The 56846-nt window shown below is 57.5% G+C and carries 52 protein-coding genes, 2 tRNA genes and 1 riboswitch (2 of these 55 running past the window's edge); of the genes, 30 read left to right on the top strand and 24 right to left on the bottom strand.

Annotated elements, in window-relative coordinates; all coding sequences use genetic code 11:
• The 3 genes from B5F22_RS02375 to B5F22_RS02365 all read left to right on the top strand — a co-directional run.
• On the top strand, positions 1 to 164 hold the final stretch of the coding sequence (locus B5F22_RS02375) for a nitrous oxide-stimulated promoter family protein (protein ID WP_087390384.1). It extends 181 nt beyond the left edge of the window; the window shows 164 of its 345 coding nt (coding positions 182-345); its start codon lies off the left edge, out of view; the stop codon is at positions 162 to 164.
• Between the two features lie 4 nt (positions 165 to 168).
• The gene (locus B5F22_RS02370) at positions 169 to 585 is read left to right on the top strand and encodes a YbaN family protein (protein WP_087228774.1); all 417 of its coding nucleotides are present in this window, start codon (positions 169 to 171) and stop codon (positions 583 to 585) included.
• A gap of 96 nt (positions 586 to 681) precedes the next feature.
• Positions 682 to 1155, top strand: a complete 474-nt coding sequence (locus tag B5F22_RS02365) for a TspO/MBR family protein (RefSeq protein ID WP_087390380.1) — start codon at positions 682 to 684, stop codon at positions 1153 to 1155.
• A 38-nt stretch (positions 1156 to 1193) separates the two neighbouring features.
• Here the strand turns inward: B5F22_RS02365 and B5F22_RS11935 are convergent, their stop codons facing one another.
• From B5F22_RS11935 to B5F22_RS02345, 4 genes are all read right to left on the bottom strand, one after another.
• Positions 1194 to 1454: a hypothetical protein gene (locus tag B5F22_RS11935; RefSeq protein ID WP_143482158.1), complete on the bottom strand. Its 261-nt coding sequence runs from the start codon at positions 1452 to 1454 to the stop codon at positions 1194 to 1196.
• A 111-nt stretch (positions 1455 to 1565) separates the two neighbouring features.
• Positions 1566 to 1742, bottom strand: a complete 177-nt coding sequence (locus B5F22_RS12220; protein WP_158096583.1) for a hypothetical protein — start codon at positions 1740 to 1742, stop codon at positions 1566 to 1568.
• Between the two features lie 381 nt (positions 1743 to 2123).
• Positions 2124 to 2864 (bottom strand): FRG domain-containing protein, encoded by a 741-nt coding sequence (locus B5F22_RS02350; protein ID WP_087390374.1) that lies wholly within the window; start codon positions 2862 to 2864, stop codon positions 2124 to 2126.
• A complete protein-coding gene (locus B5F22_RS02345; RefSeq protein WP_087390371.1) occupies positions 2861 to 4468 on the bottom strand; it encodes a hypothetical protein in 1608 nt (535 codons plus the stop codon). Before B5F22_RS02345 ends, B5F22_RS02350 begins: the two co-directional genes overlap by 4 nt.
• A gap of 257 nt (positions 4469 to 4725) precedes the next feature.
• Between B5F22_RS02345 and B5F22_RS12525 the strand changes: the two genes are divergently transcribed.
• Together B5F22_RS12525 and B5F22_RS12520 are read left to right on the top strand one after the other, a co-directional pair.
• The gene (locus B5F22_RS12525; protein WP_158096582.1) at positions 4726 to 4899 is read left to right on the top strand and encodes a hypothetical protein; all 174 of its coding nucleotides are present in this window, start codon (positions 4726 to 4728) and stop codon (positions 4897 to 4899) included.
• Positions 4896 to 5258 carry a hypothetical protein gene (locus B5F22_RS12520; protein ID WP_242955038.1) on the top strand — a complete coding sequence of 121 codons (363 nt, stop codon included), beginning with the start codon at positions 4896 to 4898 and terminating at the stop codon, positions 5256 to 5258. The genes B5F22_RS12525 and B5F22_RS12520 overlap by 4 nt, the downstream gene beginning before the upstream one ends.
• Positions 5259 to 5384: 126 nt before the next feature.
• Here B5F22_RS12520 and B5F22_RS02335 read toward each other — a convergent pair.
• Positions 5385 to 5460 (bottom strand) — tRNA-Ala (locus B5F22_RS02335).
• Between the two features lie 442 nt (positions 5461 to 5902).
• Between B5F22_RS02335 and B5F22_RS02330 the strand changes: the two genes are divergently transcribed.
• Positions 5903 to 5978: transfer RNA gene (locus tag B5F22_RS02330), tRNA-Ala, on the top strand.
• A 185-nt stretch (positions 5979 to 6163) separates the two neighbouring features.
• Positions 6164 to 7567: an MATE family efflux transporter gene (locus tag B5F22_RS02325; protein ID WP_242955037.1), complete on the top strand. Its 1404-nt coding sequence runs from the start codon at positions 6164 to 6166 to the stop codon at positions 7565 to 7567.
• A 19-nt stretch (positions 7568 to 7586) separates the two neighbouring features.
• Here B5F22_RS02325 and glgB read toward each other — a convergent pair whose 3' ends face one another.
• Positions 7587 to 9383 (bottom strand): 1,4-alpha-glucan branching protein GlgB, encoded by a 1797-nt coding sequence (gene glgB / locus B5F22_RS02320; protein WP_087390368.1) that lies wholly within the window; start codon positions 9381 to 9383, stop codon positions 7587 to 7589.
• 146 nt (positions 9384 to 9529) lie between these two features.
• Between glgB and B5F22_RS02315 the strand changes: the two genes are divergently transcribed.
• Positions 9530 to 10090, top strand: coding sequence for a TetR/AcrR family transcriptional regulator (locus B5F22_RS02315; RefSeq protein WP_087371859.1), 561 nt, complete (start codon positions 9530 to 9532; stop codon positions 10088 to 10090).
• Between the two features lie 43 nt (positions 10091 to 10133).
• On the opposite strand, the gene B5F22_RS02310 is transcribed toward B5F22_RS02315, so the two are convergent.
• Both B5F22_RS02310 and gltB read right to left on the bottom strand, forming a co-directional pair.
• Positions 10134 to 11621, bottom strand: a complete 1488-nt coding sequence (locus B5F22_RS02310) for a glutamate synthase subunit beta (protein WP_087390365.1) — start codon at positions 11619 to 11621, stop codon at positions 10134 to 10136.
• Between the two features lie 5 nt (positions 11622 to 11626).
• Entirely contained in the window at positions 11627 to 16168 is a 4542-nt protein-coding gene (gene gltB / locus B5F22_RS02305; protein ID WP_087390362.1) for a glutamate synthase large subunit, read from the bottom strand.
• Positions 16169 to 16539: 371 nt separating this feature from the next.
• On the opposite strand from gltB, the gene B5F22_RS02300 reads away from it, so the two are divergent.
• From B5F22_RS02300 to B5F22_RS02290, 3 genes are all read left to right on the top strand, one after another.
• Positions 16540 to 18633 (top strand): glutamine synthetase III, encoded by a 2094-nt coding sequence (locus B5F22_RS02300; protein ID WP_087390630.1) that lies wholly within the window; start codon positions 16540 to 16542, stop codon positions 18631 to 18633.
• 81 nt (positions 18634 to 18714) lie between these two features.
• A complete protein-coding gene (gene asnB, locus B5F22_RS02295) occupies positions 18715 to 20292 on the top strand; it encodes an asparagine synthase B (protein ID WP_087390359.1) in 1578 nt (525 codons plus the stop codon).
• Between the two features lie 326 nt (positions 20293 to 20618).
• Positions 20619 to 23237: a cation-translocating P-type ATPase gene (locus B5F22_RS02290; RefSeq protein ID WP_087390356.1), complete on the top strand. Its 2619-nt coding sequence runs from the start codon at positions 20619 to 20621 to the stop codon at positions 23235 to 23237.
• Positions 23238 to 23303: 66 nt separating this feature from the next.
• Here B5F22_RS02290 and B5F22_RS02285 read toward each other — a convergent pair whose 3' ends face one another.
• The 4 genes from B5F22_RS02285 to udp form a co-directional block, all read right to left on the bottom strand.
• Positions 23304 to 23678: a PH domain-containing protein gene (locus B5F22_RS02285; RefSeq protein WP_087228799.1), complete on the bottom strand. Its 375-nt coding sequence runs from the start codon at positions 23676 to 23678 to the stop codon at positions 23304 to 23306.
• Between the two features lie 102 nt (positions 23679 to 23780).
• Complete coding sequence (locus tag B5F22_RS02280; RefSeq protein ID WP_204210486.1) at positions 23781 to 24215, bottom strand: helix-turn-helix transcriptional regulator; 435 nt, start codon at positions 24213 to 24215, stop codon at positions 23781 to 23783.
• A gap of 182 nt (positions 24216 to 24397) precedes the next feature.
• Complete coding sequence (locus B5F22_RS02275; RefSeq protein ID WP_242955036.1) at positions 24398 to 25162, bottom strand: M15 family metallopeptidase; 765 nt, start codon at positions 25160 to 25162, stop codon at positions 24398 to 24400.
• Between the two features lie 171 nt (positions 25163 to 25333).
• A complete protein-coding gene (udp, locus tag B5F22_RS02270) occupies positions 25334 to 26089 on the bottom strand; it encodes a uridine phosphorylase (protein WP_087390347.1) in 756 nt (251 codons plus the stop codon).
• Between the two features lie 171 nt (positions 26090 to 26260).
• Between udp and B5F22_RS02265 the strand changes: the two genes are divergently transcribed.
• From B5F22_RS02265 to B5F22_RS02235, 7 genes are all read left to right on the top strand, one after another.
• Entirely contained in the window at positions 26261 to 26932 is a 672-nt protein-coding gene (locus tag B5F22_RS02265) for a spore surface glycoprotein BclB (protein ID WP_143482157.1), read from the top strand.
• Positions 26933 to 27083: 151 nt separating this feature from the next.
• Entirely contained in the window at positions 27084 to 28367 is a 1284-nt protein-coding gene (locus B5F22_RS02260; RefSeq protein WP_087228811.1) for a response regulator, read from the top strand.
• Positions 28364 to 30082: a sensor histidine kinase gene (locus B5F22_RS02255; protein ID WP_343223914.1), complete on the top strand. Its 1719-nt coding sequence runs from the start codon at positions 28364 to 28366 to the stop codon at positions 30080 to 30082. Before B5F22_RS02260 ends, B5F22_RS02255 begins: the two co-directional genes overlap by 4 nt.
• Positions 30069 to 31055, top strand: coding sequence for a substrate-binding domain-containing protein (locus tag B5F22_RS02250; RefSeq protein ID WP_087390340.1), 987 nt, complete (start codon positions 30069 to 30071; stop codon positions 31053 to 31055). The genes B5F22_RS02255 and B5F22_RS02250 overlap by 14 nt, the downstream gene beginning before the upstream one ends.
• A gap of 174 nt (positions 31056 to 31229) precedes the next feature.
• On the top strand, positions 31230 to 32483 hold the full coding sequence (locus B5F22_RS02245) for a substrate-binding domain-containing protein (RefSeq protein ID WP_087390336.1): 1254 nt from the start codon (positions 31230 to 31232) through the stop codon (positions 32481 to 32483).
• Between the two features lie 184 nt (positions 32484 to 32667).
• Positions 32668 to 34173 carry a sugar ABC transporter ATP-binding protein gene (locus tag B5F22_RS02240; protein WP_087390334.1) on the top strand — a complete coding sequence of 502 codons (1506 nt, stop codon included), beginning with the start codon at positions 32668 to 32670 and terminating at the stop codon, positions 34171 to 34173.
• Between the two features lie 15 nt (positions 34174 to 34188).
• The gene (locus B5F22_RS02235) at positions 34189 to 35844 is read left to right on the top strand and encodes a galactoside ABC transporter permease (protein WP_087390331.1); all 1656 of its coding nucleotides are present in this window, start codon (positions 34189 to 34191) and stop codon (positions 35842 to 35844) included.
• Between the two features lie 69 nt (positions 35845 to 35913).
• Here the strand turns inward: B5F22_RS02235 and B5F22_RS02230 are convergent, their stop codons facing one another.
• The 3 genes from B5F22_RS02230 to B5F22_RS02225 are packed head-to-tail and all read right to left on the bottom strand — an operon-like array spanning position 35914 to position 37162.
• Positions 35914 to 36408 (bottom strand): cytidylate kinase-like family protein, encoded by a 495-nt coding sequence (locus B5F22_RS02230; protein ID WP_275532472.1) that lies wholly within the window; start codon positions 36406 to 36408, stop codon positions 35914 to 35916.
• An 18-nt stretch (positions 36409 to 36426) separates the two neighbouring features.
• Positions 36427 to 36558: a hypothetical protein gene (locus B5F22_RS12720; RefSeq protein WP_275532469.1), complete on the bottom strand. Its 132-nt coding sequence runs from the start codon at positions 36556 to 36558 to the stop codon at positions 36427 to 36429.
• Positions 36545 to 37162 (bottom strand): TetR/AcrR family transcriptional regulator, encoded by a 618-nt coding sequence (locus tag B5F22_RS02225; RefSeq protein WP_158096581.1) that lies wholly within the window; start codon positions 37160 to 37162, stop codon positions 36545 to 36547. The genes B5F22_RS12720 and B5F22_RS02225 overlap by 14 nt, the downstream gene beginning before the upstream one ends.
• A 165-nt stretch (positions 37163 to 37327) precedes the next feature.
• Positions 37328 to 37435: riboswitch (TPP riboswitch) on the top strand.
• A gap of 53 nt (positions 37436 to 37488) precedes the next feature.
• On the opposite strand from B5F22_RS02225, the gene thiM reads away from it, so the two are divergent.
• The 4 genes from thiM to thiD are packed head-to-tail and all read left to right on the top strand — an operon-like array spanning position 37489 to position 40386.
• Complete coding sequence (thiM, locus tag B5F22_RS02220; RefSeq protein WP_087390324.1) at positions 37489 to 38319, top strand: hydroxyethylthiazole kinase; 831 nt, start codon at positions 37489 to 37491, stop codon at positions 38317 to 38319.
• Positions 38300 to 38959 carry a thiamine phosphate synthase gene (gene thiE / locus B5F22_RS02215; protein ID WP_087390321.1) on the top strand — a complete coding sequence of 220 codons (660 nt, stop codon included), beginning with the start codon at positions 38300 to 38302 and terminating at the stop codon, positions 38957 to 38959. The genes thiM and thiE overlap by 20 nt, the downstream gene beginning before the upstream one ends.
• Positions 38952 to 39590, top strand: a complete 639-nt coding sequence (locus tag B5F22_RS02210) for an HAD family phosphatase (protein WP_087390318.1) — start codon at positions 38952 to 38954, stop codon at positions 39588 to 39590. The genes thiE and B5F22_RS02210 overlap by 8 nt, the downstream gene beginning before the upstream one ends.
• Before the next feature lies 1 nt (position 39591).
• A complete protein-coding gene (gene thiD / locus B5F22_RS02205) occupies positions 39592 to 40386 on the top strand; it encodes a bifunctional hydroxymethylpyrimidine kinase/phosphomethylpyrimidine kinase (RefSeq protein ID WP_087390314.1) in 795 nt (264 codons plus the stop codon).
• Positions 40387 to 40424: 38 nt separating this feature from the next.
• Here the strand turns inward: thiD and B5F22_RS02200 are convergent, their stop codons facing one another.
• Positions 40425 to 41774, bottom strand: coding sequence for a DUF2812 domain-containing protein (locus tag B5F22_RS02200; protein WP_087390311.1), 1350 nt, complete (start codon positions 41772 to 41774; stop codon positions 40425 to 40427).
• Positions 41771 to 42094 (bottom strand): helix-turn-helix transcriptional regulator, encoded by a 324-nt coding sequence (locus B5F22_RS02195; protein ID WP_087390306.1) that lies wholly within the window; start codon positions 42092 to 42094, stop codon positions 41771 to 41773. The genes B5F22_RS02200 and B5F22_RS02195 overlap by 4 nt, the downstream gene beginning before the upstream one ends.
• 167 nt (positions 42095 to 42261) lie before the next feature.
• On the opposite strand from B5F22_RS02195, the gene B5F22_RS02190 reads away from it, so the two are divergent.
• The 3 genes from B5F22_RS02190 (at position 42262) to B5F22_RS02180 (ending at position 45057) form a co-directional block, all read left to right on the top strand.
• Positions 42262 to 43974, top strand: coding sequence for an ABC transporter ATP-binding protein (locus B5F22_RS02190; RefSeq protein ID WP_158096580.1), 1713 nt, complete (start codon positions 42262 to 42264; stop codon positions 43972 to 43974).
• Positions 43975 to 43992: 18 nt separating this feature from the next.
• Positions 43993 to 44529, top strand: coding sequence for a class I SAM-dependent methyltransferase (locus B5F22_RS02185; RefSeq protein WP_087390300.1), 537 nt, complete (start codon positions 43993 to 43995; stop codon positions 44527 to 44529).
• Positions 44530 to 44811: 282 nt separating this feature from the next.
• On the top strand, positions 44812 to 45057 hold the full coding sequence (locus tag B5F22_RS02180; protein WP_087390296.1) for a hypothetical protein: 246 nt from the start codon (positions 44812 to 44814) through the stop codon (positions 45055 to 45057).
• Positions 45058 to 45226: 169 nt separating this feature from the next.
• Here B5F22_RS02180 and guaA read toward each other — a convergent pair whose 3' ends face one another.
• The 3 genes from guaA to B5F22_RS02165 are packed head-to-tail and all read right to left on the bottom strand — an operon-like array spanning position 45227 to position 51080.
• Entirely contained in the window at positions 45227 to 46768 is a 1542-nt protein-coding gene (gene guaA / locus B5F22_RS02175) for a glutamine-hydrolyzing GMP synthase (protein WP_087390293.1), read from the bottom strand.
• A 17-nt stretch (positions 46769 to 46785) separates the two neighbouring features.
• Positions 46786 to 49995 (bottom strand): carbamoyl-phosphate synthase large subunit, encoded by a 3210-nt coding sequence (gene carB / locus B5F22_RS02170; protein ID WP_087228859.1) that lies wholly within the window; start codon positions 49993 to 49995, stop codon positions 46786 to 46788.
• On the bottom strand, positions 49995 to 51080 hold the full coding sequence (locus tag B5F22_RS02165) for a carbamoyl phosphate synthase small subunit (RefSeq protein ID WP_087228862.1): 1086 nt from the start codon (positions 51078 to 51080) through the stop codon (positions 49995 to 49997). Before B5F22_RS02165 ends, carB begins: the two co-directional genes overlap by 1 nt.
• A gap of 179 nt (positions 51081 to 51259) precedes the next feature.
• Between B5F22_RS02165 and B5F22_RS02160 the strand changes: the two genes are divergently transcribed.
• Positions 51260 to 51940: a DUF421 domain-containing protein gene (locus tag B5F22_RS02160; protein WP_087390290.1), complete on the top strand. Its 681-nt coding sequence runs from the start codon at positions 51260 to 51262 to the stop codon at positions 51938 to 51940.
• On the top strand, positions 51937 to 52320 hold the full coding sequence (locus B5F22_RS02155; protein WP_087390288.1) for a DUF4363 family protein: 384 nt from the start codon (positions 51937 to 51939) through the stop codon (positions 52318 to 52320). The genes B5F22_RS02160 and B5F22_RS02155 overlap by 4 nt, the downstream gene beginning before the upstream one ends.
• A gap of 99 nt (positions 52321 to 52419) precedes the next feature.
• Here the strand turns inward: B5F22_RS02155 and B5F22_RS12210 are convergent, their stop codons facing one another.
• Entirely contained in the window at positions 52420 to 52566 is a 147-nt protein-coding gene (locus tag B5F22_RS12210) for a hypothetical protein (RefSeq protein ID WP_158096579.1), read from the bottom strand.
• Between the two features lie 148 nt (positions 52567 to 52714).
• Here B5F22_RS12210 and nrdR point away from each other — a divergent pair, with 148 nt between their 5' ends.
• Complete coding sequence (gene nrdR, locus B5F22_RS02150) at positions 52715 to 53170, top strand: transcriptional regulator NrdR (RefSeq protein ID WP_087228871.1); 456 nt, start codon at positions 52715 to 52717, stop codon at positions 53168 to 53170.
• 51 nt (positions 53171 to 53221) lie between these two features.
• Here nrdR and upp read toward each other — a convergent pair whose 3' ends face one another.
• The 3 genes from upp to tsaE are packed head-to-tail and all read right to left on the bottom strand — an operon-like array spanning position 53222 to position 55012.
• Positions 53222 to 53851 carry a uracil phosphoribosyltransferase gene (upp, locus tag B5F22_RS02145; RefSeq protein WP_087228874.1) on the bottom strand — a complete coding sequence of 210 codons (630 nt, stop codon included), beginning with the start codon at positions 53849 to 53851 and terminating at the stop codon, positions 53222 to 53224.
• A gap of 28 nt (positions 53852 to 53879) precedes the next feature.
• Complete coding sequence (gene tsaB / locus B5F22_RS02140) at positions 53880 to 54590, bottom strand: tRNA (adenosine(37)-N6)-threonylcarbamoyltransferase complex dimerization subunit type 1 TsaB (protein WP_087228877.1); 711 nt, start codon at positions 54588 to 54590, stop codon at positions 53880 to 53882.
• Positions 54587 to 55012 carry a tRNA (adenosine(37)-N6)-threonylcarbamoyltransferase complex ATPase subunit type 1 TsaE gene (gene tsaE, locus B5F22_RS02135; protein ID WP_087228880.1) on the bottom strand — a complete coding sequence of 142 codons (426 nt, stop codon included), beginning with the start codon at positions 55010 to 55012 and terminating at the stop codon, positions 54587 to 54589. The genes tsaB and tsaE overlap by 4 nt, the downstream gene beginning before the upstream one ends.
• Positions 55013 to 55136: 124 nt before the next feature.
• On the opposite strand from tsaE, the gene B5F22_RS02130 reads away from it, so the two are divergent.
• Both B5F22_RS02130 and B5F22_RS02125 read left to right on the top strand, forming a co-directional pair.
• Positions 55137 to 56297: an FtsW/RodA/SpoVE family cell cycle protein gene (locus B5F22_RS02130; protein ID WP_242955034.1), complete on the top strand. Its 1161-nt coding sequence runs from the start codon at positions 55137 to 55139 to the stop codon at positions 56295 to 56297.
• Between the two features lie 65 nt (positions 56298 to 56362).
• Positions 56363 to 56846 carry the 5' portion of an Ig-like domain-containing protein gene (locus B5F22_RS02125; protein WP_087390285.1) on the top strand. The gene runs 476 nt beyond the window's last position, so 484 of the gene's 960 nt are visible here — the first part of the coding sequence; its start codon is at positions 56363 to 56365; the stop codon falls past the right edge of the window.

The raw sequence follows: 56846 nt of genomic DNA, 5'->3' as shown, positions 1-56846 counted from the left end.
TCTGCTCCAACTGCAAGGTGCACTGTTACCGGAAGGACATGGCCCAGCAAATTCGGCAGGTCATGCGCTACGCCGGGCCCCGGATGCTCCTCCACCACCCCATTCTGGCCCTGCGCCACGTGTGGGAGAGTACCAGAGAGAAACAAAGACAAAACAGGAGATGATACCATGAAAAAAGTGCTCTATATCCTATTTGGCTGTATTGCCTTGGCACTGGGCGCCGTTGGCGCTGTGCTGCCCCTGCTCCCCGCTTTTCCCTTTTTGATGCTGGCAGCCTTCTGCTTTGCCCGCAGTTCTCAGCGACTGCACAACTGGTTCACCTCCACCAAGCTGTATAAAAACAATCTGGAGAGCTTTGCCAAAGGCCGTGGCATGACCTGGCGCACCAAACTTCGCATCATGGTCACGGTCACCTTAGTGATGTCCATCGGCTTTTTCATGATGGGCAGCGTCCCGGTGGGCCGCATCGTCCTGGGCTGTGTGTGGCTGTTCCACATTCTCTTCTTTATCTTCGGCATCAAGACCCTCTCCCCTGCCCAGGCGGAGCACTACCGCAAACTGGACGAAACCGCCTCTCAGGCCTAACGCAACACCCCGTGGACCACGGAACGGTTCACGGGGTGTTTGTTCGCATAATTTTCCCCGACGCAGCATACAATAGCCGCAACGGAGGTGCTGGGAATGAGTCACAAACTGCGTCAATTGCTGTTGTGCATTGGCATCCCCCTGGCGGTGGGCGGCCTGTCCGGCTGGGTGACCCGAGGTGCTATGGAGGACTTTCAGGCCCTAAACCAGCCGCCTCTCTCCCCGCCAGGTTGGCTGTTTCCCGTGGTGTGGACGGTGCTCTTTGTCCTGATGGGGATTGCCTCTTATTTAGTGGTCCGGTCCCAGGGCCCAGAAAAGCTGGTCAAGCGGGCCCTGACGTTCTACGGCATTCAGTTGGGGTTTAACTTCCTGTGGTCCATCCTCTTTTTCAACCTGGGGCTGTATCTGGTGTCCTTTTTCTGGCTGGTGCTGCTGTGGTGCCTCATTCTCCTCACCACCCTGCAATTTTCTGCCCTGGACCGCCGCACGTTCTGGCTGATGCTGCCCTATCTGGCGTGGGTGGCCTTTGCCGGGTATCTCAACTTGGGGATTTTCTGGCTGAACCGATGAAAAAAGCTCTGGAACCTTTGAGGATTCCAGAGCTTTTCTTATCGCAGCACTTTTTCTAAATTGCACCCACACCTTGGGCAAAAGGGACGTTTGGAAGACACCAGAGCACCAAGAAAAGCCCCGCAACACGGGCAACGCACCTTCACCAGCCCCATAATCACCCCAACTACTGCAACCAAAGCACCAAGCCCGGATAGCGGTGTCACCACCTCATACCGAAAACAGGGCACGCCAAACAGTACGGCCCCCGCCAAAAACACCAGTGCAGAGGTTAAATTCCACATTTTTAGCTTTTTCATCTTCCGGCTCCCTCTCTCCATGGCATCGGATAAGGAAATCATAGCACACACAGGTAAACAGAGCCACCCAGGTACGGTAAAGAGTTTGTCAGATGCAATGGCTCCCCACTCTCACGATTGATCTTGCGTTCTTTGATCAATCTGATAGAACAGTTCGCCCAAAGCCAAACACAGCACAAGAAAAGCAATCAGACGCAGCGGTTCAAATTCTGACAACAGGATATGGCCCAGGCCAGCGCCGACAAACAACGCAACCAACAGCAACAGAAATCGTTTCAAATGCTTCATTGCTATCACCTCTCAGACCTCCGGCGTTATCTGCTCCCCTTGTTATCATAATCATAGCACGGAATATCTCTGGATGCAACGCCCGAAGAAAAAGTAAAAGACCTGAAACCATTTGGTTTCAGGTCTTTTGGTGGAGATAAGCGGGATCGAACCGCTGACCTCTTGAATGCCATTCAAGCGCTCTCCTGGGTCAATCGGTTACATACCTCAAAACCGACAACTAGATTTCGGATCAATACGTCTTTCAATCAGTTTACGCCATAAGGAGCTTCTGAAGAAGATTCAAAAGGTAGGTTTTTAGGCTACATTATTTTTTAATAGCACTCAAACCATTCTGTATTATATAATAGCCATCAATGTTTTCACCTGTACATTCATATACTAAATACTAAAGGTTTCTTTTAGATATTCTTGCACGAGTGCGGTTTGAGCGCATCCATCAATCCCGCCTAAAAGCGTACAATACGTTATTCCCATCATATCTAAATCGTTCAAAGCAACTCTGCGTTCGCTGATGGGAATAAGTATTTTGTATAGTGCGCCCTGAACATCATGTTCTTTAGAACATGTTTCTACATAAGACTCAATAGATTTATCGGGACTTTTGTTCATTGTAAAGACTGCAAATTGCTGCATCTGACGGCTATTTCTATCAATCATATCTTGGCAAATAGAAACGCCATATTCTCCTTGCCAAATTTCGTGAGTGGTATCGATAGCCCAAATAGCAACAGACGAAGATTGTACTGAAAAAGACGTGTAGGCAAAGAAAGCTGCTATATATATACTATATGACCAGTCTAACAATCTTGTTGGAAGGCCATAATGTTGCCCTAAAGACATTATCTCAATATCTGAATAGTTTTCAAGATTAAGGCTTTCAAATTGTCGGCAACTCTTTTTAAAATTTCCAATCAAATCTTGTTGCAGCTTTTGTTTTAGATGAAAAGGCATATCTGCAAAAGTTCGATCAAAAGAAGAAACCAACCCCCAATCTGCATCAGCTTGTCCACGAAAAATAAATTTTTTGTACGGAAATCCATCCTTTTTGCAGACATCCATCGCCACAGATTCTTTAAATGAACTCCATGAATCAAAAACTATATCATCATATTTTTTCATAAAGTTTTCCTCACTTTATAATTCTTTTGTCTACGATATCCACCGATAACAGGACTATTATCCCATTTTTTAGGTGAAATACCGATGGCATCAATCAAACAGGAACGCAACAAATATTGTGCTTTTTTCTTCGGTAACAAAAAATCCTCATAATTCGCATCAATGAAAAAGATTTCTTCACTTCCATTAGGTCCAGCATTAAGATATCCCAATGCACTATTTTGCCAAAGAACATCCAAAAGATGACAGGATTCACCAATATGTTGACGCGCTTGCAAATCAATTAACAGTAGCTCGTCCCAAGTAAATCTATCGCTGTTGAATTCCAACAATATATTTTTAATATCTTGAGCCACAGAATAAGTATATTCTTTTATACTTGTATACACTTCTGAATAATTTTTCTGAACGGCACCTTTGGGCATTTCATTATTAATAATCTGGTTTGCACATATTTGAAGTAATTCATTTCCAAAAGTTCTAGCGGATTTAGAAACTTTTTCTCGTATAATAAGTTGAATATCATAGTCCGCTTCTTCAAAAATTTCTCGCTTAATCTGTGCTAGTGAATTACCAACAATTATAATATCCCGAGGCAATAGCCGTGTGTGGCGAAGAATATAATCCAAAAGCGGCTCTTCAATTTGCCTTTGCGTATTATAAATAGTGTCAATACCTAACCATCTATTAATACACTTATCTTCTTTGTTTTGAGGAGGATTCAAAAAATAGCACGGATTTAAGGCATCAATTTTGCTTTTGAAAAAGTATTCGATAGTTGAATAATCCCAATTCAAAATACGGATGTGATCTTCATTTATGTATCTTGTCTGATGTTCACTCTGTAAGACCGACGAAAAGACATTGTCCCGAATGCTTATTATAATGTGCAGTTTGTTTCCATAAATGTTTTCACGAAGCATTCGCATCACTCTATAAAACAAACCTTTTTGACACCGCAACCAATACATGGGAGCATGTCCATATTCCTCGTCTACGGAATCGACAAAAAAATAAATTGGTGGTAAACATCTGAGCATTTCGCTTAAAATATATTCTAGCTCATCCCATTCTCTCTTATTCTTATATTTGGCAAACTCATTTTTAGTAGTGTAACTCGATAGGATGTGTCTTGCCTCCGCATAAACCGACATTGGGGTTTTATATTCCGGGAACAAAATATTCGTATACTTTTTTAACGGTGCTACATCTATATTGGAATCTGAATTCCATTTATGATTATTCAATATGTTGGAAACAACTGTTCGGATTATAGCAAACTTCCACACATACATCCACTGCTCTGTCAGTTCTGTATCTGAAAACATCTGACAAAATCTTATTATAAGATCAGTTGAAGGAACTTCTTGTTCTATATCATTTACGTAAACAGAATCGTTTTCCGACAGTATTGCTCGCATACGACGAAGATAAACTGTTTTTCCCGATCCTTTAGCCCCAACAATTACACGAACTTTTAAGTCATCTTCCAAAGCTACCCCAGAAGTAAAAGAGGTACCATCAAACTTAACAAATTCTGCCATCATATCCTCAATATCTGTTCGGGAGCCGTCGGGATTTCCAAATGCATTCTTTTTGTACATACAATCTCTCCTATAAAACATCAAATATAAGAGGCACAGTCCATATGCAAAAGCAACTATTATTTAGTATATTATAAAACAAAATATATTCAATTTCAACATCATTTTTCGATTTTACCCCCATGCACAATGTACCGCCCCAAAGAGACTATGGGCGGTATTTTTGTGTCTTGGCGGAGAAAGGAGGAACTTCCCACGGGGGCTTGACTGAAAAGTTGAGCCCTTTTTTCATGCCCAAAAACAGGAGGTAAATGCTTATGGCAGATGATAAGACCACGAAAATACCGGATCAGCTGGAAACAGATACCGGGCCGGGCAAGGAAACCTCGCCCGAGCCTGAGAAGGCGCCTACTCCCCCGGAGGCCGAAAAAAGACGGAACCGCAGGCAACAAGCCCGCAGGTGTCCGTCTATGACTTCGCTGAAATTATGAAAGAAAAGAAGGATGAGGAACGGGCGGCAACTTCCGGCGGGGAAAAGCCTGCCCCGGCAAAAACGGAGAAATCGGAAAAGCAGCCGGAGGCTCCGAAAAAGCCGAGAGAAAACGGGAAAAGCCCCCCAAAGAGAAACCAGCGAATACAGCAGCCACATGGTACAAGCCGCTCCCGCTCCGAAGAAACTCTAGCTTCCGAAGGAGCCTCCTCGCCGTGGCGAGGAAAAAACGTATATATCAAGCTGAATAAGCTCCATGCTTTTAAGAACCATTCCTTTGATGTCCGGGACGAGAAAGAAATGCGTGTCCATCGTCAAGGAGAAAGGTGCTACCCAGCCTACTATCATCCGTTCATGTGAGGACGGCAACTATGAGATTGTGTCCGGTCACCGCCGCCAGAAAGCCAGCGAGCTTGATAGGTATGCACCGTATCGTCCGAGACCTGACAAACGAAAAAGACCTGAAACCAAACGGTTTCAGGTCTTTGGTGGAGATAAGCGGGATCGAACCGCTGACCTCTTGAATGCCATTCAAGCGCTCTCCCAGCTGAGCTATACCCCCAGGTCGTATTCGTTTTTGTCGTGTCCCCTGCGGAACGAGTGTTAGTATAACAGGGGGTGCACGAAAAGTCAAGGGCTTTTTTCAGAAAATTTCAGATTTTTTTGCAGAGGCTAAAACAGGCCCTACACCGCTGTTCATATACCTCTATAATATCAGACATCATACAGGCATCCGGCCGCGTATGGCATTGCTCCCAAAAAGTAGCTCTTCATGTAGGCATCCCTCTGATGCGTGGCCAGCTGTACAGGCTTCCCTCGCCTGTCCTATGTGCCCTATCTTGACCACGTTATTTCCCGGGCACACAAGGCCGAAAACAAGAGGCACAAAGAGCCAAGAAAAAAATTTTAGATTTTTTGAAATTTCTTGTTGACAAACCACCCCCTCTCTGATATACTCACTTTTGTCGGCGCGAGAGACCGCCGCAAAAACGAAATAACAACTCGGGGGTATAGCTCAGCTGGGAGAGCGCTTGAATGGCATTCAAGAGGTCAGCGGTTCGATCCCGCTTATCTCCACCAAAGTCCTGAACGCATCTGCGTTCAGGACTTTTTCTTTTTCTCAAAGCAGTGATACCATCCGCCCTATGCATCAATTCCATTCATTCTTTCTTCTGGAAAACATCGGTGGGTGTGTGCTATGATATACTCTGTTGCAATCTATGACATGCAGTCGATAACCTCCTAGAAAGCTCAGGTGTAGTCCCATGCAAGCAAACGCCAAACCAGCCCAATCCGATATCTTCGCCACCCTCCCCATCCCCGTAGCCCTGCGGAAGATGATTCTTCCCGCCGTGGCCAGCCAGCTGATCGTGCTGATCTACAACATGGCGGACACCTTCTTTGTGGGGCGGACCAACAACCCGTACATGGTGGCCTCCACCTCCCTCATCCTCCCCGTGTTCAACATCACCCTGTGTCTGGCCGGACTGGCGGGCATCGGCGGCGGCTCCCTCATCTCCCGGCTGCTGGGCAGTGGCCGCCCCGAGGAAGCCCGAAAGGTCAGCGCCTTCTCACTGTACTTGGGGCTGTCCATCGCCGCCCTCTTCGCCCTGGGCACGGGGCTGTTCATGGGGCCCCTTCTGGGCCTGCTGGGCGCAGGCGAGAACACCTACCACTACGCCCAGCAGTACGCCACCTGTGTCATTGTCATCGGCGGCATTCCCACAGTGTTGTCCAACGTGCTGGCAAACCTCATCCGCAGCATTGGCCGCTCCCGGGAGGCCAGCGCCGGTATCATCTTGGGCGGCCTGCTGAACATCGCCCTGGACCCCCTCTTTATGTTTGTCCTGCTGCCCCGGGGCCAGGAGGTGCTGGGCGCCGGACTGGCCACCTGCCTGTCCAACTGCGTAGCCCTACTCTTTTTCCTGGTGGTGCTGGCTCGGATGGGCCGGGGCTCCATCATCACCTTCTCCCCCAAGGCAGGCCTACCCCAGCGCAGCAGCATTGTGGCGGTGTTCGGGGTGGGCATTCCCTCCGCCATCACCACCCTGCTCTTCGATTTGGACTATGTGGTCATTGATAAGCTGATGGTGTCCTACCACGACGTGGCTCTGGCCGCCGTGGGCATCGTCCTCAAAGTGGAGCGGTTCCCCCTGAACGTGGGGGTGGGCATCTGCCAGGGTATGCTGCCCCTGGTGGCCTACAACTACTCGGCGGGAAATCAGCAGCGGATGAACGATGCCATCCGCCTCTCCCGCCGCCTGGGGTTGATCGTGGCGGCCATTAGCATTGCGCTGTATGAGATTTTCGCCGTCCAGTTCTCCAACCTGTTCATCGGAGACGCCCAGACGGTGGAGTCGGCCTCCCAGTTCCTCCGCATCCGGGTACTGGCCACCCCTTTGATGTTCCTGAGCTTCTTCACCGTGTACCTGTTCCAGGCCTTCGGCAAAGGGCGTGTGTCCCTCTTCCTGGGTGTGACCCGGTGGCTGTTTCTCAATATCCCCATGCTCTTTCTCCTCAATGCCATCTTCGGCATGTTCGGCATCATCTGGTCCCAGATCACAGCGGACACCCTCAATGTGCTTCTCTCCTTCTACATCTACTTCCGGTTCCGCCCCTCTGCCAACGAGCTTCAACCCAATCATGTGCAACAAGGTCTGAAATCCTAGAGATTTCAGACCTTGTTGTTTATTCCCCTTCCACCGCCAGGCACAGCCCGGAATAGGGCGGAAGAGACAGTTGAACTTGGTTATGCAGGACAGGTAAGAAGCCCTCATTTCGCTTCACGCCTCCGCCGTACTCCTCCCACTCCGTGGAGAGGATGAGCCGCAGTCCGGTGCACCCCTCCACAGGGAGTTGGTAGCCGTCCTGCGTCTGGTTGGAGAAGTTGAACACGAACACCAGCCGCTCCTTGGCGCTGCGCCGTTCCATGGCGTAGATGCACCGCTCCTCCTGGTGGCAGTCCAGCCACCGGAAGCCCTGCTCTCGGTCATCCTCCTGCCACAGGGCGGAGTGGTTGAGGTACAGGTGGTTTAAGTCCCGGATGAACCGGAACAGTTCATCATGCTTGGGGTAACGGAGCAGATTCCAGTCCTGTTCCCTGCTCTCGTCCCACTCCCGGAACTGCCCAATCTCATTGCCCATGAAGTTGAGTTTCTTCCCAGGATGGGCCATCATGTAACAGTACAGGGCTCTGGCCTGAGGGAACTTCTCCTCATAGTCCCCGTGCATCTTCTGGAGGATGGTGGCCTTGCCGTGGACCACCTCGTCATGGGACAGGGGGAGCAAATACCGCTCCTGATAGAAATACATCATGGAGAAGGTGAGTTTGTGATAGTGCTGGGGCCGCATCTGGGGCGGGGTCTGGAAGTAGGACAGGGTGTCGTTCATCCACCCCAAATCCCACTTGTAGTCAAAGCCCAGTCCGCCGTGGGCCACATCCCGGGTCACACCGGAATAGGAGGTGGAGTCCTCGGCAATGAGCAGGGCGTGGGGCAGGCGCTGCTTGAGGCCCTGGTTCATAGTCTGCAAAAACTGGATGGCTCCCCGGTTCTCCCCCCGTCCCGGGTCTCCCTGCCAGTAGATGAGGTTACTCACCGCATCCATGCGCAGGCCGTCCACGTGAAACTCCTTCAGCCAATAGAGAGCCGCCGACTGGAGGAAGCTTCGGACCTCCCCTCTGGAGTGCATGAAGTTGCAGCTGCCCCACTCACTGCGGCCCACCGCAGTGTTGGGGTACTCGTAGAGAGGAGTGCCGTCATAATTCCACAGAGCGTAGTCATCCACCGCAAAGTGCACCGGGACAAAGTCCATGATGACCCCGATGTGGTTTTGGTGGCACTGGTCAATGAAGAACCGCAGCTGATCGGGGGTTCCATAGCGGGAGGTGGGGCTGAAAAATCCGGTGTCCTGATACCCCCAGGAGGCATCACAGGGGTGCTCAGCCAGGGGCATCAACTCAATATAGTTATAGCCGCACTCCTTGACGTAGGGGATAAGCCGCTGGGCCAGCTCCTCATAGGTGTACCAGTCGTCAGGGTCATCGGATTTTCTCTGCCACGAGCCCAGGTGCACCTCGTAAATGTTCAGGGGCTGCTGGTACCCCTCTCCCCTGCGGTCCATCCACGCCCCATCCTGGAAAGAATAGCTATCCAGGGAGTGGACCACAGAGGCGGTATGGGGCCGCTTTTCGCTGCCAAATCCATAGGGGTCACAGTGGTCAATGGTGTTCCCGGTCTGGCTGGTGATGCGGAATTTGTACCGGGACCCCACTTCCACCTGGGGAACGGTGAGCTCCCAGAAGTTCCCGTCGTAGATCTTGTGCATGTCACTGCCCTGCCAGCTGTTGAAGTCCCCGATCACCGAGATGCTGGCGGCATTGGGGGCGAAGGTGCGGAAAACTACGCTGCCGTCCCCCTGCACCTGGGCACCCAGAAAGCGATAGGCCTCAAATTCCTGGCCCGTGTAAAATCCGTAAAAGTCCATGGCGACCTCCTGACATTTCTAGACAATCGTCGGTTTTCCAACTATAATAGAGTATACATGGTAGGATCTCCGCTGCACACCAGCAGCTGAGGCCAGCGGTCGGATAACCAACCTTTGCAGCAAAGTGTCGGGAAAGGACGGGGCATATGGACATTCGAGTGAAGAAAACCCGGCGGAGTATCATCACCGCCTTTATGGAGCTGCGGGCCCACAAGCCCCTGGAGAAAATCACGGTCAAGGAGCTGTGTGAAAAGGCGGAAATCAACAAGTCCACCTTTTACACCCACTTCACAGACATCTACCACCTGTCCGATCAGTTGGAGCAGGAACTCATCCAGCAGGTGGTGGACAACCTCCCCCACCCTCAATACGTAGTAGAGCACCCCAAAGAGTTCACCCAGGAACTGTTTCTGGCCTTTTACGCCCAGTCTGCCCGGATTGACAAGCTGTTTTCCGGCCCCCAGCGGGGCAATTTCGTGGTAAAGCTCCACGCCGCCCTGAACGAGCGGATTTTCCAGGCCTATCCCCAATATGAGGACGATTTGTTCTTCAATGTCTATCTCAACTTCGCCATTTTCGGGGGCTACTACGCCATGTGTGAGGGAAAAGCCATCGACACCCCAGGCACCATTGCCGCCATCGCCCAGATCACCGAGCACTGCTCTCGGGCCCTGGTGGAAGAGCTGCACGCCCGTAAACAGGAATAAAAGGAGTCCGGCACGAGGATACCCCCGTGCCGGACTCTCTGTATCATGATAGGTTGCTGTATCCCATGAGGGAGGCATCCACCGCCCGGGCCACTTCCCGGCCCTCGGCAATGGCCCACACCACCAGGGATTGGCCCCGGTGCATGTCTCCGGCGGTAAACACCCGCTCTACGCTGGTCTCATAGCCGCCGGGCTGGGTGGCCACGTTGGTGCGGCCGTCCCGCTCCACCCCGAAGGCCTGGGCCACATACTCCTCACTGCCCAAAAAGCCTGCGGCAATGAGCACCAAGTCGGCGGGCACCTCCACCTCGCTGCCCTCCACGGGGACCATCTGCATCCGTCCGGTGGCCTCGTCCTTTTTGGGCTCCAGGCTCACCAGCACGGCCCCGCACACCTTGCCCTCCGCGTCCTGCTTGAACTCCTTCACCGTGGTCTGGTAGCGGCGGGGGTCTTCCCCAAACACAGCGATGGCCTCCTGCTGTCCGTAGTCGGTCTTTAGCACCCGGGGCCACTGGGGCCAGGGGTTGCTGGGCGTGCGGGTCTCCGGGGCCTTGGGCATCATCTCCAGCTGGGTCACCCCCGCTGCCCCCAGGCGGATGGCGGTGCCCACACAGTCGTTGCCCGTGTCGCCGCCGCCGATGACCAGCACCTGCTTGCCCTCTGCCAGGTGGGTGGGGACGGTTTGGAAGTCGCTGTCCAGCAGCTCTTTCGTCACCTGGGTGAGGAAGTCCACAGCAAACATCACCCCCTGAGCCTCCCGCCCGGGCACTGGCAGGTCCCGGGGCTGGCTGGCCCCGCAGGCCAGAATCACCCGGTCATACTCCTCCAGCAGCTCCTGGGCGGTGACGGTGCGGCCCACGTCCACATTGCACCGGAATTCCACCCCCGCCTGCTCCATGAGAGCAATGCGGCGGTCGATGACCTTCTTGTCCAGCTTCATATTGGGAATGCCGTAGCGCAGCAGTCCGCCGGGGCGGTCGTGGCGCTCGAACACGGTCACAGAGTGGCCCCGCTGATTGAGCAGCAGCGCCGCAGACAGGCCGGCCGGGCCGCTGCCCACCACGGCCACCCGCTTGCCCGTGCGCACCTTGGGGGGCTCCCCGCTCACCAGGCCATGGGCAAAAGCGTACTCAATGACCTGGCGCTCATTGTCCTTGGTGGTGACCGGCTCACTGTATTCCCCGCAGGTGCAGGCCGCCTCACACAGGGCGGGACACACCCGGGAGGTGAACTCGGGCAGGCAGTGGGTGCGGCTGAGGCGGATATATGCCTGCTCCCAGTTGCCGTGGTACACCAGATCGTTGATCTCAGGCACCAGGTTGTGGAGTGGACAGCCGGAGGCCATGCCGCCGATCATCATCCCCGCCTGGCAGAAGGGGACGCCGCAGTCCATACACCGGGCCCCCTGCCGCTGTTGCTGCTGGAGGGTGAGGGTGGTGTGGAACTCGTCAAAGGTTTGAATGCGCTCCAGAGGCGGGACGGAAGGCCCGTTCTGACGTTGATATTCCATAAATCCTGTGGGCTTTCCCATCTTCCTCAACCTTCCTTTCCTGCCACGCTGGCATAGAACGCCTCGATCTGGGCCTCTTCCCGGCTCATGCCCTGCTCTTCAAATTGGGCGGAGAGCTGCATGAGCTTCTTATATTCCCCGGGGATGATCTTCTTGAACCGGGGCAGATAGGCGTCAAAGTCGTCCAGCACCTGACGGGCCTTCTCTGAGCCGGTGGCGGCCATATGGTCCTGGAGCATCTGCCGCAGTTCCTCCCGGTCGAACTTGCTCTCCACCTTCTCCATGAGCACCTGGCCCTTGTTCAGGTTCCGGTACAAAGCGTTGCCCTCGTCCAACACGTACACCACGCCGCCGCTCATACCGGCGGCGAAATTTTTGCCCGTGGGACCCAATACTACCACACAGCCGCCGGTCATATACTCGCAGCCGTGCTCGCCCACGCCTTCCACCACGGCACGGGCGCCGGAGTTGCGCACGCAGAACCGCTCCCCTGCCATGCCGTTGATGTAAGCCTGGCCGGAGGTGGCGCCGTACAGGGCCACGTTGCCGATGATGATGTTCTCATGGGGGACAAAGTTCGCCTGCTTGGGGGGATACACCACCAGCTTGCCGCCGGACAGTCCCTTGCCGAAGTAGTCGTTGCTGTCCCCCTCCAGCTCCAGGGTGAGGCCCTGGGGGATGAAGGCGCCGAAGCTCTGGCCTCCCGCCCCGTGGCAGCGGACGGTGATGGTGTCCTGGGGCAGGCCGTGGGGATGCCGGCGGGTGAGCTCGGAGCCCAGCAGGGTGCCGAAGCTGCGGTCGGTGTTCAATAGCTTCACCTCCACGGTGTGGGCCCGGCCACTGGACAGGCTGTCCTTGATCTTGGCGCTCTTGAGCAGCACCTGCTCGTCCTTGGTGCGCTCCAGGTGGAAGTCGTAGGCGTGCTGGGGGTCAAAGATGGTCTGGCTGTCCGGGACCTGAGCCAGAATACCACTCAAATCCACCTGGGCGGCGTTGCCCGTCAAATCGGTTCTCTGGCGAAGCAAGTCGGTGCGGCCCACCATCTCGTCGATGGTGCGCACGCCCAGCTTGGCCATGTACTCCCGCAGCTCCTGGGCGATGAAGCGCATGAAGTTTTCCACATACTCGGGCTTGCCCATGAACCGACGGCGCAGTTCCGGGTTCTGGGTGGCCACGCCCATGGGGCAGGTGTCCAGGTTGCACACCCGCATCATCACACACCCCAGGGTGACCAGGGGGGCGGTGGCAAAGCCGAACTCCTCGGCACCCAGCAGGGTGGCCACGGCCACGTCCTTTCCGCTCATGAGTTTGCCGTCGGTCTCAATGCGCACCCGATCCCGGAGATCATTTTTCAGCAGGGTCTGGTGGGTCTCCGCCAGGCCCAGCTCCCAGGGCAGGCCCGCATCCAAAATGGAGCTCAGGGGGGCGGCTCCGGTACCGCCGTCGTACCCGGAGATCAAAATCACCTGGGCGCCCGCCTTGGCCACACCGGCGGCCACGGTGCCCACGCCAGCCTCAGACACCAGCTTCACCGAGATGCGGGCGTACTTGTTGGCGTTTTTCAGGTCATAGATGAGCTGGGCCAGGTCCTCAATGGAGTAGATGTCGTGGTGGGGCGGCGGCGAGATGAGGCTCACGCCGGGGGTGGAGTGGCGGGTCTTGGCAATCCAGGGGTACACCTTCTGGGCGGGCAGGTGTCCCCCCTCGCCGGGCTTGGCGCCCTGGGCCATTTTGATTTGCAGCTCCTTGGCGCTGACCAGATAGCGGCTGGTGACGCCGAAGCGGCCGCTGGCCACCTGCTTGATGGCGGAGCTGCGGTCATGGTCGGTGCCCGCCGACTCCAGCCGCTCGTCACTCTCGCCGCCCTCGCCGCTGTTGGACTTTCCGTGAAGGCGGTTCATGGCCACCGCCAGGGCCTCATGGGCCTCCTGGGAGATGGAGCCATAGGACATGGCCCCGGTCTTGAAGCGGGTGACAATACTCTCCACGCTCTCCACCTCGTCCAGAGGCACCCCCTGTTCCGGGTAGTTGAACTCCATGAGGGAGCGGAGGGTGCCGAAGTTCTCCTGGTCCACCTGGGCGGTATACTGCCGGAACATCTGGTAGTCTCCCGTGCGGGTGGACTGCTGCAACAGGTGGATGGTCTGGGGATTGTAGCGGTGCTCCTCCCCCTGGCTGCGCATCTTGTGGCGGCCCACCGAGGGCAGAGTCAGATTCACCGCCAGCCCCAGGGGGTCATAGGCCTTGGAGTGCTGGGCATCGGCCTGGGCGGCGATATCCTCCAGGGTGATGCCGCCGATGCGGCTGATGGTACCGGTAAAGTAGGTGTCGATGACTTCCCGGCTGATGCCGATGCACTCGAAAATCTGGCTGCCCTGGTAGGACTGAATGGTGGAGATGCCCATTTTAGAGGCGATCTTCACGATGCCCTGGAGGATGGCGTGGTCGTAATCCTCCACCGCAGCATAATAATCCTTTTGCAGCAGCCCGTCCTGCACCAGCTGAGCCACCGTGGCGTGGGCCAGGTAGGGGTTGACGGCGCAGGCGCCATAGCCCAGCAGGCAGGCGAAGTGGTGCACCTCCCGGGGCTCCCCGGACTCCAGGATGAGGGACATGGCCGTGCACTTCTTGGTCTTCACCAGGTACTTGTGCACCGCCGATACCGCCAACAGGGACGGAATGGCCACGTGGTTTTCGTCCACCCCACGGTCGGAGAGGATGAGGATGGTGGCTCCCTTGCGGTAGGCCTTGTCCACCTGGACAAACAGCTGCTCCAGCACCCGATCCATGGGGGTATTTTTATAGTAGAGGATGGAGACCGTGGCCACCTGGAAGCCGGGGCGGTTCATGGTCTTGATCTTCAACAAATCCAGGTCGTTCAAAATGGGGTTGTTGATTTTCAGCACCCGGCAGTTCTCCGGCTGCTCCTGGAGCAGATTGCCGTTTTTCCCGGCGTAGACGGTGGTGGAGGTGACGATTTTCTCCCGCACCGAGTCGATGGGCGGGTTGGTGACCTGGGCGAACATCTGCTTGAAGTAGTGGAACAGGGGCTGATACTGGTCGGAGAGCACCGCCAGAGGGGTGTCCACACCCATGGCCCCAATGGGCTCGCTGCCATTGAGGGCCATAGCGCACACGCTGTTGCGGTACTCCTCATAGGTGTAGCCAAAGGCCATTTGCAGCCGGGCGCAGTACTCCCGGCTCAGAGGGGGCACCGGCTGGTTGGGAACCTTCAAGTCGTGGAGCTCCACCAGGTTGCTGTCCAGCCACTCTCCATAGGGCTCCTTCCCGGCGTAGCGCTCCTTGATCTCCTGGTCCGAGTACACCCGGCCCTGTACCGTGTCCACCAGCAGCATCTTTCCCGGGTGCAGCCGCTCCTTGGTGACAATCTGGTCCTCCGGGATGGGGAGCACTCCCACCTCCGAGGAGAGGATGAGCCGCCCGTCGCTGGTGATATAGTAGCGGGAGGGGCGCAGGCCGTTGCGGTCCAGCACCGCTCCCATCACATCGCCGTCGGAGAACAGAATGGAGGCGGGGCCGTCCCAGGGCTCCATCATGGTGGCGTAGTACTGGTAGAAGTCCCGGAGGGGCTGGGAGATGGTGTCGTTGTGGCTCCAGGGCTCGGGGATGGCCACCATCACCGCCAGAGGCAGCTCCATGCCGCTCATGACCAGAAACTCCAGGGTGTTGTCCAGCATGGCCGAGTCGGAGCCGTCGGCGTGGATGACCGGCAGCACCTTGGTCAAGTCGTCCTCCGAGAAGGCGGGGGTGGACATGGTCTCCTCCCGGGCCTGCATCTTGTCGGCGTTGCCCCGGATGGTGTTGATCTCCCCGTTGTGGACAATGAAGCGGTTGGGGTGGGCCCGCTCCCAGCTGGGGTTGGTGTTGGTGGAGAAGCGGGAGTGCACCAGGGCAATAGCAGAGTCGAAGTCCTCATCCTGCAAATCCAAAAAGAAGGTGCGCAGCTGCCCCACCAGGAACATCCCCTTATAGACCATGGTGCGGCTGGACAGAGAGGGCACATAGGTGTTGTCGTTGCTCTGCTCGAAGACCCGGCGCACCATGTACAACTTTCGGTCAAAGGCCAGCCCCGCCGGGATGTCCTTGGGCTTTTTCACAAAGCACTGGTAGATGGCAGGCATACACGCCAGAGCCTTCTCCCCCAGGACCTGGGGGGCGGTGGGCACTGGACGCCAGCCCAAAAACTCCAGCCCCTCCTTGGCCACAATGACCTCGAACATCTTCATGGCCCGGCTGCGTTTCAGTTCGTCCTGGGGAAAGAAGAACATGCCAACGCCGTATTCCCGCTCCCCGCCCAGAGCAATGCCCAATTGGGCACATACCTTGGTGAAAAAGCGGTGGCTGATCTGAACCAGAATGCCCACGCCGTCTCCGGTCTTCCCCTGGGCATCTTTTCCGGCCCTGTGTTCCAGGTTTTCCACAATGTGTAGGGCATCTGCCACAATTTGATGGGTTTTCCGGCCGTGGATGTCCACAACGGCCCCGATGCCGCAGTTGTCATGCTCCAGCTGCGGGCAGTATAGGGTTTGCATGGATGGCTTTGTCATGGTGACTCCCCCTTTGGAATATCTGTAAAACGAACACAAGGGCGCCAAAGAACCCTCAGACCACCTTGTCCGTGGGATTCCTTGACACCCTTGTCAATCTCCTATTGGTAAATACATCCGTGCGCCGCGCGCGGACTATTTATTTCGTTAAAGTATACGACACACCCCCGGAGCTTGTCAACCCCCTGGAACACAAATGGCAGTTTTCACAAGTTTCTGCCAGAAACAGTCACTTCACTTTGCAGCATTTTCACACTTGACTTTGGCGAAAACGGGGCGTATCATAGGCCCATCCAACGGACAACGACGTCATGGAGCTTAATTCTATGACGTTGCTGTCCGTTTTTATTTTCTGGAGAGGATGGATGAACATGACCAACGTGCCCAGCTATTTTGGAAGTCAGGTATTTGACCAGCGTGTGATGAAGGCCCGCCTTCCTCAAGATATTTACCGTTCCCTGCGCTGTACCATGGAGGAGGGAACGCCCCTGGACCTGCCCGTGGCCAATGTGGTGGCCGCCGCCATGCGGGACTGGGCGGTGGAGCAGGGGGCTACCCACTTCACCCACTGGTTCCAGCCCATGACCGGCGTCACCGCCGAGAAGCACGACAGCTTCATCTCCCCCGCCCCGGATGGTGGGGTGATTATGGAGTTTTCCGGCAAGGAGCTCATCCGAGGGGAGCCCGACGCCTCCTCCTTCCCTTCCGGCGGACTGCGGGCCACCTTTGAGGCCCGGGGCTACACCGCCTGGGACCCCACCTCTTACGCCTTCATCAAGGGCAAGACGTTGTGCATTCCCACCGCCTTCTGCTCCTACGGCGGCGAGGCCCTGGACAAGAAAACTCCCCTGCTGCGCTCCATGGAGGCTCTGAACCGCCAGGCTCTGCGGGTGCTCCATCTGCTGGGGGACACCGATGTGAAGTCGGTGCGCACCTCGGTGGGCCCGGAACAGGAGTACTTCCTGGTGGATCGGAAGCTGTACGACCAGCGTCCCGACCTCATCTACACCGGGCGCACCCTCTTCGGCGCCCGCTCCCCCAAGGGGCAGGAGCTCAACGACCACTATTTCGGCAACATCAAGGAGCGGGTGGCCGCCTACATGGAGGAGCTCAACGAGGAGCTGTGGAAGCTGGGCATTCTGGCCAAGACCCAGCACAACGAGGTGGCTCCCGCGCAGCACGAGCTGGCCCCCATCTACACCACCACCAACATCGCCACCGACCACAACCAGCTGACCATGGAGATCATGCAGAAGGTGGCTGCCAAGCACGGTCTGGTGTGTCTGCTCCATGAAAAGCCCTTTGCCGGAGTCAATGGCTCGGGCAAGCACAACAACTGGTCCATGGCCACCAACACCGGAGTGAACCTTCTCTCCCCCGGCGCCAAGCCCCACGAGAACACCCGGTTCCTCCTCTTCCTGTGTGCCGTCATCCAGGCGGTGGACGACTACCAGGATCTGCTGCGGCTGTCTGTGGCCACCGCTGGCAACGACCACCGCCTGGGCGCCCATGAAGCGCCCCCCGCCGTGGTGTCCATCTTCCTGGGGGATGAGCTGTCCGGCATTCTCAAGTCCATGGAGGAGGGCAGCCAGTACACCGCCCCCCAGGCCGAGCGCGTGAAGCTGGGCGTCCACGCCCTGCCCCCGCTGCCCCGGGACACCACCGACCGCAACCGCACCTCCCCCTTCGCCTTCACCGGCAACAAGTTTGAGTTCCGCATGTTGGGCTCCTCCAACTCCATCGCCTGTGCCAACATGATGCTCAACGCCGCTGTGGCGGAGTCCCTGCGCCAGTACGCCGACCGCCTGGAACAGGCCCAGGATCGGGTGGCGGAAATCCACCACATTCTCCGGGACGTCATTCGCCAGCACAAGCGCATTCTCTTTGACGGCAACGGCTACGATGAGAGCTGGATTGAAGAGGCGAAAGCCCGTGGGCTGCTCAACCTGCCCACCACCGCCGACTGTATGCCCTACCTGCTCCACGAGAAAAACGTGGAGATGCTCACCCGCCACGGGGTATTCTCCGTGCCCGAGCTCCACTCCCGCTGTGAGATCATGCTGGACAACTACTGCAAGACGGTGGAGATCGAGGCCAACACCATGATCGACATGGCCCGCCAGGACATTCTCCCCGCCGTGCAGAGCTACGCCACCCATGTGGCCCAGGGCATCGCTGCCAAACGCAGTGTGGTGGACACTCTGCCCTGCACCCACGAGACCAAGCTGCTGGAGCAGCTGAGCACCCTCACCGACCAGATCGCCCAGGGCATGGAGGCCCTGGAGGCGGTGACCAGCCGCGTGGAGCAGATGGAAGATGTCACCGCCACCTCGGAGGCGGTGCGGGACAAGATGCTCCCCACCATGGCCCAGCTGCGCCAGGCGGTGGACCAGGCCGAGACCATCACCGCCAGTTCCTTCTGGCCCTACCCCTCCTACGGACAGCTGCTGTTCGGGGTTCGGTAATCACGATACCTATTTGAATATACATGCCTGTGCCCATACCTCCACCGAGGTATGGGCACAGGCGCACAAGGAGGCATCAACATGTGTTCCATTATGGGATATTGCACCCCAAACGCTGACGTGACGGCATTTACCCAAGGCTTCTACAAAACCAAGTCCCGGGGCCCGGACAACTCCCGCATTGTGGACACCGGAATGGGGCTGCTGGGCTTCCACCGCCTGGCCATTATGGGGCTACAGCCCCAGGGAATGCAGCCCTTCGTTCTCCATGGCTGCTATGGGGTGTGCAACGGGGAACTATACGGCTTTGAGGCCATACGGAAACAACTCAAGGATAAATACACCTTTCAGAGCCAGTCCGACTGTGAGATTCTCCTCCCCCTCTATTTCGAGCACGGAGTGGACCTGTTTGCCCAGCTGGATGCGGAGTTTGCCTGTATCATTCTGGACACCCAGGGTGGCCACGTCATCGCCGCCCGGGACCCTCTGGGCATTCGTCCCCTATACTACGGCTACGACCAGGCCGGGGCCATTCTCTTTGCCAGCGAACCCAAAAACCTGGTGGGGCTGGTGGGCCGCATTCTCCCCTTCCCCCCTGGCCACTACTATCTGGACGGACAGTTTGTGCGCTATGCAGACATGACCCGCGTGGACCAGGTGGTGGAGGGAGACCTGGACACCATCTGCACCAACATCCGGGAAAAGCTGGTGGCTGGGATTCAAAAACGTCTGGTGTCCGACGCCCCGGTGGGCTTTCTCCTCAGCGGCGGGCTGGACTCCTCTCTGGTGTGCGCAGTCGCCGCCAAAGCGTCCCCCACCCCCATCCGCACCTTTGCCATCGGCATGGACCGGGATGCCATCGACCTGAAATACGCCCGGGAGGTGGCCGACTACATCGGCAGCGACCACACCGAGGTCATCATCACCCGGCAGGATGTGCTCACCGCCCTGGAGCCAGTGGTGGAGCTGCTGGCCACCTACGACATCACCACCATCCGGGCCAGCATTGGCATGTATCTGCTGTGCAAGGCCATCCATGAACGCACGGACATCCGGGTGCTCCTCACCGGGGAGATCTCCGACGAGCTGTTCGGCTACAAGTACACCGACTTCGCCCCCTCCCCCCAGGCCTTCCAGAAGGAGGCCGCCAAGCGGATTCGGGAAATCCACATGTACGACGTGCTGCGGGCAGACCGGTGCATCTCGGTGAACGCTCTGGAGGCCCGGGTGCCCTTTGGTGACCTGGACTTTGTGCGCTATGTGATGGCCATTGACCCCCGTCTGAAGTGCAACACCTATGGCAAGGGAAAATACTTGCTACGCCGTGCATTTGAAGGGGATTGGCTGCCTCTGCACATTCTCTACCGGGAGAAGGCGGCCTTCTCCGACGCCGTGGGCCACTCCATGGTGGACGACCTGAAAGCCTATGCAGAGACCTGCTACACCGACCAAGAATTCCAGGCTCGGCGCAAGGTCTACACCCATGCCCAGCCCTTCACCAAGGAGTCTCTGCTCTACCGGGAACTGTTTGAAGCCCACTATCCCGGCCAGAGTCAGATGGTGACGGACTTCTGGATGCCCAACAAGACCTGGCAGGGGTGCAACGTGGACGACCCCTCCGCCCGGGTGCTGTCCAACTATGGAAACAGCGGGCTGTAACCTGGAAACGGGAGCGGCGATGGCACGCCGCTCCCGTTTACTGCCCCTATTCTCTGGAAATACTGAGAAGGTACCTCCGTCCATCCTGGGCAAAGGGAAATTCATCCTTGACTTTCTCACACCCCCATGATAGAATGACGGCAGTTGAAAAGGGAGTAGTTTGAAGCTATGCCGTCAACACCTCGGTCAGCGTGCTGGCCTGGCGGTATGCACCCTGTGTGGTAACAAGACTTTTCGACAACTGTCGCTTTGCGGGCAGTTGGCGGAGGGTCTTTTTTATTTTGCCTCTCCGCCCCCAACTCAACACATGGAAGGAAGGAATACCAATGACAGACGCCTACTACAAACAAACCCCACAGCAGGCCCTGGAGACTCAGAAAACCAGTGCCAACGGACTGTCTGGCCAGGAAGCCCAAGCTCGGGCCCAGCAGTTCGGCCCCAACCAGCTGGCTGAGGGCGAGAAAAAGGGTGTGCTCCAGGTCTTTGCCGAGCAGTTCAAAGACCTACTGGTGATCATCCTCATCATCGCTGCCCTCATCTCCGCCGCCTCCGGCAATCTGGAGAGCACCATTGTCATCATCGCCGTGCTCATCCTCAACGCCATTCTGGGTACCGTGCAGTACTTCAAGGCGGAAAAATCCCTGGAGAGCCTGAAAGCCATGTCCTCCCCCACAGCGAAAGTGCTACGGGACGGCAAGCGCATGGAGATCCCCTCCACCCAGATCGTCCCCGGCGACATCGTGCTGCTGGAGGCCGGCGACATGGTGGTGGCCGACGGCCGCATTCTGGAAAACTACTCCCTCAAGGTCAATGAGAGCTCCCTCACCGGTGAGAGCGAAGGCGTGGACAAGATCGCCGACGTCATCCACGCCGACCAGGTGGCTCTGGGCGACCAGAAGAACATGGTCTTCTCCGGCTCCCTGGTCACCTATGGCCGTGCCACCGTGCTGGTCACCGCCACCGGCATGAACACCGAGCTAGGTAAGATCGCCACCTTGATGAATCAGACCCAGCAGCGCAAGACCCCCCTCCAGGAGAGCCTGGACAACTTCAGCGCCAAGCTGGCCATCGTCATCATGGTCATCTGCGCCATCGTCTTTGGCCTGTCCGTGTTCCGCAGCAACATGGAGATTCTGGATGCTCTGATGTTTGCCGTGGCTCTGGCCGTGGCCGCCATCCCCGAGGCCCTGTCCTCCATCGTTACCATCGTGCTGGCCATGGGTACCCAGAAGATGGCCAAACAAAACGCCATCATGAAGGACCTGAAGGCCGTGGAGAGCCTGGGCTGCGTGTCCGTCATCTGCTCGGATAAGACCGGCACCCTGACCCAGAACAAGATGACTCCCCAAAAGGTGTACGCCGACGGCGCTCTGGTGGAGGGCAAGGACTTAAACCTGGCCAACCACGTCCAGCGCCTGCTTCTGAAGGCCGCTCTGCTGGCCAGCGACGCCACCCACGAGGAGGAGACCGGCACCTCCATCGGCGACCCCACCGAGGTGGCCCTGGTGATGTTGGGCGAGCACTTCGGGGTGGAAGAGGTGACTTACCGAGTGCAGCACCCCCGTCTGGGCGAGCTGGCCTTCGACTCCGACCGCAAGCTCATGAGTACCCTCCACGACATTGACGGCGTCCCCACCCTCTTCACCAAGGGTGCCATGGACGTGCTGCTGGACCGCTCCAAGTGGCTGCTCACCAGCGAGGGCCGGGTGCCTCTGACCCAGGAGATGAAAGAGGAGATCGGCCGGGTCAACACCCAGCTGTCCACCGAGGGCCTGCGTGTGCTGGCCTTCGCCTACCGGGAGCTGGACGCCATTCGTCCCCTGTCCCTGGACGATGAACAGGAATTCACCTTCCTGGGCCTCATCTCCATGATCGACCCGCCCCGCCCCGAGGCCATTCAGGCCGTGGCAGACGCCAAGCAGGGCGGCATTCGCACCATCATGATCACCGGCGACCACAAGATTACCGCCACCGCCATCGCCAAACAGTTGGGCATCTTCCAGGAGGGCGATCAGGCCCTGTCCGGTGTGGAGCTGGACAACATGACCGACGAGCAGCTGGACGCCTGCCTGGCCTCTGTCTCCGTCTACGCCCGTGTGTCCCCGGAGCACAAAATCCGCATCGTCAACGCCTGGCAGCGCCGGGGTAACATCGTGTCCATGACCGGTGACGGCGTCAACGACGCCCCCGCCCTGAAAAAGGCCGACATCGGCGTGGCCATGGGCATCACCGGCACCGAGGTGTCCAAGGATGCCGCCTCCATGATTCTGGCCGACGACAACTTTGCCACCATCGTCAAGGCGGTGGTCAACGGCCGCAGCGTGTACGCCAACATTAAAAACGCCATTCAGTTCCTGCTCTCCGGCAACACCGCCGGTATCTTCTGCGTGGTGTACGCCTCCCTGATGGCCCTGCCCGCTCCCTTTGAGGCCGTGCACCTGCTGTTTATCAACCTGCTCACCGACTCCCTGCCCGCCATCGCCATCGGCATGGAGCCCGCCCGCCGTGGGCTGCTCAACCAGAAGCCCCGTGACCCCAAGGAGCCCATCCTCGCCCGGCCTCTGCTGGCCCGTATCGGCATCCAGGGTCTGTTCATCGCCATTGTCACCATGATTGCCTTCTATCTGGGCTATCAGAATGGCGACGCCGCTCTGGCTACCACCATGGCCTTCTCCACTCTGACTCTGGCCCGCCTGTTCCACGGCTTCAACTGCCGAGGCGCCGAGTCCATCTTCCGGCTGAAGTTCTCCAGCAATAAGGCCTCCATCTGGGCCTTCCTGGCTGGCGTGGTACTGCTGATGCTGGTGCTCTTTGTCCCCGGTCTCAACTCCCTGTTTATGGTCTCCCCCGCCTTTGGGGTGGCCAACCTGGGCGAGATCGTGGGCCTGGCCCTCATCCCCACCATCGTGATCCAGATTGCCAAGGTGATTATGGAGCGCAAGTAATCCCATAAGAAAAAGAGACTCCAGGTTCCATTACGGAACATGGAGTCTCTTTTTGTCTCTGGAAGGTTACAGCGCATACTGGGAGATCACGGAACAGATACGGGCCACATCCGCTCCAGCCGTGAACTCAAACCGGACCCGGCCCAGGCTGCTGAACCACAGCTCCAGCTCACTGTCCAGGTCAAACACCCCGGAGGTCTCCACGGAAAAGGCCTGAATCCGCTTATAGGGCAGCGAGGTGTAGTCGGTCCGCTTTCCCGTCAGCCCCTGCATATTGATGGTGATCACCCGCCGGTTGGTGAATACCACGCCATCCCGCACGGTACGGAAGGAGGCCACCATCTCCTCCCCCGGCGCAAACATAGGCGTGAGGCGCTGGGCGTAGGTGTCATTGTCCACTTCTTTCAGCTTGAGAAAGTCGGCGTTTTCAAAGTCAATCATGCTTTTGCCCCCTTTTATCTGAGTATGCACATAGTAACACAGCTTTGTTCCTTTGTCCATCACTCAAAAGCCCGTACCATAGTCAAACTCTCAAATCGCTGGTCATTCCTTGTTCTGTTTGCTTTGCCTGTTCAGAGACAAGATCCAAAGCAAAAACGTCACCCCCAACAAACCCCATGGTGTGGCTCCGCTGAGAAAATCCACCACTGGATAACCTTCCAAGGCATGGCCCAGTATCAGGACGAGGATTCCCACTAAAATGGAGATCCACGCCACGGTGAGGACCGTTTTTTCAGCCTTTCTCTGCTCCGCTTCCTTTTCCATGTTTTCCAACATCGCCTTGTCTCCTTTCAACAACTCGTCCAGGCTAATTTGATACACCTCACTGATCCGAAGAACGCTCAAAATGTCTGGCAGCGACTTCCCTGTCTCCCAGTTTGAAATGGTCTGTCTGGACACCATCAATTGTTCTGACATTTGTGACTGGGTGAGTTGATGTTCTTCTCGGGCCTTTCTCAGCTTGTCTCCAATCTGCATATCCATCCTCCTCTGATCTTCAGTTTAACAAATCGGCCGATGTTTTTTCCATCAAAAGGCTTTGACAAGAGGGTAAAACTCTTGTCAAAATGCTTTTACCTAACAGCCGTTTAAAAAAACGATCGTCCTTGTATGCCTCAGCAAACAACGACGACCGATTTTCACCTTATGCTTTTTCGTTTTTATGCAGTTTGTGCCACGCCCAGGTACTCCTCCAAGCACAGTCCACTCTGGTGTACCTTGGTGGCCAACTCCACCCCCAGGTAGCGGATGTGCCAGGGCTCGTACTGATACCCAGTGATGTCTTCCTTCCCCTTGGGATAGCGGATGATGAACCCGTACTCGTGGGCGTGGTTGGCCAGCCAGCGTCCCGCTGGGGTGTCCGCAAATTGCAGGTCCACCCAACCCACATCAAAGGCCAGTCCGGTCTGATGCTCCGAGTGGCCCGGCCAAGCGGAGTAGGTGTCCGCTTTCTCCACGCCGTCCACCGCCACATAGTCGTTGTACAGCTCCTCCTGGGTCTCAAAGGAACGGTATCCGCTCATCAGGTCCATGGAATAGCCAGCCCACCGAGCCGCCCGCTGAAGCTTGAGCAAGGCCTGATAGGCTGTGGCGTCCTCCCCGTTTCCATAATCCCGGGGCAGGGCATACTCTTTATTGACCAGCAGTACGCCATCCACATAGGTGGGCTCTACCGTCTCATAGTACTCGTAGCTCTTTCCACTGGGGGCCAGCGGTCCCTCCGGCTCCTCCACCGCGGCAATTCCCTTGCCCCCTACCTCGGGGGTACGGGTGGGTTCCGGGGTGGCCTCCACCTCCGTTTTCTGCTGTTCTGCGATGGGATGTTCCTGGGGCTGCTGGGCCATTCCTGCCGTGCACCCGCTGGTCAAGAGAAACGCTCCCAACAAGGCACTGAGCAGAATTCCTTTGCGTATTGAATGTTTCACCGATTGTCCTCCTGTTGTGTATCCAGCCAATGATCGGGCTGTACCAAGGGCTGTTAAGTGATATCCCTTTCACCAAAACAGAGAGTCCTCCCTGTCCGGTACACGCTATCATACACCACAAAAGGCCGCATGTCAATAATTACCATATGTTTACAGGGCATATTTTCCCTCTCACTGCCCATCCTGAGCCATGAGTTCCGCCACCGCCTGAACGGCCAGGTGGATAACCCCCTGGGTGTCGTGGCACTCCTCGTGGGGCAGGCCCGCCTTGTCCCGCTCCTGGTTCCAGATGCACAGCATGACGGCCCCCGCCCGCACCCGCAGCACTGAAGCCACGGTGAACAGGGCTGCCGTCTCCATCTCGCTGGCCAGAGCGCCTCCCTGAATCCAGGCATCCCACTTGGAGAGCAGCTCATAGCTCACTGGCATGCGCTGGGGGGAGTGCTGGCCATAGAAACTGTCCTTGCACTGCACCACTCCCACATGGTGGCGCTGGCCCAGCCGGAGGGCCGCCTGTTTCAGGGCGGCCGTCACATCGAAGTCCGCCACAGCCGGGTACTCAATGGGCAGGTATTCCCGGCTGGTGCCGTCCTGGCGAATGGCAGCCTGGACAATCACCGCATCCCCAGCCCGCACCTGCTGCTGCATGCCGCCGCTGGTACCCACGCGAATCATGGTCTTGATGCCCAGCTGGGCCAGCTCTTCCACCGCAATGGCGGTGGACGGTCCGCCGATGCCGTGGGACATTACCAGCACTGGCCGGCCCTGCACATAGCCCAGGAAGCTGGTGTATTCCCGGTTCTGGCCCAGGCGTTTGGGCCGCTCCAGGTGCTGAGCGATGGCCTCAATGCGGCCGGGGTCTCCTGCCAGGATGGCATATTCCGCCCCCTCCAGCATGGGCGCATCCAATTGAATGTGGTACTGCATGCCTTCACTCCTCTCCGGTAAATCCAGGGCGATCTCGCCGCCCCATACCTTATATGAATTCTATTGTACACCTCCCCCACCGTTCGTCAACGGAAATTTCGCGGTTTGCTGAAACCATTTCTGTAAATGGAGCATAGCATGGGGTAGCCTACCGAAGTAAGGAGGATTTCCATGCGCCGACACTGTTCCTGTCACTGTCCGGTCTGCCGTGCAAGCCGCAACGTCTGTTCTCCCCTCTGCTCCCTCTATATCCCCCAGCCCTGTGTCTGTCCACCTGGGCCTCCCGGAGTCGCCGCCACGGTGACCATTGGCACGGTCACCACTGGGGCCCCGGGCACTCCGGCGGAGGTGACCAATTCCGGCACCGCCCAAAACGCCGTGCTCAACTTCACCATTCCCCAGGGCCTGCCCGGTGCCACTCAGCCCGTCAGTCTGGTGTCCTCCTACTCCACCCCGCCCCAGCCCGGGGCCTCCGGTATCCCCATCACCTTTGACCGCAACGCTCTGAGCCTGGGCACTGACATCAGCCACACCTCGGGCAGTGACACCTTCACCATCAACCAGCCCGGGGTGTACTCGGTGGAGTTTCACGGCGTCATCACCCCCACCGCCAACAACACCTTTCCCGTAAACATCAATACCTCCTTGGAGGTCAACGGCTCGGTGCAGCCCGGGGCCTCGGTGCCCTTCACCTTTCAAAATGCCACCCAGTCCTCGGAGGTGTCCTTCACCGTCCCCATCTCGGTCACTGACGTGCCCACCACCCTCCAGGTAGCCCCCTTTGGCGGCAACTATCTGGCCGATGCCGTATCTATGACCGTCACCCGGCTGGGAAACAGCTGATTTTACAATTCCCTCCAAGAAGTGTTTGTCTCTGCCCTGCAAATCTGCTATACTAAAAAGAAGTCTGCAATCATTTTTTGTCCATTCCGTTGGGTACCACCCTGTGTGTGCTTCCACCCTTCTGAGACATAGAGAAAGGATCGATACCCCCATGGCCACTAAGACACTGTACACGGTCATTGTCGCCGATGACGAGGACGAACTCCGGGAAGCCGTATGCTCCATGATTCCATGGCAGGAGTACGGATTCAATCTATTGGGCAGCGCCAGCAACGGACTGGATGCCCTCCAGCTGGTGGAGCAATATGAGCCGGATCTGCTGCTCACCGATATCCGCATGCCTTTTATCTCGGGCATTGAGCTGGCCCGCCATGTGCGAGAGGTACGCCCTGCCACCAACATCGCCTTTCTCAGCGGCTACGATGATTTTGAATATGCCAAGCAGGCCATTCAGTACAACATCATCAGCTACATGCTCAAGCCCCTGACGCTGGAAGGCCTGGGGGCTGAGCTGCGCATCATCCGCCAGAAGATCGATGCCCAGTTCGCCATGTTCCGCCAGGCCTCCTCCCGTAATGTAGAGCACGATCTCCAGGCCGCCATGCTCATGCCCCTGGTGCTGGATGCCTACTCCGAGCCAGGCAACGAGGAGCAGGCCCTGGAATACGGCCGCCAGTGCGGCCTGTTGCGGGACAACCTGGACAAGCCCTGCTACACGGTGATGGTGTCCTCCCTGCTGGACGACGAGGGAAACAACTGCACCACCCCCGCCTTTGTGGCGTCGGTGGACACTCTGGCCGCCAAATACCTGCGGGGCCTGAGCTTTTTCTCCGCTGGCAAGGTCATCTCGGTCCTGCTGGGCAACCCCTCGGACTTTGAGGAGTATCTGCACATTCTGGCCGACGAGATTCCCCAGATGGCCTCCCGCATTTTGGGCCGACGCTGCCGCATCGGGGTCAGCCGCATGGTACGCTCCCTCACCGCCCTGCACGGTGCCTACAAGGAGGCCATGGAGGCCCTGCGCCAAGGGGACCCGTCGGAGAGCTGCGTGCAGTTTATCAGCGACTTGGCCCCCTCCATCAAAGGCGGAAACAACCTGTGTCAGCGGGCCCTGGAGGCTCTGGACCAGCACTATATGGACGTCAACCTCTCTCTGGTGTCCCTGAGCGCCATGCTGGACGTCAGCCCCAACCACTTAAGCTCCTGCATCAAGAAATATGCCGGAGAGACCTTTATCAACATTCTCATCCGCAAGCGCATGGAAGCGGCCCGGGAACTGCTCATCAACTCCAATCTGAAAATCCAGGACATCTCCCAGCGCTGTGGCTACACCGATCAGCACTACTTCAGCTACTGCTTTAAGAAGTATTGCGGCGAGTCCCCCAATGCCCTGCGCCGCAGGCTGGAGGCGGAAAAGGCGGGTGGCCAGGCTTGAGCAAAAACAACGTCCAGACCGGCCTGCGCATCACCACCATCCTGGTAGCCATGGTGGTGGGGGTGGTGGCCATCACCCTGTGCTGCTTTCTGGCTTTGTTTTTAAACCGCTACCAGGAGGCCATGGTACAAAACGCCCGCACCACCAGTGTGCAGGCCGTGTCTCAGGTGTCCACCACCGTCTCCAACTACCTGTCCGATATGCGTCAGGCCATGGAACTGGTGGAGCAGTCCATGTCGGAGACCGACGAGAGCCGGGATGAGCTGCTGTCCGCCTTTCTGGAGTTCCGCCCCGACGTGGTGGCGGTGACCAGCTATTCCCACGACGGCCAGCTGCTCCAGTGCTGGTCCCCCGACCACGAACCCAAGGACAACATCCTCCAAAACCTCTCCTTTGATCTGGAGAAAGCCCAGGCCTCCCAGGGGCCCTACATGTCCGCTCCCCACGTGGAGAGTATTTTTGAGGGATACTACCCCTGGGTGGTCACCATGACTTCCCGCCTGCCCCAGGATGGCTCTGCCGCCTGGGTCTCCCTGGATCTGAGCTTTTCCAGCATCTCCAGCTATATGAATAATGTAAGCATTGGACAGCGGGGCTACTGCTTTTTGATGGACGGGGACGGCAACATGGTTTATCACCCCCAGCAGCAGTTGCTCTACTCCGGCTTGAAATCCGAGGACACGGCCAAGCTCTCTCAAATGGAGGACGGCGCTTGGGCCAATGACACCGTCATCTATTCCCTCACCAGTGTGGAGGGCAGCGATTGGCGGGTGGTGGGTGTCAGCTACGTGGACGAGCTGGTCAACCGCAACGTCAGCGAGATGGTGCACCTGTCCCTGCTCATTGCCGCCATGGTGCTTCTGGCCGCCCTGTTCACCAGCTGGCTGCTCTCCCGCCTGCTCTCCCGCCCCCTCCGGTCTCTGGAGTCTGCCATGGAGGACTTTGAGTCCGATGCCGACCACTTCGACTACTACCCCGTGGGCGGTACTCGGGAAGTACAGGAATTGTCCTGCTCCTTCGGTCACATGGTCATGCGCATTCAACAGCTGATGAACACCGTGCGGGAGGAGGAGGTCAATCTGCGGAAAACCGAGCTCAAGGCTCTGCAAGCCCAGATTAACCCCCATTTTCTCTACAACACCCTGGACTCCATCGCCTGGATGTGCGAGCAGGGTCGTAACGCCGATGCCGTGAAAATGGTCCACGCCCTGGCCCGTCTGTTCCGCATCAGCATTAGCAAGGGCCATGAGCTCATCCCCATTTCCAGGGAAATTGAGCACGCAGAGAGCTACCTGCAAATCCAGAAATACCGGTATAAAAACCAATTTACCTATCACTTCCACGTGGACCCCGAGTGCCTGCACTACCTGTGCAACAAAATCACCCTTCAGCCCATCATTGAAAACGCCATCAACCACGGATTAGATCTGCTGGTGGATGAAGGGCGCATTGACGTATACGTCCAGCAAGATGGGGAGGATATTGTCTTCCGGGTAGAGGACAATGGAGTGGGTATGAGCCAGGAGCAGATCGTGGCCATCCTGGAGCACGGCCCCAAGGAGCGCACCGGCATCGGGATCCGCAACGTCAACGACCGTCTGCAAATCTACTTTGGCAAGGAATACGGCCTCACCATTACCAGCAAGCTGGATGTGGGCACCTGTGTGGAAATTCGCATGCCGAAGCTTTGGGAGGGAAATTATGAAGGGAAATAAACGCACCCTGGCCGCACTCACAGCAGCCTTGTCCCTGCTGCTGTGCAGCTGTACTTCGACCTCCAGCATCTCTGCCCCCCACACCGTCACCCTCATCGCCAAATCCACCCAGACGGAGTTTTGGCTGTCGGTCTTTGCGGGAGCTGAGGCGGCAGCCACCGAGTACAACCTGGACCTCAACATCGTAGGCCCTGACGCCGAGGAGGACTACGAAACCCAGAATCAGATGGTGGAGGAAGCCGTTCAGGCAGGCACCGAGGCCCTGGTCTTCTCCGCCATCCACTATGACAACAACGCAGACGCCATTGATGCCGCCGCCCAAAAAGGGGTGAAGATCGTGGCCATTGACAGCAACGTGGACTCTCAGGCTGTGAGCACCTACATCGGTACGGACAACTATGCCGCCGGGCAGATGGCCGCTCAAGCCGCTCTCGCCCGGGTGGAGGGAGAACTGCACGTGGGCATTATCAACTATGATATCAGCTCTGCCAACGGCCAGGAACGTGAGCGGGGCGCCGTGGAGACGTTCACCCGCAGCGGTCGAGCCCAAGTGGTCAGTGTCATCAACACCCTGGCAGAGTCCCACATTGCCCAGACCGATACCACCGCCCTTCTCACCCAACACCCGGAGATCAACGTCCTTCTGGCCTTTAACGAGCCCACCAGCGTGGGCGCCGCCAAGGCCATCGAAAATCGGGATGCCGCCGATGACATCTTTTTGGTGGGTTTTGACTCCAACGTCAGTACCGTGGACGGCCTGCAAAACGGCACGGTCGATGCCCTCATCGTGCAAAATCCCTACGCCATGGGATACCTGGGCGTGGAGAGCGCATACAAGCTTCTCACAGGACAGAGTAAACAAGTGGCCCCCACCGTGGACACCTCCACGCAGATTGTCGATCGGAATAATTTATTCTCCATCGACAGCCAAAAAGCGCTTTTTGCCTTTGAACAGCGCAAAGACCCGTCATAGTGCACAATTTGAGCGTTCATTTTTTTCGCATGTTGTTCAGTTGGAATAATTTTTTGCCCTTCTTTCGGTGATTTTTCACCTTGTTTTCGCCAGGCAATTTCGGTAACATAGAGGACAAGAGATGGAGCTCGCGTATGCTCCGTCAATCACCTAAATTTGAAAAGGAGAATCGTTATGAAGAAGAAAGTGCTTGCTTTGTCTCTGGCCGCTGCTATGGCTTTCAGTCTGGCTGCCTGTGGTGGCGGCGGCGAGGGCGGCAGCGATACCGTCGCTAACAAGGATAAGCCCGTTGTCTGGTATAACCGTCAGCCCTCCAACTCCACCACCGGCGAGTTGAATACCGAGGCTCTGAACTTCAACGAGGACACCTACTACGTGGGCTTCGATGCCAACCAGGGTGCCGAGCTTCAGGGCCAGATGATTCTGGACTACATCAAGGCCAACATCGCTGACATCGACAAGAACAACGACGGCGTCATCGGCTACGTGCTGGCCATCGGCGACGTGGGCCACAACGACTCCATCGCACGTACCCGCGGCGTCCGCTCCGCTCTGGGCACTGCTGTGACCAAGGAGGATGGCACCATCGACTCTGAGGCTGTTGGTACCAACACTGACGGCTCCAGCACTCACGTTCAGGACGGCAAGCTGGAGATTGACGGCAAGACCTACACCGTCCGTGAGCTGGCCTCTCAGGAGATGAAGAACACCGCCGGTGCCACTTGGGACGCCGGTACCGCTGGTAACGCCATCACCACTTGGGCCTCCTCCTTCGGCGATCAGATCGATGTCATCGCCTCCAACAACGACGGCATGGGCATGTCCATGTTTACCGCTTGGTCCAACGAGAACGATGTCCCCACCTTCGGCTATGACGCCAACTCCGATGCCGTTAAGGCCATCGCCGACGGTTACGGCGGCACCATCAGCCAGCACGCCGACGTTCAGGCTTACCTGACCCTGCGTGTGATCCGCAACGCCCTGGACAACGTGGATATGGACACCGGTATCGGCACTGCTGACGCCGCTGGCAACGTGCTGAGCGAGGATGTCTACAAGTACGATGAGGCCACCCGTTCCTACTACGCCCTGAACGTGGCCGTCACTGGCGACAACTACAAGGACTTCCTGGACTCCACCGTGACCTGGGCTCCCGTCTCCAATCAGGTTGACAAGGAGACCAGCCCTGAGAAGAGCGTGTGGCTGAACACCTACAACTCCACCGATAACTTCCTGAGCTCCACCTACAAGCCCCTGCTGCAGAAGTACGACGACCTGCTGAACCTGAAGGTTGAGTACGTCGATGGCGACGGTCAGTCCGAGTCCAGCGTCATTAACAAGCTGGGTAACCCCTCCTCCTATGACGCTTTCGCCATCAACATGATCAAGACCGACAACGCCATTTCCTACACCAATCTGCTCCAGTAATGGATTGAGTCCGGATTCGGCAATATTCCCATTGGCTAATCAGTTATAGCATATGCTATTAGGGAGAAGGAATTCTCCGTCCAGGAGAAGAAGTTTCCTGTACGGCAGAAGGAATTCTCCCTAATAGTTTGTACGTGATAATCCCGGCAGGGTAACCTGTCAATCTGAAACAGGAGTAACGAGAATGGCAGAAGCAAAGAACGATATTGTCCTGTCGATTCGCGGTATGTGCAAGTCCTTCGGCCGTAACCGGGTGCTGGATCACATCAATCTGGACCTGAAACGCGGCTCCGTCATGGGCCTGATGGGCGAGAACGGCGCTGGTAAATCCACCATGATGAAGTGCCTGTTCGGTACATACCAAAAAGACGAGGGCAGAATTTACTTTGACGGCAAGGAGATCAACTTCTCCGGCCCCAAGGATGCCTTGGAAAACGGAATTGCCATGGTGCACCAGGAACTCAACCAGTGCTTGGAGCGCAACGTCATGGACAACCTGTTCCTGGGCCGATACCCCACCAAGGCTGGTGTCGTGGACGAGGGTGTCATGAAGAAAAAGGCCGCCGAGCTGTTCCGCAAGCTGGGTATGACGGTAAACCTGACCCAGCCCATGCGCAACATGTCGGTGTCCCAGCGGCAGATGTGTGAGATTGCCAAGGCCATCTCCTACAACGCCAAGGTCATCGTGCTGGACGAGCCCACCTCCTCCCTGACGGTGAAAGAGGTGGACAAGCTCTTTGAGATGATGCGGATGCTCCGAGATCAGGGCATCTCCCTGATTTACATCTCCCACAAGATGGACGAGATTTTTGAGATCTGTGATGAAATCTCGGTGCTGCGAGACGGTAACTTGGTCATGACCAAGCCTTCCAAGGAGACCAACATGGGCGAACTCATCAGCGCCATGGTGGGCCGTTCCCTGGAAAGCCGCTTCCCCCCGGTGGACAACACCCCCGGAGACACCATTTTGTCGGTGCAGCACCTGTCCACCAAGTTTGCCCCTCACCTCCAGGATATTTCCTTCGATGTGAAGGAGGGCGAGATTTTTGGTCTGTACGGTCTGGTGGGCGCTGGCCGTACCGAATTGATGGAGACCATCTTCGGCATCCGTACCCGTGCCTCTGGCCGTGTGTACTTCCGCAACAAGTTGATGAACTTCAACACCGCCAAAGAGGCCATCGACCATGGCTTCGCCCTCATCACCGAGGAGCGCAAGGCCAACGGTCTGTTCCTCAAGTGCGACTTGACCTTCAACACCACCATCGCCAACTTGAATCAGTACAAGAGTGGCGTGGCCCTGTCCGACCCCAAGATGGTAAAGGCCACCAACAAGGAGATCCGCACGATGCACACCAAGTGCATGGGCCCCGAGGATATGATCACCAGCCTGTCCGGTGGTAACCAGCAGAAGGTCATCTTCGGCCGCTGGCTGGAGCGAGAGCCCCAGATCTTCATGATGGACGAACCCACCCGCGGCATCGACGTGGGCGCCAAGTATGAGATCTATGAACTGATCATCAACATGGCCAAGCAGGGCAAGACCGTCATCGTGGTCTCCTCCGAGATGCCGGAGATCTTGGGCATCACCAACCGCATCGGCGTTATGTCCAACGGTCGCCTGTCTGGCATTGTCAACACCAAGGAGACCGACCAGGAAGAGCTCTTGAGATTGAGCGCAAAATACCTTTAATGGGAGAAGTTGTATATGGCACCTGTGAAAACAAATATTTTGACGGCTGAGCAGGAGGATAAGCTCCGCCAGTCCATCGACGAGTACGTCGGCAGCATCCAAGCAAAAATCGACGCCCTCCGGGCAGACGGCACTGACAAGGTGCTGGAAATTCAGAGCAACCTGGACAGCCTGAAGCGGGACCGCATCTACACCAAACAGGAAAAGGAATCCATCGCCGAGGGTTGGCGCAAGGAGCTGGAGAAGGCCAAGGCTGTGGAGGCCAAGAACAAGGCCGAGGTGTCCAAGCTCATTGCCGACGCCGAAACCTATTTGAAGGCCCACTTCAACCAGGACTACTTCCAGTACGTGGCCGCCAGCTGCAAGGAGGAGAAGTCCTTCGCCCAGGAGAAGTATCGTGCCACCGTGGCTGAGCTGAACCAGGAGCACCAGAAGGCCCTGTCCAAGCTCACCGATGCCCACGAGATCAAGGACGAGAAGTACGTCCACAAAAACCGCCTCTTTGACGCTAAGATGCAGCTGTCCAAGGACCTCCAGGAGGTCAAGGATCGCCGCCACGCCGCCTATGAGCATAAGTTCCACCTCATTGACCTGCTGCGGATGTCCAGATTCACCGTGGGCGAATCTCTTGCCCAGAAGGTGGAGAACTACCGCTACACCTTCAATACCCGGAACTTCCTGCTGAAGAACGGTCTGTATCTGGCCATTCTGGTTATCTTCATCGCCCTGTGCTTCATCACCCCCGCTGTCAAGGGTGTTCAGCTGCTCACCGTGAACAATGTCCTGAACATCCTCCAGCAGGCCTCTCCCCGTATGTTCCTGGCTCTGGGCGTGGCTGGTCTGATCATGCTGGCCGGTACCGACCTGTCCATCGGCCGTATGATGGGCATGGGCATGACCGCTGCCACCATCATCATGCACCAGGGTATCAACACCGGCTCTGTGTTTGGCCATGTGTTTGACTTCACCGGCATGTCTATTCCTGCTCGTGTGGTCCTGGCTCTGGTGGTCTGCATCGTGCTGTGCACCATCTTCACCACCATCGCTGGTTTCTTTACCGCCAAGTTCAAGATGCACCCCTTCATCGCCACCATGGCCAACATGCTGGTTATCTTCGGTCTGGTCACTTATGCTACCAAGGGCGTGTCCTTCGGCGCCATTGAGACCACCATTCCCAGCATGATCATCCCCAAGATCGGCAAGTTCCCCACCATCATCCTGTGGGCTGTGGCTGCCATCCTCATCGTGTGGTTCATCTGGAACAAGACCACTTTTGGTAAGAACCTGTACGCCGTGGGCGGCAACCCCGAGGCTGCTTCCGTGTCCGGTATCTCCGTGTTCGCCGTCACCGTGGGCGCCTTTATCCTGGCCGGTATCCTCTATGGCTTCGGCTCCTGGCTGGAGTGTATCCGCATGGTGGGCTCCGGTTCCGCTGCTTACGGCCAAGGCTGGGAAATGGACGCCATCGCCGCTGCCGTTGTGGGCGGTGTGTCCTTCACCGGTGGTATCGGTAAGATCTCCGGCGTTGTGGTCGGTGTGTGTATCTTCACCGCTCTGACTTACTCCCTGACCACCCTGGGTATCGACACCAACCTGCAGTTCGTGTTCTCCGGCATCATCATCCTGGTGGCCGTCACTCTGGACTGCTTGAAGTACGTGCAGAAGAAGTAATTCTTCCCTCTTACTACATCAAAAAGTCCCCATCGCACAGATGTGCGATGGGGACTTTTTGATGCCCAATTATGTCGCTGTAGCCTTGCATCGCTGCTGATACAGGGCTGCAATCATATCCACACAGGGCTCAATGCCCAGTCTTCCGCTGTCCAAGCACAGGTCATAGTTATCTGCCTGCCCCCACTGAGTGCCTGTGTACAGCTCATAGAATTCCTTACGCTTCTGATCTTTGTCGTGGAGGCGCTGGATAGGGGATTCCTCTCGCTGGCCGTACACTGTGACAATGCGCTCGGCTCGCTTCTCGTCAGAGGCATGGATAAACACGGTGAGACAGTCGGCGGTGTTGCGCAAGATGTAGTCCGCGCATCGGCCCACAATGACGCAGGGCTCCTTCTCTGCCAGATCGGTGACCACCTTCTTCTGTGCAAACCACATCTTATCCATATCAGACTGCCCGTCCCGGTTTCGTCCGCTGGCGGCGTTACCATAGAGGGTATCTGCGGTGGTGTATCCGGCGTACTTCTCCACGTACTCTTTGGCTAAACCAGTTTCGGCGGCGATCTGGTTGGGATCGCCAATCTACCCGATGAAAAAGGTATCCGCCAAGCTGTACAGAATCACAATCATTTGGCTGACCACGGTGGGAATGGCCAGCTTGGCCACCGCCTTCCCCACCGGCATGGTGGTAAATAGTTCGTTATTCTTCGTCATGGTTTCTCTCTCCTGCTCTGTTCTTCTCTCCTGCATCCACCTCAGCGTGGAGTCCGTCCAGGAAACACTGAATGGCAATGTCCCGGCTCTCCCCCACATCGGTGGTATCGTAGTAATAAAAATATCCCAAGTCCTCCTGGGCAATGAACCCGTGGAGGATGGCACGGAACACCCGCTGCCAGTGGGCCACCCGCTCCTGGGGCAGACCATAGCCGGAGAGCACCTCCACCGCCGTTTTCAGAAGCGGCAGAGCCAGTTCCTTGGCCTGGTCATCCTCCTGGGAGGGGATGGACATCATCAGCCGATACAGCCCCTTATTCTCCACCACAAAGGCGTGGTAGGCCTGGGCAAACGCCCGCACCGCCTGGTCCCTCTCCTTCCCTGCCACCGCTGCCTCCTGATGGGCCACAAATTTGTCAATGGCATAGCGGAACACCTCTCGCTGGAGCTGTCGGGTATTTTGTATGTGGTTGTACAGAGACGGGGTCTTTACCCCCAGCCTGCGGGCCAACTCATGGAGCGACACGGTGGGTTGTCCCGTGTGTTCCATGCAGGCCACCGCCTCGGACACAATGACCTCTCTGGTCAATCCCTTTGCACTCATATTCATTCCTCCAAAAACTAATAGCATTAGTTGTCAATCAAAACCACGCCGTTACAAGTAATTACTCCGTTTTCACCAGTATTGTCTCTTCTTGCCCAGGTATTTCACAAGAAAAATTTACAGTATTTTCTCTTCTCCCCTTGCCTTTGGACCAGAGAAGCCCTATAATACCCTTTGGGGAGCTTGTACACAGGCTGAGAGGATGGTGTGACCATCGACCCGTGAACCTGATGCGGGTAATGCCGACGTAGGAAGCTTGTGAGAGATTCGTTGGGAGACAGCCTGCCAGGTCGTCTCCCATTTTTCTTTGGAAGGAAGTAGAACACATGAATCGCTTCACACAACCGCTGGGTCAGGTGCACGCCGTCGCTCCCCTGGTCCAGTGCATCACCAACTTTGTCACCGTCAACGACTGCGCCAACATCATTTTGGCCTCTGGCGCTTCCCCCTCCATGGCCCAGGATATCCGGGAAGTGGAGGAGGCCGTATGCGGCGCCCACGCCCTGGTGTGCAACATGGGGGCCATGGACTTTGTGGACTCCATGATCTTAGCAGGGCGTAAGGCCAACGAGCTGGGCAAGCCCGTGGTACTGGACCCGGTGGCTGCCGGAGGTACTCAGCTGCGCCGGGATGAGTCCAAGCGCCTACTGGACCAGGTACAGTTTGCCGCCATCCGAGGCAACGCCTCGGAGATCCGCTTTTTGGCCGGCCAGCACGCCGTGGGCAGCGGTGTGGATGTGAGCGCCATGGACGCCATCACAAAGGAGAATTTGGGGGAGGCCGTGGAGATGGCCGCCACCCTGGCTGCACAGCTCCACACCGTGATTGCCATCTCCGGAGTGCTGGACATTGTCTCTGATGGGAATGAGACGGTGGTGCTGCGCAACGGCTGCGCCACCATGGCCCGTATCACAGGCAGCGGCTGCATGCTCACCTCCCTCATCGGGGCCTTCTGCGGCGCTCTGCCCCAGGACACCTTTGCCGCCACCGTGTCCGCCATGGCCGCCATGGGTGTGGCCGGTGAACTGGCGGAGGAACAGCGGCTGAAGAAGGGCACGGGCAACGCCACCTTCCGCACCGATCTCATCGACGGGATTTTTAACTTGACTGAGGAACAACTACAGGAGAAGATGCGCTATGAAGTTTACAAAAGATGAAATCCGCAGCTCCATGCTGCTCTACGCCGTCACTGACCGCATGTGGCTCAAGCCCGGCCAGACTCTGGTGGACGTGTGCCAGGAGGTGTTGGAGGGCGGCGCCACCTTCTTGCAGATTCGAGAGAAAGACCTGGATGCCTCTGCCTTTGAGCAGGAGGCCCAGGCCCTCAAAGAGCTGTGCGCCCGGTACCGTGTCCCCTTTGTAGTCAATGACAGCGTGGAAATCGCCCTGGACATCGACGCCGACGGGGTCCACGTGGGCCAGTCCGATATCCAGGGCCGGGACATTCGGGCCATGATTGGCCCGGACAAAATTCTGGGTATCTCCGCCGGGACTATTCAGGAGGCGGTGGCCGCCCAACAGGCCGGGGCGGACTACATCGGCGTAGGGGCTGTGTTCAACACCAGCACCAAGCAGGATGCCACCAGCCTGTCCATGGAGCAGCTCAAGGAGATTTGCGCCTCCGTGTCCATCCCTGTGGTGGGCATTGGCGGCATCAACGCCTCCAACCTGCTGGAGCTCTCCGGCAGCGGTGTGGACGGTGTGGCAGTGGTGTCTGCCATCTTTGCCGCCCCCAATCCCGGCGCCGCCACCGCCCAACTTCTGGAGTTGTCCCGAAAGATGGTGGCTCATGGATAAGAAGTTTGCCATTTTCGACCTGGACGGCACGCTGGTGGACTCCATGTCCTACTGGAGCCAGCTGGCGGAGGAGTACCTCCACAGCCGTGGGGTGGAGCAGGTCCCCAACCACATCTTAGAGGCCATCAAGCCCATGACCATGGAGGAGTCCGCCGATCTGTTCCGGCGGACCTTTGGGCTGGACATCACCTCCAGCCACATGGTGGCGGAAATGGAGCATATGATGGACCAGCACTACCGCAATGACATCCCCCTGAAAGACGGGGTTGCCGCCTATCTGGAAGGGCTGCACCAGGCGGGCACCACCATGTGTGTGGCCTCCGCCACCGCCGAGCCCCTGGTGGAGCTGTGCCTGTCCCGGCTGGGGGTACGGCACTACTTCCAGTTCCTCCTGTCCTGTGAGACGGTGGGGGTGGGCAAGACCCAGCCGGACATCTACCTCCAGGCCGCCCAACGCATGGGCTGCACCCCGGCCGAGACCGCCGTCTATGAGGACGCCGTCTATGCCGCCGCCACCGCCAAGAACGCCGGGTTCTATATCGTAGGCGTGTATGACCAGGATGCCAGCGCGCACTGGGAAGAGCTGCAAAGCCTGTCTGACGAGACCATTCCCAGTTTTGAGGAGGCGTAACATGAAAACCGCACTTTCCATAGCCGGCAGCGACTCCAGTGGAGGGGCCGGCATCCAGGCGGATATCAAAACCATGATGGCCAACGGCGTGTATGCCATGACCGCCATCACCGCCCTGACCGCGCAAAACACCACCGGAGTGTCCGCCATTTTGGAGGTCTCTCCAGCATTTTTGCGCCAGCAAATCGACTCTGTCTTCCAGGACATTCCCCCGGATGCGGTAAAAATCGGCATGGTCCCCTCCCCTGCTCTGGTGGAAGTCATCGCCCAGCGGCTGGAGCACTACCACGCCCAGCGAGTGGTGGTGGACCCAGTGATGGTGGCCACCAGTGGCAGCACCTTGTCCCGAGACAGCGCTGTGGGGGCCATGAAAGAGCTTCTCTTCCCTCTGGCCACCGTCATCACCCCCAACATTCCGGAGAGCGAGGCTCTCACCGGACGGACCATCACCACCCAGGCGGACATGGAGCGAGCCGCCCGGGAGATGGCGGACACCTTTGGCTGCGCCGTGTTGTGCAAGGGTGGACACCACGTCCACGACGCCAGCGACCTGCTGTGTGTAGACGGCACGTGCACCTGGTTCCACGGGTCCAGAATCCAAAACCCCAACACCCACGGCACCGGCTGCACCCTGTCCAGCGCAATTGCCTCCAATCTGGCCAAAGGCTTCTCTCTGGAGGAGTCCATCCAGCGGGCCAAGGCCTACATCTCTGGGGCTCTGTCCGCCATGTTGGATTTGGGCCATGGCTCCGGTCCCCTTCACCACGGCTACGACTTAAAAAGCGATATGATCTAAAAAACGGGAGGCCCCCACGGGCCTCCCGTCAAACATTTCTAGCTATTTAGGAGCCTCTCTCCCACCAAAGCCATCTGCTCCGCTGTGGGCTCCCAGCTCATGTCCACCGACACCAGGATATTCCCCCGGCACAGCAGGAAGGCGTTGCGCTGGGTGCCGTCCTTGGCCACCAGGCGGTAGGCCTCCTCTGCCCCCCAGGGTGTGGCATCCACGGATACCATCTCCCCATCCCAATAGGCTTTTATCAGCATCTGCCGCTTCATCTGCCCTACACAGAAGGGGTACAGGGCAGGCACAGACACCGTGTACCGCTCATAGGTCATCTGCGGAGTCTCATCTTCCCGCCCCCATGGCAGTTGCTCCACTTTTAGACGCTGGAGCAGCAGAGACTGGTCTGAGCTGGTGGCGTTGGAGAAGAACACCTCTTGTTCTCCCACCAAGTCGGTCATATACAGGGGGGTCCCCACATAAAAAGACAAGTCTTCGGGGCTCTCCGACCCTGCGGCCAGGTATATCCCAAATCTCACCGCTCCGCCCATCACCACAAAGGCAAATACGACGCAGGCCAGCAGGGTCAACCCACGATTGGCCCCGGCGGAAACCCCCACCTCTTTCAGCAGGCGCTTCACCCCCAGCGTCAGAGCGATCAGCACCCCGTAGCCAATGGCCACAACCAGGACGATCCAGGCCATGACCGGATTTCCCACCAGGGCCAAATTCACCCCCCACCAGAACAGGGCAGCCAGCAGCACCGCCATCATGACGGTTTGGAACTTTTTCGTGGATGGGGTGTCCAAAAACAGCCCCTGTTGGGCCGCCCGCTTGGCCCGATGCCGCCAGGTGTAGTATGCAACCAGTTCCACCGCAGCAATCAAAAACAGCATCAGGCCGCACGTTCCCATCAGCAGGGCCCCGGGACTTGCCATCATACGCAGGGTATCGCTGATTAGCGAAGAGGCATATAACACGCTGCCAATCAGCCCCAGCGCCAACAAAATCCAGAGCACCCGGAGATAGTTGGCCTTGCAGGCCCGGTGGATGATGTCCACCTCCAGCTCCGGTTCCGTGTGGATGGGGGTGAGGTTTTCCCGGTCACTGTAAAACACCTGCATCTGGAACCAGGTACAGGCCAGCTCCCAGCCCGTCTCCCCACAGTAGTCAATGAGGGTCTGCTGCTCCCCGGAGGGGAATGGGTCAAAGTCCGAGGCCTTGGGGAAATAGGTCACCGCCACTTGCAGTTCCTGGGGCTCAATTCTCCGGTAGGTCCAGAAGTAATTGTTTATCTTCTCCACCTTCCAGCCCTTCCGGGCCATCTGGGTGAGGTGCCGTTCAATGCCGGTATGGTCGTAAAAGGACAACAGCTCCATTCTCCGCTTGGTCTGCCTCATGGTTCCTCCTCCTCTCTGCGCACACGGTCATAGTCGTCTAACTGGCTGCGGAGGCGTTGGCATTCCCGCTCCAGCATCTCCTTCCCCTTGTCGGTGATGAGATAGCTGCGCCGCCGCCCCTCCACACGGGTCTGACGAATCATCCCCTCTTCCACAAACAGCTCCAGGAGGTCGTAGAGGGTGCCAGAACCGATGCGCACTCGCCCCCCTGTCATCTCCTGCACCCGCTCCAAAATCTCCATGCCACGGCGCTCCTGGTGCAAACAGAGCAGGAGATAAAACATCTGCTCGGTGAGCGTCTTGAGTTTCTCTCTGGCCATCGTCCCACCTCCCGTTTCTCGAATATCGAGTTCTTTCATCTTCATTATAACTCGAATATCGAGAAAGTCAACTACATTTTACAATGGTGGAATTTGGGGAATTTCCATGGTACAATGGACAACAGTGGCGCGTGTGCCATCTATCCCAAGAGAAGCGAGGACCGTGCATGAGAGAACAGAGGGAAGCCGCCATTTTGCGGCAACAATTTCACATAGGCAACCGCAAAAACTACATCTTGTCCCTAGTTGGGAAACTTCTGGTGGTGGTCATGAGCATCAGTTCCAGTCTTATTTTCACCTTTGTGGTGGAGTCGCTGGAATACCAGAGCATTCAAAAGTTCCTCTATGGCCTGGCCATGGTAGGGGTGTATATCGTGGCCAATATGGCCTGTGGGTTATTTCGGAGAAAGTACCAGAACACCTACCTGCGCAAGGCCTTGACCCAGTTTAAAAACTACGTCTTCTCCAAGATTTTACGACAGCCCATCTCCAGCTACGCCAGCGGAGACACCGCCAAGTTTATCTCTGCCTTCTCCAACGACCTCAATTCCATTGAACAGAACTATTTGGTGGGAGAATTGAACCTGTTTGTGGAGATTTTAAACTACGTGGTGACGGCGGCGGTGCTGCTGATTCTCAATGTTCCGCTGGGGATTACCCTGGTAGTCTCCTCTCTGATTGCCATTCTGGTCTCCTTCCGCTTTGGCGGCAAAGTGGTAAAAAACGAAGCGGAGACCATGGAAAAGGCCTCGGATTTTGTGGCTCAAACCAAGGACCTGCTCAGCGGCTTCACCGTTATCAAAAGTTTTCAAGCTGAGAATCAAATCATGTCGGTTTTTCAGGAGAAAAACGTGGAACTGGAATCCACGAAGCAGAAACGCCGTGCCTCCAATGACACGGTATCCCTGGCAGGAAACATTGCATCCATATTGGTGTCCGTGATCTTCCTCTCTGTGGGCTTTCTCCTGGCCTTCAACGGGCAAATCAGCGTGGGTAAAATCATCGGCTTCTATGAACTCAGTGGCAATATGCTCAGTCCGATCCGAAGCCTGGGTGTTCTGGTGGCCAACCGCCATGCTGCTGACGCCCTGATTCAGCGCATCGAACGAGATATCGAAGACACCCACACCACCCAGAGCCGCAAAGCCACTCTGTCCACCGCTCCCACCTCCATTACTCTGAGAGACCTCTCCTTTGGGTATGGCAATGGTCGTCCTGTGCTCCACGCCATCAATCACACCTTTGAGGCGGGCAAACGCTATGCCCTGGTGGGTGGAAGCGGCAGCGGAAAGTCCACGCTTTTAAAGCTTCTGGTGGGCTTTCTCCCCGGTTATACGGGGCAAATCCAGTACGATGGAACCGAACTCCGCCAGCTGGACCTGGACCAGCTGCTGGAACATGTCTCCATGATTCAACAAGAGGTGTTCTGCTTCAACAGCTCCATTGCCAATAACATCACCATGTTTCGTGATTTTCCACAGGAGGAGTTGTCCCACGCCATCCAGCGGGCTGGACTATCCGCCCTCTGCGCCGCCAAGGGTACAGATTACCTGTGCGGCGAGGGCGGATGTCACCTGTCCGGCGGAGAACGTCAGCGGGTGTCCATCGCCCGGTGCCTCATCCGCAAATCCCCCATCATCCTGGTGGACGAGGCGGAGGCCGCTCTGGACAACGAGACCGCCAGTGCCGTATTGCAGACCATTCTAGGCTTGGACTCCACCATGCGCATCGTGGTATCTCACCGTCTGGATGCCCCCATTCTCCGCCAGTATGATGAAATTCTGGTGCTGCATAACGGTTCCATTGAGGAGTGTGGAACCTTTGAGGACCTTCTGAATCGAAAGGGCTACTTTTATTCTCTCTATCAAATTTCTCAGTAACACAAGGAGGGTGCAACCATGCTCATCTTGAATAAAGAGCTGTCCGGTCACATTCTCGACATCGGCGGCGGAGGTGAAGGGATAATCGGGCGTCTCTATCAATCACAAGTCACCGCCATTGACCATCGGCAAGAAGAGCTGGATGAAGCGCCAAGCGGGTTTGAAAAAGTTCTGATGGATGCCACAGACTTACAATTCCCTGCCTTCTCTTTTGAACACGTCACGTTCTTTTTTACCCTGATGTTTATGGATGCCGATGTGCAGGAAAAAGCCATCAAAGAAGCCGCACGGGTATTAATTCCCGGCGGTCTCCTCCACATTTGGGATTGTGACATTGAATCGGCCTATCCAGAACCTTTTTGTATTTCCCTGGAGATTCAACTCCCCGGCGAACGGATTTCCACCACCTATGGGGTGGGAAAGCTGGGGACACAGAATGAGGACTCTATTTCAAGCCTTTGTGCGGAAGCGGGGCTGATTCCCGTCACACAGCAGAGGGGGCCTGATGGCTTCCATATGGTCTGGCAAAAATCTAGGATGGTAAATCACAAGTGAGATGAGTTCAATTTGGCAGACGGTATCTGTCACTTTGGAAGTAGTCAATCAAATTACTTTCGACCGCCTTGATTTTCCCAAATATTTCTGATGCATTTTTTGTAATAACAAAATACGGATATACTCAGCTTCAAGAACCACATCTCTACCAAGTTGATGAGGATGACTATGACAAGTGGCGCTACTATTACCCAGAATCATCAAGTAAAAGTACGGTCTCAGGAACCAAGTAATCTGCTGATAGATGAACTTAAATCCGAGCTATAAAAGGAGGCAAATACCTTGAAGAAATATCATGTTATTAGTGCTAAACGCATGGGTTGGAATAATGGCGATAAAACCTACGAGCATTTCTTCTTCCCAGTAGAAATCTATAGCAAAGAGGATGCCATTGCCCAGTTTCGTCAGGTTCAGAAAGAAACATTAAAAAGCAATAATCACTGGTATCCATATACTGCATACGAATATGATGGTGAAACCTTTTATTCTATCCAGTACCGTGGTATTGCGGACGAAAACGAAATCTAAAACAGGTACTTGAATCACTCGATGTAAATGCAAAAAGAGAGCTAACTGAGAAATTAAGATCAGTTAGCTCTCTTTTTTGAATGATCAAAAAATGTTGCCAAATCGTTGCCACAAAGGGCACTAATCCCTCAAAAACCCAGTTATATCAGGCTTTTCCGGGCCTCTGAAATTATTCCCACTCAATGGTGGCAGGAGGCTTAGAAGTGATGTCGTAGCAAATACGGTTGATGCCGGGCACCTCGTTGACGATGCGGACGCTGATCTTGTCCAGCAGGTCGTAGGGGATGCGGGCCCAGTCCGCGGTCATGAAGTCGCTGGTGGTGACGGCACGCAGGGCCAGGGTGTAGTCGTAGGTGCGGCCATCGCCCATAACGCCCACAGAACGGGTGTTGGTCAACACAGCAAAGTACTGGTTGATGTTCTTGTCCTCGCCCGCGGCGGCGATCTCCTCCCGGTAGATGGCGTCGGCATCTCGCAGGGTGTCCAGCTTCTCCTTGGTCAGGTCGCCGATGACACGGATGGCCAGGCCGGGACCGGGGAAGGGCTGACGGCTGACCAGGTACTCAGGCAGCTGGAGCTCACGGCCCAGCTGGCGCACCTCGTCCTTGAACAGCAAGCGCAGGGGCTCCAAAATCTCCTTAAAGTCCACGTAGTCGGGCAGGCCGCCCACGTTGTGGTGGCTCTTGATGACGGCGGCATCGCCAGCGCCGGACTCGATGACATCGGGATAGATGGTACCCTGAGCCAGGAAGTCCACGGCGCCGATCTTCTTGGCCTCTTCCTCAAAGACGCGGATAAACTCCTCGCCGATGATCTTACGCTTGTGCTCGGGCTCTTCCACACCAGCCAGCTTGGCCAGGAAGCGGGACTCAGCGTCCACCCGGACGAAGTTCATGGCCCACTTGGAGAAAGCGGCCTCCACCTCGTCGCCCTCGTTCTTACGCATGAGACCGTGGTCCACGAACACACAGGTGAGCTGGCTGCCCACAGCCTCGGCCAGCAGAGCGGCACACACAGAGGAGTCCACGCCGCCGGACAGGGCCAGCAGCACCTTACCGTCGCCCACCTTCTCACGGATGGCGGCAATGGCGGTGTTCTTGTAGTCCTCCATGGTCCAGTCGCCAGCGGCGTGACAGACCTCATAGAGGAAGTTGCGAATCATTTTCACACCGTTTTCGGTGTGGTTGACCTCGGGGTGGTACTGCACGCCGTAGAAGCCCTTCTCCTCGTTGGCAATGGCCACGTTGGGGCAGTTGGCGCTATGGGCCACCAGTTCAAAGCCCTGGGGCACCTGGGCCATATAGTCGCCGTGGCTCATCCAGGAAATGCCCTGCTCGGGCAGGCCCTTGAAGATGGGGCTGTTGGTGTTGTACCAGGTCTCGGTCTTGCCGTACTCCCGGGCGGTGTCGTCCTGGGCAGGGGTGACCTGGCCGCCCAGGGTGTGAGCCATGAGCTGGCAGCCGTAGCAGATGCCCAGCACAGGCACGCCCCAGGTGAAGATCTCGGGGTCCACCTTGGGGGACCCCTCCTCATACACAGAGTTGGGGCCACCCGTGAAGATGATGCCGATGGGGTTCATGGCCTTGAGCTCGGCCAAGGGGGTGGTATAGGGTTTGACTTCGCAGTACACGTTGCACTCACGCACACGGCGGGCAATGAGCTGGTTGTACTGACCGCCGAAGTCCAGAACGATGACCGTTTGATGTGCCATTCTGATAGTTTCCTCCCTTAGATGGTAGTCACGTCAATGGGACGCAGGTCTGCGCTGCGGCTCTGCTCACGGACGGTGAGCATGGCCCGGGCAGTATCAATGGCGGTGACACAGCCCACGGAGTGCTCCACGGTGGCACGGCGGATCTTGAATCCGTCGGTGTCGTGGCGGCGGCCCTTGGTGGGGGTGTTGATGACCAGGTCGATGGTGCCGGAGGCGATCATGTCGCTGATGTTGGGGTGGGCCTCGGAGACACGGGCCACCTGGGTGCAGGGCACGCCAGCCTCATGGAGCACCTCACAGGTGCCGGCAGTGGCCAGAATCTCAATGCCCATATCCGCAAAGCCCCGGGCAATGCCCACGATCTCCTGCTTGTCCTCGTCCTTGACGGTGATGATGATACGGCCACCCTTCTTGGGGACCCGCATGTTGGCGCCCTTGAAGGCCTTCAAGAGGGCCTGGGGGAAGGACTCGGCAATGCCCAGCACCTCGCCGGTGGACTTCATCTCAGGGCCAAGGCCAGTGTCCACGTCGGTGAGCTTCTCGAAGGAGAACACGGGCATCTTCACGGCGTAGTAGTCGGCCTCCTTGTAGATGCCGGTACCATAGCCCAGGTCCTTCAGCTTCTGGCCCACCATCACCTTGGTGGCCAGGTCAATGATGGGCACACCAGTGACCTTGGAGATATAGGGGATGGTACGAGAGGAACGGGGGTTGACCTCGATGACGTACACATCGTCGTTGTAGATGATGAACTGGATGTTGATCAGGCCGATGACGCCCAGGGCCTTGGCCAGATCACGGGTATAGCGCAGGATGGTCTCCTTGTGCTTGTCCTCCACGTGGATGGTGGGATAGACAGAGATGGAGTCGCCGGAGTGAACGCCAGCCCGCTCGATGTGCTCCATGATACCGGGGATGAGGATATCCTCGCCGTCAAACACGCCGTCCACCTCAACCTCACGGCCCATGAGATACTTGTCGATGAGGATGGGGTGCTCCTGAACGGTGCGGTTGATGATGCGCATAAAGTCGGTGATGTTGCGGTCGTTGTAGGCAATCTCCATGCCCTGGCCGCCCAGCACGTAGGAGGGGCGCACCAGCACGGGATAGCCGATCTCATTGGCGGCCTGGAGGGCCTCCTCAGTGGTAAACACGGTGCGGCCCTTGGCGCGGGGAATGCGGCACTGGTTGAGGATCTCGTCGAAGCGCTCACGGTCCTCGGCGGCATCCACGCCGTCGGAGGAGGTGCCCAGGATGGGCACACCCATGTCGGTGAGGGCCTTGGCCAGCTTGATGGCGGTCTGGCCACCGAACTGCACCACAGCGCCGTCGGGCTTCTCCTGCTCCACGATGTTCTGCACGTCCTCGGCAGTCAGAGGCTCGAAGTACAGCTTGTCGGCCACGTCGAAGTCGGTGGAGACGGTCTCGGGGTTGTTGTTGACGATGATGGTCTCATAGCCCAGTCGCTTCAGAGACCACACAGAGTGGACGGAGCAGTAGTCGAACTCGATGCCCTGGCCGATGCGGATGGGGCCGGAGCCCAGCACCAGCACCTTCTTGCGGTCGTGCTCGCCGCCGTCGGCCTCGTTCTCTCCGTCGTAGGTGCAGTAGTAGTAGGGGGTCTCTGCGTCGAACTCGGCGGCGCAGGTGTCCACCATCTTGAAGGAGGGCACGATGCCGTACTTCTCCCGCAGGGCCTTCACGTCCTTCTGCTCCATGCCGCAGAGGTTGCCGATATAGCTATCGGCAAAGCACATCTCCTTGGCCTCCTTCAGGGTGTCCACATCGGGCACGCCACGGCAGGCCTTGAGGCGCTCTTCCATGTCGATGATGCGCTTGAAGCCGTCCAGGAACCACATGTCCATCTTGGTGATCTGGTTGATCTTGTGGGGAGACACGCCACGGCGCAGAGCCTCCGCCACCACGAACAGACGCTCGTCGGTGACCTGGGCCAGCAGGTCCTCCACCTCGTCGGTGTACAGGTCGTCCAGCTTGTCCAGCTTCAGAGCCCGCACGTTGAGCTCCAGGGAGCGGATGGCCTTCATGAGGGCGCCCTCGAAGGAGTTGGCAATGGCCATCACCTCGCCGGTGGCCTTCATCTGGGTGCCCAGAGTGCGGCTGGCGGTGGTGAACTTATCAAAGGGCAGGCGGGGGATCTTCAGCACGCAGTAGTCCAGGGTGGGCTCGAAGCAGGCCGTGGTCTTGCCGGTGACGGCGTTGGGAATCTCGTCCAGGGTATAGCCCAGAGCCACCTTGGCAGCCACCTTGGCGATGGGATAGCCAGTGGCCTTGGAAGCCAGAGCGGAGGAACGGGACACACGGGGGTTGACCTCGATGACGGCGTACTCGAAGCTGTCGGGGTTCAGAGCGAACTGGCAGTTACAGCCGCCCTCGATCTCCAGAGCGGAGATGATATCCAGAGCGGCGGTACGCAGCATCTGGAACTCCTCGTTTGCCAGGGTCTGGGTGGGAGCCACCACGATGGAGTCGCCGGTGTGCACGCCCACGGGGTCGATGTTCTCCATGGAACACACGGTGATGACGTTGCCAGCGGAGTCACGGAGCACCTCGAACTCCACTTCCTTCCAACCGGCAATGCAGCGCTCAATCAAAACCTGATTGACGCGGCTGAGGTTGATGCCGCGGTCGGCGATCTCCCGCAGGGAGGGCTCGTCGTAGGCAATGCCGCCGCCGGTGCCGCCCAGGGTGTAGGCGGGACGGACGATGACGGGGTAGCCGATGGTGTTGGCGAAGGACACGGCGTCCTCCACGCTCTCCACCACCTCGGAGGTGACGCAGGGCTGGCCGATCTCCTCCATGCAGTCCTTGAAGCCCTGGCGGTCCTCGGCCTTACGGATGGACTCAGGGGAAGTGCCCAGCAGCTTCACGCCGTACTTGGCCAGGGTGCCATTCTCGTGGAGGGCCATGGCCAGGTTCAGGCCGGTCTGGCCGCCCAGAGTGGGCAGGATGGAGTCGGGACGCTCCTTCTCAATGACCTGGGTGACGGTGGGGATGTTCAGGGGCTCGATATACACATGATCGGCAATGTCCTTGTCGGTCATGATGGTGGCGGGGTTGGAGTTGACCAGTACAACCTCCAGGCCCTCCTCTTTCAGAGCACGGCAGGCCTGGGTGCCGGCGTAGTCGAACTCAGCGGCCTGGCCGATGACGATGGGGCCAGAGCCCAGCACCAGCACCTTCTTGATTTCGGGATTCTTAGGCATTACTTGTCACCTCCCATGGACGCGATGAAACGGTCGAACAGATACTCGGTATCCCGGGGACCGGCGTTGGCCTCGGGGTGGAACTGGGTGGTAAAGCAGTTGGGGCGCTTGTAGCGCAGGCCCTCCACCGTGTTGTCGTTGACGTTGATGTGGCTGATCTCGGCCACCTCGGGGTGGACGGAGTCGGCCAGTACCATGTAGCCGTGGTTCTGGCTGGTGATGAACACCCGGCCCTCGGCAATGTCCCGCACGGGGTGGTTGCCGCCACGGTGGCCGTAGTCCAGCCGCCCGGTGCGGGCGCCGGTGGCCAGAGCCAGCATCTGGTGGCCCAGGCACACGCCGAACATGGGGATGTCGCTGTCATAGAGCTTCTTGAGCTGAGCAATGCACTCCACGTTCTCGGCGGGGTCGCCGGGGCCGTTGGAGAGCATCACGCCGTCAAAGCCGCCCTCCAGTACCGTCTCAGCGGGGGTAGAGGCGGGGAATGCGGTGACTTCGCAGCCACGGCGGCACAGGCAGTCAATCATGTTCTGCTTGACGCCGTAGTCCATCATGGCCACCCGGTACTTCTGCTCACCCACAGCGGGGAACACCTCGGGCTCCTTGCGGGTGACCCGCTCCACGGTGCCCTCCACCTTATAGGCGCGGAGCTTGTCCAAAATCTCCGCCACATTAAAATGCTCCGCACAGGTGATCATGCCATTCATGCTTCCCTGATTGCGGAGGATCTTGGTCAGGGCACGGGTGTCTACCCCTTCAATTCCTGTGATGTTGTTGTCTTTCAAAAAGTCATTCAGTTCGCCCTCGCAGCGGAAGTTGCTGCCCCGGGGGGACAGATGACGAACCACAAATGCCTCCACCCAAGGACGGGAGGACTCGTTATCCCAATGGTTCACTCCATAGTTGCCGATGAGGGGATAGGACATGACCACGCCCTGCCCCGCATAGGAGGGGTCGGTCAAAATTTCCTGATACCCGGTCATGGAGGTGTTAAATACCATCTCGCACACCCGATCTGCGGTGGCTCCGATGGATCGACCTTGGAACATAGCACCATTGGCCAGAATCAAAGTTGCCTTCAACATATATCCCACCTTTATTTATACTCGGTTCATTTTATCGCAAAACCATCCAAAATACAAGAAATTCTCGCAGGCTTTTTCATGTCATTTTTAAAATCGGAATTATGGACAAACGCCAGGGATATTCCCCTAGATTCAAGGGCAAAATGTTCAATAAACCATATTTTGCCGGAGGTGTTCCCATGTTTGTGGTACTCATTCGCACGTTGGTGCTCTACATTCTCCTGGTGGCGGGCATTCGTCTGCTGGGCAAGCGGCAGTTGGGGGAGCTGGAACCCAGCGAGCTGACCCTGGCCCTCATCATCGCCGACCTGGCCAGCGTCCCCATGCAGGACAACGGCATTCCCCTGCTGGCCGGGGTCATTCCCATTGCGGTGCTGCTGGCCATTGCCTCCATCCTCTCCATTCTCTCCACCAAGTCCATCCGGTTCCGCACCCTCCTGGGGGGCCGTCCCAGCGTGGTGGTGCGCCAGGGGCAGGTGGTGGAGCAGGCCCTGCGGGCCAACCGCCTGACCCTGGACGAGCTTCTGGAGGAACTGCGCATTCTGGGCCACCCCTATCTGGAGGAAATCCATACCGCCGTGCTGGAGACCAACGGCCAACTGTCCGTCCTCCCCTACGCCGCCCTCCAGCCCGCCACCGCCCGACAGGTGGGGCAAGACCCGGAAGAGCCCGGTCTGCCCCTGGTGGTCATCAGCGACGGGCGGCTGCTCGCCCAGGGCCTGCGGGGCCGAGGGTACGGGGACCAGTGGCTCCAGCAGCAGCTTGCCTCCCACGGTCTCACCTCCCATAAGCAGGTGTTTCTCATGACGGTGGACGATCTGGGCCACACCTATTGTGTCCCCAAGGAGGGCAAGCAATGAAACGATTGTTATGTTCGGTGGTCCTTCTGGCCGCCTTAGTGGCCGGGTGCTCCCTCCACGTGTGGTACCTCTCCCATAAAACCCAGTCTCTCTCTATGCAACTGGAACAGGCCGGTGAGGCAGTACAGCAGGGAGATTGGGAGACCGCCTACGACCTCACTCAGAATGCCTGGAAAAACTGGGAGAACCAGATGTTCTACCTCCACACCACTCTACACCACGACGACATCGACGGAGTGAGCACCGCCTTCCAGGAGGCGTTGGCCATTTTGGAGCAGCGGGAACAGCCGGGGGAATATGCCGCGGCCAATGCCCGCATTCTCTATCAGCTGGAGCTGCTGGTAGAGGCAGAGCTGCCCTCCCTGCAAAACATCCTGTGAGCCTGCCCTGAGAGGGCGGGCTCCTCTTTCTAGAAAGGGAAAGCGTGTGTACAAAACCTCTTGGTCTCATACACACGCTCTCTCCTTCAGGCTCCGCTCTTAGTAGCCCTTGCCCATGGGGTTCTTGCTCTCCATGCCGGACTGCTTGCGATTCTCAGGGGACTGCTTCTTGCGGTTCTCGGTGCTCTGGCGCTTGCAGTTTTCAGAGCCCATCTTATTGGTCATGCGGCTATCACGTTTATCCATGTTTATCACCTCACTGTCAGCAGTATGCCACCCCGGAATTTTCTTTATGCAGGGCGAAAAAAATTTTTTACAACTGGTACACACCCGCCCACTTTTATGTTATAATTTCCACAATCTTATCATCACACAAGGAAAGGATGATCCGCCCGTGAAATGCCCCTTTTGTGCCCACCCTGAGAGCAAGGTGGTAGACTCTCGCCCCGCCGACGAGGGCAGCAGCATTCGTCGCCGCCGAGAATGCCTGGCCTGTCACAAGCGCTTCACCACCTACGAGACCATGGAGAGCCTCCCCCTGGTGGTCATCAAGCGGGATGGTCGCCGCCAGTCCTTCGACAAGACCAAGCTCATGGGCAGCATGCTCAAGGCCTGCGAGAAGCGCTCGGTACCCACCGACACTCTAGAGCGCATTGCCGATGAGATCGAGCAGACCCTGCAAAATGAGCTGATGCGGGAAATTCCCTCCACCCAGATCGGCGAGCTGGTGATGGAGAAGCTGCGGAACGTGGACGAGGTGTCCTATGTGCGCTTTGCCTCGGTATACCGCCAGTTCAAAGACATCAACACCTTTATGGAAGAACTGGACAAGCTGCTGAAAGAGAGATAAAAAAATCGTCCCGGATTTTCGAGTGGAAAATCCGGGACGATTTTTTATTCTTTACTTGGTGCCGAAGATGCGGTCGCCAGCGTCGCCCAGACCGGGCACGATATAGCCGTGGTCGTTGAGCTTCTCATCCAGCCCAGCCACGTAGATGTCCACGTCGGGGTGCTCCTTCTGGATGCAGGCGATGCCCTCGGGAGCGGCCAGCACGTTCATCAGCTTGATGTGCTTGCAGCCGTAGCCCTTGAGGAAGGTGATGGCAGCAGCAGCAGAGCCGCCGGTGGCCAGCATGGGGTCCAGCACGATGACATCCCGCTCGGCAATGTCGCTGGGCATCTTGCAGTAGTACTCCACGGGAGCCAGGGTCTCAGGGTCCCGGTACAGGCCGATGTGGCCCACCTTGGCGGAGGGAATCAGGTTCAGAATACCGTCCACCATACCCAGGCCAGCCCGGAGAATGGGCACCACAGCCAGCTTCTTACCGGCCAGCATCTTAAAGGTGCCGGTGGCCACGGGAGTCTCAATGGTCACATCCTCCAGAGGCAGGTCCCGGGTGGCCTCGTAGCACATCAGCCCTGCAATCTCAGAGACGATGCTGCGAAAGTCCTTCACGCCGGTGTTCTTGTCCCGCAGGATGGACAGCTTGTGCTGCAGGAGCGGATGGTCCAAAACGTGTACTTTTTCCATAGTCGTCAAACCCCTTTTCTTATATCGGTCATTTGGTCAAAGATTTGCCCTGGGCCAAACGCTCCCGTTCGGCCTGGCTCAGGCGGTGGTACTGGGGCGCCATGGCAGCCCCACTCACCAGCTGGTCCCGGCGGGCCAGCTCCAGCCCTGCCCGAGCCACACCCCAAGCGGTCTGGTAGACCAGGTGGGGCGGCATCATGGTGGCGGATATTCCCCGCTCTTTGAGGAAATTATAACACAAGGATGCGCCATCTCCAACGAGAAATTTCGCATTGGAGGATTTTTCAAGCTCCTGGGCCAGCTGATCCAGGCCAATGGCGGCGTCTTCGCTCAGCCGGGTGAGAGTCCCGTTCTGGGCTAAGAACCGGGCGGCATACACCTGATTGCGCCGGGCGTCCATCACCGCGCAGATCTCCCCCTCCATGTGGGCGCACTGCCACGCCATGGACTCCAGGGTGGAGCAGGGCGCGCAGGGCTTCCCGTCGGGCCAAGCCAGGCCCTTGGCCGCAGCCACGCCAATGCGCACCCCGGTGAAGGAGCCAGGTCCGGCGGCCACCGCCACCACGTCAATGTCGTGGAGGGTGAGCCCCACGTTGTCCAGCAGCTGGGTCACCATGGGCATGAGGGTCACCGAGTGGGTCAGGCCGCTGTTCTGGAAGGACTGCCCCAGCAGCTTCTCGTCCTCGGTGATAGCCACCGAGGCGGTGACTGCCGAGGTCTCCAAGGCCAAAATTTTCATAGCGCTACCCCCTCTATGGTGATGATGCGGGTGTTGTCGTCCTCGCCCCGGGAGATATCCACCCGAATGGTGTCCCCGTCCAGGGCCTCGTCCACATTCTCGCTCCACTCCACGGCACACACACCATTCCGGGCCAGGTAGTCCTCCCAGCCGATGTGGAACAGCTCGTCGGCGCTGCCCAAGCGGTACATGTCAAAGTGGAACAGAGGCAGGCGGCCCCCTTCATACTCATTGACGATGGTAAAGGTGGGGCTGGTCACCCGCTCTTCAATTCCCAATCCCTCTGCCATTCCAGAGACAAAAGCGGTCTTCCCCGCCCCCAGGTCCCCGGTAAATGCCACCACGGCGCCCCCCTGGAGCGCCTGTGCCAATGTACGGCCCAACGCCCTGGTCTCCTCCGGGCTGTGGGTGATATACTGCATAGCCGTTCACCTCAACTTGTAAACTCTTTCAAGACAGTATAGCACACCCCGGCCATATGTGCTATACTAATCTTTATCATTGTGATCTTTCCCATATTATGAGAGGAGAACTCCCATGGTCTTCATGGATAACCTTCGTGATTTCTTTAAAAAAGGGGACGTGCTGCTCCTGACCCTGTGCGTGTGCGCCAATCTCTTTGGCATTGCCCTGGTGTACAGCGCCACCCGGTACGACCCTGCCCTCCACAGCTACCCCCTCAAGCAGGCCATCTTTCTCTGCCTGGGCATCGTGATCTACATTGTCATTACCTTTGTAGACCTGGAATTTTTGCTGGAAAAGTGGTGGAAGGTATTTCTGGTGTTGGGTCTGGCCATCATCCTGCTGCTGCTCCCCTTCGGACGGGACGACGGCACCGGAAACCGCAGCTGGGTCTTTCTCCCCGGCCTGTCCACCGGCTTCCAGCCCGGTGAGATGGCCAAGCTGGCCTACATCTGCGTGCTGGCCTGGCTCATCAACCACCAGCGCTCCTTTGGGGTGAGCCGATTCACCTCCCTGTTGAAGTACGCCGGGCTGACCATGCTCTTTGCCGGGATGCTGGCCGCCCTCTCCGGCGACTACGGCATGGTGCTGGTGTACCTGTTCATCTTTGTCATCATGGCCTGGGTGGGCGGCGTCCAGAAGCGGTGGTTTCTAGGGGTGGGCATTCCCCTGGTGGCCGGAGTAATCCTGCTATGGAATTTCGTACTCCCCCACACCAAGTTCTGGACGGACTACCGCATCATGCGCTTCCGGGTGGTCTTTGACCACTCCTTGGACCCCCTGGGCCGCGGATGGCAGCAGAGCCGCTCCCTGCTGGCCATTGGCTCGGGGCAAATCACCGGCATGGGCTACCTCCACGGCAAACAGACCCAGTCCGCTCTATCTCAGAACCTGCCTGCCCGCCACACCGACTTCATCTTCTCGGTGTGTGGAGAAGAGTTGGGGCTGTTGGGGTGCTGCGTGGTGCTGCTGCTCCTCTTTGCCATCATCCTGCGCTGTGTGTGGGTGTCCCGGCAGGCCAAGAGCCGCATGTCCGCCTACATCGCCATGGGCATCGCCGCCATGCTCATGATTCAGACCATTCTCAACGTGGGCATGTGCCTGTATGTGGCCCCGGTCATTGGTCTGACTCTTCCCTTCTTCAGCTACGGCGGCTCCTCCACCCTCACCCTCTTTGTGGCCATGGGCATGGTGTCGGGCATTAAAATGAGGCCCCTGCCCAGCTGGCTCAAAGACCGAACTTGATCGTATATTTTTCACCATTGGGCGCATGCTAGAGGTATCAACTCAGAGCAAGGAGGCACCCTCTTGTGAAATACCGTCTTCCCCTATTCTGCCTGCTGCTGGCGGGGGCCCTGACCATGCCGGTGTCCGCCGCCGTGGTCACCACCGTCAGCACCAGCGGGGAGAATACCCCGCCGGTGGCGAAAAACCTTACCCTGACCACCTATCAGGACATTGCCATCACCAGCACCTTCTCCGCCGTGGACCCCGAGGGAGATCTCATCACCTACCAGGTGGTGGACAGCCCCGCCCGGGGCCAGGTGACCCTGGATGAGAAGGACACCTCCACCTTCTGGTACACCCCCTACGAGAACAAGAAGGGGTCCGACGTGTTCTCCTACGTGGCCATTGACAGCATGGGCAACGTCTCCGAGCCCGCCACCGTGGAGATCTCCATCACCGTGCCCACCTGTGGCGTGACCTATGCCGATCTGGAGGGCAGTCCCTACCACTATGCCGCCCTGCGCCTGGCTGAGGAGGGCATCTACGTGGGCCGTCAAATGGCAGGGG

Origin of the sequence: Pseudoflavonifractor sp. An187, assembly GCF_002160275.1 — a bacterium.
GTDB lineage: Bacteria > Bacillota > Clostridia > Oscillospirales > Oscillospiraceae > Enterenecus > Enterenecus faecium.
The sequence above is the reverse complement of the archived record's forward strand: the minus strand, read 5'-3'. Positions and strand labels throughout refer to the sequence as shown.

Excerpts from the sequence above, each read along its gene's own strand:
- B5F22_RS02300 (WP_087390630.1), top strand. The coding sequence starts at position 16,540 with ATGACCAACGTGCCCAGCTATTTTGGAAGTCAGGTATTTGACCAGCGT.
- B5F22_RS02310 (WP_087390365.1), bottom strand. The coding sequence starts at position 11,621 with ATGGGAAAGCCCACAGGATTTATGGAATATCAACGTCAGAACGGGCCT.
- B5F22_RS02190 (WP_158096580.1), top strand. The coding sequence starts at position 42,262 with ATGAGAGAACAGAGGGAAGCCGCCATTTTGCGGCAACAATTTCACATA.
- B5F22_RS02225 (WP_158096581.1), bottom strand. The coding sequence starts at position 37,162 with ATGAGTGCAAAGGGATTGACCAGAGAGGTCATTGTGTCCGAGGCGGTG.
- thiE (WP_087390321.1), top strand. The coding sequence starts at position 38,300 with ATGAAGTTTACAAAAGATGAAATCCGCAGCTCCATGCTGCTCTACGCC.
- B5F22_RS02185 (WP_087390300.1), top strand. The coding sequence starts at position 43,993 with ATGCTCATCTTGAATAAAGAGCTGTCCGGTCACATTCTCGACATCGGC.
- B5F22_RS02345 (WP_087390371.1), bottom strand. The coding sequence starts at position 4,468 with ATGTACAAAAAGAATGCATTTGGAAATCCCGACGGCTCCCGAACAGAT.
- B5F22_RS11935 (WP_143482158.1), bottom strand. The coding sequence starts at position 1,454 with ATGAAAAAGCTAAAAATGTGGAATTTAACCTCTGCACTGGTGTTTTTG.
- B5F22_RS12525 (WP_158096582.1), top strand. The coding sequence starts at position 4,726 with ATGGCAGATGATAAGACCACGAAAATACCGGATCAGCTGGAAACAGAT.
- B5F22_RS02350 (WP_087390374.1), bottom strand. The coding sequence starts at position 2,864 with ATGAAAAAATATGATGATATAGTTTTTGATTCATGGAGTTCATTTAAA.
- B5F22_RS02325 (WP_242955037.1), top strand. The coding sequence starts at position 6,164 with ATGCAAGCAAACGCCAAACCAGCCCAATCCGATATCTTCGCCACCCTC.
- thiD (WP_087390314.1), top strand. The coding sequence starts at position 39,592 with ATGAAAACCGCACTTTCCATAGCCGGCAGCGACTCCAGTGGAGGGGCC.
- B5F22_RS02365 (WP_087390380.1), top strand. The coding sequence starts at position 682 with ATGAGTCACAAACTGCGTCAATTGCTGTTGTGCATTGGCATCCCCCTG.
- B5F22_RS02290 (WP_087390356.1), top strand. The coding sequence starts at position 20,619 with ATGACAGACGCCTACTACAAACAAACCCCACAGCAGGCCCTGGAGACT.
- thiM (WP_087390324.1), top strand. The coding sequence starts at position 37,489 with ATGAATCGCTTCACACAACCGCTGGGTCAGGTGCACGCCGTCGCTCCC.
- B5F22_RS02195 (WP_087390306.1), bottom strand. The coding sequence starts at position 42,094 with ATGGCCAGAGAGAAACTCAAGACGCTCACCGAGCAGATGTTTTATCTC.
- B5F22_RS02130 (WP_242955034.1), top strand. The coding sequence starts at position 55,137 with ATGGATAACCTTCGTGATTTCTTTAAAAAAGGGGACGTGCTGCTCCTG.
- gltB (WP_087390362.1), bottom strand. The coding sequence starts at position 16,168 with ATGACAAAGCCATCCATGCAAACCCTATACTGCCCGCAGCTGGAGCAT.
- B5F22_RS02245 (WP_087390336.1), top strand. The coding sequence starts at position 31,230 with ATGAAGAAGAAAGTGCTTGCTTTGTCTCTGGCCGCTGCTATGGCTTTC.
- B5F22_RS02155 (WP_087390288.1), top strand. The coding sequence starts at position 51,937 with ATGAAACGATTGTTATGTTCGGTGGTCCTTCTGGCCGCCTTAGTGGCC.
- B5F22_RS02240 (WP_087390334.1), top strand. The coding sequence starts at position 32,668 with ATGGCAGAAGCAAAGAACGATATTGTCCTGTCGATTCGCGGTATGTGC.
- carB (WP_087228859.1), bottom strand. The coding sequence starts at position 49,995 with ATGCCTAAGAATCCCGAAATCAAGAAGGTGCTGGTGCTGGGCTCTGGC.
- B5F22_RS02265 (WP_143482157.1), top strand. The coding sequence starts at position 26,261 with ATGCGCCGACACTGTTCCTGTCACTGTCCGGTCTGCCGTGCAAGCCGC.
- B5F22_RS02260 (WP_087228811.1), top strand. The coding sequence starts at position 27,084 with ATGGCCACTAAGACACTGTACACGGTCATTGTCGCCGATGACGAGGAC.
- asnB (WP_087390359.1), top strand. The coding sequence starts at position 18,715 with ATGTGTTCCATTATGGGATATTGCACCCCAAACGCTGACGTGACGGCA.
- B5F22_RS02210 (WP_087390318.1), top strand. The coding sequence starts at position 38,952 with ATGGATAAGAAGTTTGCCATTTTCGACCTGGACGGCACGCTGGTGGAC.
- B5F22_RS12210 (WP_158096579.1), bottom strand. The coding sequence starts at position 52,566 with ATGGATAAACGTGATAGCCGCATGACCAATAAGATGGGCTCTGAAAAC.
- upp (WP_087228874.1), bottom strand. The coding sequence starts at position 53,851 with ATGGAAAAAGTACACGTTTTGGACCATCCGCTCCTGCAGCACAAGCTG.
- B5F22_RS02200 (WP_087390311.1), bottom strand. The coding sequence starts at position 41,774 with ATGAGGCAGACCAAGCGGAGAATGGAGCTGTTGTCCTTTTACGACCAT.
- glgB (WP_087390368.1), bottom strand. The coding sequence starts at position 9,383 with ATGGACTTTTACGGATTTTACACGGGCCAGGAATTTGAGGCCTATCGC.
- B5F22_RS02315 (WP_087371859.1), top strand. The coding sequence starts at position 9,530 with ATGGACATTCGAGTGAAGAAAACCCGGCGGAGTATCATCACCGCCTTT.
- tsaE (WP_087228880.1), bottom strand. The coding sequence starts at position 55,012 with ATGCAGTATATCACCCACAGCCCGGAGGAGACCAGGGCGTTGGGCCGT.
- B5F22_RS02370 (WP_087228774.1), top strand. The coding sequence starts at position 169 with ATGAAAAAAGTGCTCTATATCCTATTTGGCTGTATTGCCTTGGCACTG.
- B5F22_RS02285 (WP_087228799.1), bottom strand. The coding sequence starts at position 23,678 with ATGATTGACTTTGAAAACGCCGACTTTCTCAAGCTGAAAGAAGTGGAC.
- B5F22_RS02160 (WP_087390290.1), top strand. The coding sequence starts at position 51,260 with ATGTTTGTGGTACTCATTCGCACGTTGGTGCTCTACATTCTCCTGGTG.
- B5F22_RS02235 (WP_087390331.1), top strand. The coding sequence starts at position 34,189 with ATGGCACCTGTGAAAACAAATATTTTGACGGCTGAGCAGGAGGATAAG.
- guaA (WP_087390293.1), bottom strand. The coding sequence starts at position 46,768 with ATGGCACATCAAACGGTCATCGTTCTGGACTTCGGCGGTCAGTACAAC.
- B5F22_RS02165 (WP_087228862.1), bottom strand. The coding sequence starts at position 51,080 with ATGTTGAAGGCAACTTTGATTCTGGCCAATGGTGCTATGTTCCAAGGT.
- B5F22_RS12220 (WP_158096583.1), bottom strand. The coding sequence starts at position 1,742 with ATGAAGCATTTGAAACGATTTCTGTTGCTGTTGGTTGCGTTGTTTGTC.
- B5F22_RS02280 (WP_204210486.1), bottom strand. The coding sequence starts at position 24,215 with ATGCAGATTGGAGACAAGCTGAGAAAGGCCCGAGAAGAACATCAACTC.
- B5F22_RS12720 (WP_275532469.1), bottom strand. The coding sequence starts at position 36,558 with ATGACGAAGAATAACGAACTATTTACCACCATGCCGGTGGGGAAGGCG.
- B5F22_RS02250 (WP_087390340.1), top strand. The coding sequence starts at position 30,069 with ATGAAGGGAAATAAACGCACCCTGGCCGCACTCACAGCAGCCTTGTCC.
- B5F22_RS12520 (WP_242955038.1), top strand. The coding sequence starts at position 4,896 with ATGAAAGAAAAGAAGGATGAGGAACGGGCGGCAACTTCCGGCGGGGAA.
- udp (WP_087390347.1), bottom strand. The coding sequence starts at position 26,089 with ATGCAGTACCACATTCAATTGGATGCGCCCATGCTGGAGGGGGCGGAA.
- tsaB (WP_087228877.1), bottom strand. The coding sequence starts at position 54,590 with ATGAAAATTTTGGCCTTGGAGACCTCGGCAGTCACCGCCTCGGTGGCT.